This is a genomic window from Pseudomonas sp. Fl5BN2 (genome assembly GCF_009908205.1).
In the GTDB taxonomy this organism is placed as follows: Bacteria; Pseudomonadota; Gammaproteobacteria; order Pseudomonadales; family Pseudomonadaceae; genus Aquipseudomonas.
Genome location: NZ_JAAARL010000025.1, coordinates 1 through 54854, shown reverse-complemented (window position 1 = coordinate 54854; position 54854 = coordinate 1). Strand labels below are relative to the sequence as shown.

At 57.4% G+C, this 54854-nt stretch carries 61 protein-coding genes, 5 tRNA genes and 4 pseudogenes (1 of these 70 running past the window's edge); 19 read left to right on the top strand and 51 right to left on the bottom strand.

All coding sequences use genetic code 11. The annotated features are described in order from the left end of the window. Both GV819_RS27750 and GV819_RS27745 read right to left on the bottom strand, forming a co-directional pair. Positions 1-362, bottom strand: the 5' portion of a protein-coding gene (locus GV819_RS27750; protein ID WP_161759227.1) for an MFS transporter. The gene continues 859 nt to the left of window position 1, outside the view; the window shows 362 of its 1221 coding nt (coding positions 1-362); its start codon is at positions 360-362; its stop codon lies beyond the left edge, outside the window. 25 nt (positions 363-387) lie between these two features. Beyond that, a complete protein-coding gene (locus GV819_RS27745) occupies positions 388-1638 on the bottom strand; it encodes an MFS transporter (RefSeq protein ID WP_161759226.1) in 1251 nt (416 codons plus the stop codon). Positions 1639-1732: 94 nt separating this feature from the next. On the opposite strand from GV819_RS27745, the gene GV819_RS27740 reads away from it, so the two are divergent. The 4 genes and pseudogenes from GV819_RS27740 to GV819_RS33355 form a co-directional block, all read left to right on the top strand. After that, positions 1733-2629, top strand: a complete 897-nt coding sequence (locus GV819_RS27740; protein WP_161759225.1) for a LysR family transcriptional regulator — start codon at positions 1733-1735, stop codon at positions 2627-2629. Positions 2630-4236: 1607 nt separating this feature from the next. Continuing rightward, positions 4237-5100 (top strand): LysR family transcriptional regulator, encoded by an 864-nt coding sequence (locus GV819_RS27735; RefSeq protein ID WP_178126109.1) that lies wholly within the window; start codon positions 4237-4239, stop codon positions 5098-5100. 106 nt (positions 5101-5206) lie between these two features. Beyond that, a complete protein-coding gene (locus GV819_RS27730) occupies positions 5207-6415 on the top strand; it encodes an MFS transporter (protein ID WP_161759224.1) in 1209 nt (402 codons plus the stop codon). Between the two features lie 96 nt (positions 6416-6511). Continuing rightward, positions 6512-6598 (top strand): annotated as a pseudogene (locus GV819_RS33355) (DNA cytosine methyltransferase); the annotation flags it as partial. An 82-nt stretch (positions 6599-6680) separates the two neighbouring features. On the opposite strand, the pseudogene GV819_RS27720 reads toward GV819_RS33355, so the two are convergent. The 9 genes and pseudogenes from GV819_RS27720 to GV819_RS27680 form a co-directional block, all read right to left on the bottom strand. Next, positions 6681-7042 (bottom strand): annotated as a pseudogene (locus tag GV819_RS27720) (DUF2280 domain-containing protein); the annotation flags it as partial. Positions 7043-7074: 32 nt separating this feature from the next. Next, on the bottom strand, positions 7075-7392 hold the full coding sequence (locus tag GV819_RS27715) for a putative metallopeptidase (RefSeq protein ID WP_161759223.1): 318 nt from the start codon (positions 7390-7392) through the stop codon (positions 7075-7077). A 398-nt stretch (positions 7393-7790) separates the two neighbouring features. Beyond that, positions 7791-8123 carry a hypothetical protein gene (locus GV819_RS27710; RefSeq protein WP_161759222.1) on the bottom strand — a complete coding sequence of 111 codons (333 nt, stop codon included), beginning with the start codon at positions 8121-8123 and terminating at the stop codon, positions 7791-7793. Positions 8124-8313: 190 nt separating this feature from the next. Continuing rightward, positions 8314-8658 (bottom strand): hypothetical protein, encoded by a 345-nt coding sequence (locus GV819_RS27705; protein ID WP_161759221.1) that lies wholly within the window; start codon positions 8656-8658, stop codon positions 8314-8316. Next, positions 8655-8984: an MFS transporter gene (locus GV819_RS27700; RefSeq protein WP_161759220.1), complete on the bottom strand. Its 330-nt coding sequence runs from the start codon at positions 8982-8984 to the stop codon at positions 8655-8657. The genes GV819_RS27705 and GV819_RS27700 overlap by 4 nt, the downstream gene beginning before the upstream one ends. Before the next feature lie 240 nt (positions 8985-9224). Beyond that, the gene (locus tag GV819_RS27695; protein WP_161759219.1) at positions 9225-10097 is read right to left on the bottom strand and encodes a putidacin L1 family lectin-like bacteriocin; all 873 of its coding nucleotides are present in this window, start codon (positions 10095-10097) and stop codon (positions 9225-9227) included. 119 nt (positions 10098-10216) lie between these two features. Continuing rightward, positions 10217-10858: a hypothetical protein gene (locus tag GV819_RS27690; protein ID WP_161759218.1), complete on the bottom strand. Its 642-nt coding sequence runs from the start codon at positions 10856-10858 to the stop codon at positions 10217-10219. Between the two features lie 186 nt (positions 10859-11044). Beyond that, on the bottom strand, positions 11045-11626 hold the full coding sequence (locus tag GV819_RS27685) for a DUF642 domain-containing protein (RefSeq protein ID WP_161759217.1): 582 nt from the start codon (positions 11624-11626) through the stop codon (positions 11045-11047). A gap of 643 nt (positions 11627-12269) precedes the next feature. After that, positions 12270-12734, bottom strand: a complete 465-nt coding sequence (locus tag GV819_RS27680) for a DUF3015 domain-containing protein (protein ID WP_256667627.1) — start codon at positions 12732-12734, stop codon at positions 12270-12272. Positions 12735-13232: 498 nt separating this feature from the next. On the opposite strand from GV819_RS27680, the gene GV819_RS27675 reads away from it, so the two are divergent. Both GV819_RS27675 and GV819_RS27670 read left to right on the top strand, forming a co-directional pair. Beyond that, positions 13233-13472 carry a hypothetical protein gene (locus tag GV819_RS27675; protein WP_161759216.1) on the top strand — a complete coding sequence of 80 codons (240 nt, stop codon included), beginning with the start codon at positions 13233-13235 and terminating at the stop codon, positions 13470-13472. Beyond that, a complete protein-coding gene (locus GV819_RS27670; protein ID WP_161759215.1) occupies positions 13435-13971 on the top strand; it encodes a hypothetical protein in 537 nt (178 codons plus the stop codon). The genes GV819_RS27675 and GV819_RS27670 overlap by 38 nt, the downstream gene beginning before the upstream one ends. Here GV819_RS27670 and GV819_RS33350 read toward each other — a convergent pair. The 3 genes and pseudogenes from GV819_RS33350 to GV819_RS27660 form a co-directional block, all read right to left on the bottom strand. Beyond that, positions 13896-14141 (bottom strand): annotated as a pseudogene (locus GV819_RS33350) (putative metallopeptidase); the annotation flags it as partial. The gene GV819_RS27670 and the pseudogene GV819_RS33350 sit on opposite strands and share 76 nt — an antisense overlap. A gap of 339 nt (positions 14142-14480) precedes the next feature. Beyond that, positions 14481-14831, bottom strand: a complete 351-nt coding sequence (locus GV819_RS27665) for a hypothetical protein (protein ID WP_161759214.1) — start codon at positions 14829-14831, stop codon at positions 14481-14483. Between the two features lie 105 nt (positions 14832-14936). After that, positions 14937-15236, bottom strand: coding sequence for a phage holin, lambda family (locus GV819_RS27660; protein WP_161759213.1), 300 nt, complete (start codon positions 15234-15236; stop codon positions 14937-14939). On the opposite strand from GV819_RS27660, the pseudogene GV819_RS33345 reads away from it, so the two are divergent. Continuing rightward, positions 15195-15341: pseudogene (locus GV819_RS33345) on the top strand (tyrosine-type recombinase/integrase); the annotation flags it as partial. The gene GV819_RS27660 and the pseudogene GV819_RS33345 overlap by 42 nt on opposite strands. Positions 15342-15409: 68 nt before the next feature. On the opposite strand, the gene GV819_RS27650 reads toward GV819_RS33345, so the two are convergent. From GV819_RS27650 to thrS, 9 genes are all read right to left on the bottom strand, one after another. Continuing rightward, positions 15410-15486 (bottom strand) — tRNA-Pro (locus tag GV819_RS27650). 89 nt (positions 15487-15575) lie between these two features. After that, positions 15576-15932 (bottom strand): MerR family transcriptional regulator, encoded by a 357-nt coding sequence (locus GV819_RS27645; protein ID WP_007920509.1) that lies wholly within the window; start codon positions 15930-15932, stop codon positions 15576-15578. Beyond that, the gene (gene ihfA / locus GV819_RS27640; RefSeq protein WP_002553164.1) at positions 15913-16215 is read right to left on the bottom strand and encodes an integration host factor subunit alpha; all 303 of its coding nucleotides are present in this window, start codon (positions 16213-16215) and stop codon (positions 15913-15915) included. Before ihfA ends, GV819_RS27645 begins: the two co-directional genes overlap by 20 nt. Before the next feature lie 3 nt (positions 16216-16218). After that, positions 16219-18597 (bottom strand): phenylalanine--tRNA ligase subunit beta, encoded by a 2379-nt coding sequence (gene pheT / locus GV819_RS27635; RefSeq protein WP_161759212.1) that lies wholly within the window; start codon positions 18595-18597, stop codon positions 16219-16221. Positions 18598-18632: 35 nt separating this feature from the next. Next, on the bottom strand, positions 18633-19649 hold the full coding sequence (pheS, locus tag GV819_RS27630; RefSeq protein WP_161759211.1) for a phenylalanine--tRNA ligase subunit alpha: 1017 nt from the start codon (positions 19647-19649) through the stop codon (positions 18633-18635). 109 nt (positions 19650-19758) lie between these two features. Further along, complete coding sequence (rplT, locus tag GV819_RS27625; protein WP_007905879.1) at positions 19759-20115, bottom strand: 50S ribosomal protein L20; 357 nt, start codon at positions 20113-20115, stop codon at positions 19759-19761. A gap of 29 nt (positions 20116-20144) precedes the next feature. Continuing rightward, positions 20145-20339, bottom strand: a complete 195-nt coding sequence (gene rpmI, locus GV819_RS27620; RefSeq protein WP_002553160.1) for a 50S ribosomal protein L35 — start codon at positions 20337-20339, stop codon at positions 20145-20147. Positions 20340-20399: 60 nt separating this feature from the next. Then, positions 20400-20951: a translation initiation factor IF-3 gene (gene infC, locus GV819_RS27615; protein ID WP_368668950.1), complete on the bottom strand. Its 552-nt coding sequence runs from the start codon at positions 20949-20951 to the stop codon at positions 20400-20402. Further along, positions 20951-22873, bottom strand: coding sequence for a threonine--tRNA ligase (thrS, locus tag GV819_RS27610; RefSeq protein WP_161759209.1), 1923 nt, complete (start codon positions 22871-22873; stop codon positions 20951-20953). Before thrS ends, infC begins: the two co-directional genes overlap by 1 nt. Between thrS and GV819_RS27605 the strand changes: the two genes are divergently transcribed. From GV819_RS27605 to GV819_RS27595, 3 genes are all read left to right on the top strand, one after another. Next, positions 22872-23021 carry a hypothetical protein gene (locus GV819_RS27605; RefSeq protein ID WP_161759208.1) on the top strand — a complete coding sequence of 50 codons (150 nt, stop codon included), beginning with the start codon at positions 22872-22874 and terminating at the stop codon, positions 23019-23021. The genes thrS and GV819_RS27605 overlap by 2 nt on opposite strands. Before the next feature lie 240 nt (positions 23022-23261). After that, positions 23262-23561 carry a hypothetical protein gene (locus GV819_RS27600; RefSeq protein ID WP_161759207.1) on the top strand — a complete coding sequence of 100 codons (300 nt, stop codon included), beginning with the start codon at positions 23262-23264 and terminating at the stop codon, positions 23559-23561. 293 nt (positions 23562-23854) lie between these two features. Continuing rightward, the gene (locus tag GV819_RS27595; RefSeq protein ID WP_003179963.1) at positions 23855-24067 is read left to right on the top strand and encodes a cold-shock protein; all 213 of its coding nucleotides are present in this window, start codon (positions 23855-23857) and stop codon (positions 24065-24067) included. A gap of 69 nt (positions 24068-24136) precedes the next feature. Here the strand turns inward: GV819_RS27595 and GV819_RS27590 are convergent, their stop codons facing one another. Next, positions 24137-24448: an I78 family peptidase inhibitor gene (locus GV819_RS27590; RefSeq protein WP_161759206.1), complete on the bottom strand. Its 312-nt coding sequence runs from the start codon at positions 24446-24448 to the stop codon at positions 24137-24139. Positions 24449-24610: 162 nt separating this feature from the next. Beyond that, complete coding sequence (locus tag GV819_RS27585) at positions 24611-24916, bottom strand: hypothetical protein (protein WP_161759205.1); 306 nt, start codon at positions 24914-24916, stop codon at positions 24611-24613. Positions 24917-25080: 164 nt separating this feature from the next. On the opposite strand from GV819_RS27585, the gene GV819_RS27580 reads away from it, so the two are divergent. After that, entirely contained in the window at positions 25081-25293 is a 213-nt protein-coding gene (locus GV819_RS27580; protein ID WP_161759204.1) for a hypothetical protein, read from the top strand. 33 nt (positions 25294-25326) lie between these two features. On the opposite strand, the gene GV819_RS27575 is transcribed toward GV819_RS27580, so the two are convergent. The 8 genes from GV819_RS27575 to GV819_RS27540 all read right to left on the bottom strand — a co-directional run bounded on the left by GV819_RS27575 (position 25327) and on the right by GV819_RS27540 (position 33040). Next, positions 25327-26355, bottom strand: a complete 1029-nt coding sequence (locus GV819_RS27575) for a nucleoside hydrolase (RefSeq protein WP_161759203.1) — start codon at positions 26353-26355, stop codon at positions 25327-25329. Between the two features lie 42 nt (positions 26356-26397). Then, on the bottom strand, positions 26398-26802 hold the full coding sequence (gene rbsD / locus GV819_RS27570; protein ID WP_161759202.1) for a D-ribose pyranase: 405 nt from the start codon (positions 26800-26802) through the stop codon (positions 26398-26400). Further along, on the bottom strand, positions 26799-27716 hold the full coding sequence (gene rbsK / locus GV819_RS27565; protein WP_161759201.1) for a ribokinase: 918 nt from the start codon (positions 27714-27716) through the stop codon (positions 26799-26801). The genes rbsD and rbsK overlap by 4 nt, the downstream gene beginning before the upstream one ends. A gap of 24 nt (positions 27717-27740) precedes the next feature. After that, positions 27741-28760 carry a LacI family DNA-binding transcriptional regulator gene (locus GV819_RS27560; RefSeq protein ID WP_161759200.1) on the bottom strand — a complete coding sequence of 340 codons (1020 nt, stop codon included), beginning with the start codon at positions 28758-28760 and terminating at the stop codon, positions 27741-27743. A 3-nt stretch (positions 28761-28763) separates the two neighbouring features. Continuing rightward, entirely contained in the window at positions 28764-29741 is a 978-nt protein-coding gene (locus GV819_RS27555) for an ABC transporter permease (RefSeq protein WP_161759199.1), read from the bottom strand. Next, positions 29738-31291: a sugar ABC transporter ATP-binding protein gene (locus GV819_RS27550; protein WP_161759198.1), complete on the bottom strand. Its 1554-nt coding sequence runs from the start codon at positions 31289-31291 to the stop codon at positions 29738-29740. The genes GV819_RS27555 and GV819_RS27550 overlap by 4 nt, the downstream gene beginning before the upstream one ends. Before the next feature lie 57 nt (positions 31292-31348). Then, positions 31349-32305 carry a sugar ABC transporter substrate-binding protein gene (locus tag GV819_RS27545; protein ID WP_161759197.1) on the bottom strand — a complete coding sequence of 319 codons (957 nt, stop codon included), beginning with the start codon at positions 32303-32305 and terminating at the stop codon, positions 31349-31351. A gap of 282 nt (positions 32306-32587) precedes the next feature. Beyond that, a complete protein-coding gene (locus tag GV819_RS27540; protein ID WP_161759196.1) occupies positions 32588-33040 on the bottom strand; it encodes a hypothetical protein in 453 nt (150 codons plus the stop codon). A 339-nt stretch (positions 33041-33379) separates the two neighbouring features. Between GV819_RS27540 and GV819_RS27535 the strand changes: the two genes are divergently transcribed. From GV819_RS27535 to GV819_RS27525, 3 genes are all read left to right on the top strand, one after another. Continuing rightward, positions 33380-34468 (top strand): asparaginase, encoded by a 1089-nt coding sequence (locus GV819_RS27535; protein ID WP_161759195.1) that lies wholly within the window; start codon positions 33380-33382, stop codon positions 34466-34468. Between the two features lie 204 nt (positions 34469-34672). After that, positions 34673-34942, top strand: coding sequence for a DUF1654 domain-containing protein (locus tag GV819_RS27530; RefSeq protein WP_161759194.1), 270 nt, complete (start codon positions 34673-34675; stop codon positions 34940-34942). Positions 34943-34946: 4 nt separating this feature from the next. Further along, on the top strand, positions 34947-35636 hold the full coding sequence (locus GV819_RS27525; RefSeq protein WP_161759193.1) for an endonuclease: 690 nt from the start codon (positions 34947-34949) through the stop codon (positions 35634-35636). A gap of 51 nt (positions 35637-35687) precedes the next feature. On the opposite strand, the gene GV819_RS27520 is transcribed toward GV819_RS27525, so the two are convergent. Further along, positions 35688-36044, bottom strand: coding sequence for an SPOR domain-containing protein (locus GV819_RS27520; RefSeq protein WP_161759242.1), 357 nt, complete (start codon positions 36042-36044; stop codon positions 35688-35690). A gap of 264 nt (positions 36045-36308) precedes the next feature. Here GV819_RS27520 and csrA point away from each other — a divergent pair, with 264 nt between their 5' ends. After that, the gene (gene csrA, locus GV819_RS27515; protein WP_007920550.1) at positions 36309-36503 is read left to right on the top strand and encodes a carbon storage regulator CsrA; all 195 of its coding nucleotides are present in this window, start codon (positions 36309-36311) and stop codon (positions 36501-36503) included. A 205-nt stretch (positions 36504-36708) separates the two neighbouring features. Here the strand turns inward: csrA and GV819_RS27510 are convergent, their stop codons facing one another. From GV819_RS27510 to GV819_RS27495, 4 genes are all read right to left on the bottom strand, one after another. Then, a complete protein-coding gene (locus GV819_RS27510) occupies positions 36709-37149 on the bottom strand; it encodes a VOC family protein (RefSeq protein ID WP_161759241.1) in 441 nt (146 codons plus the stop codon). Positions 37150-37409: 260 nt separating this feature from the next. After that, entirely contained in the window at positions 37410-38876 is a 1467-nt protein-coding gene (locus GV819_RS27505) for a carbohydrate-binding protein (protein WP_161759192.1), read from the bottom strand. A gap of 45 nt (positions 38877-38921) precedes the next feature. Further along, positions 38922-39551, bottom strand: coding sequence for a lytic polysaccharide monooxygenase auxiliary activity family 9 protein (locus GV819_RS27500; RefSeq protein WP_161759191.1), 630 nt, complete (start codon positions 39549-39551; stop codon positions 38922-38924). A 320-nt stretch (positions 39552-39871) separates the two neighbouring features. Beyond that, positions 39872-40222 carry a hypothetical protein gene (locus GV819_RS27495; RefSeq protein WP_161759190.1) on the bottom strand — a complete coding sequence of 117 codons (351 nt, stop codon included), beginning with the start codon at positions 40220-40222 and terminating at the stop codon, positions 39872-39874. Positions 40223-40730: 508 nt separating this feature from the next. On the opposite strand from GV819_RS27495, the gene GV819_RS27490 reads away from it, so the two are divergent. Together GV819_RS27490 and prfH are read left to right on the top strand one after the other, a co-directional pair. Beyond that, positions 40731-41864 (top strand): RNA ligase RtcB family protein, encoded by a 1134-nt coding sequence (locus GV819_RS27490; protein WP_161759189.1) that lies wholly within the window; start codon positions 40731-40733, stop codon positions 41862-41864. Beyond that, complete coding sequence (prfH, locus tag GV819_RS27485; RefSeq protein ID WP_161759188.1) at positions 41864-42481, top strand: peptide chain release factor H; 618 nt, start codon at positions 41864-41866, stop codon at positions 42479-42481. The genes GV819_RS27490 and prfH overlap by 1 nt, the downstream gene beginning before the upstream one ends. Positions 42482-42840: 359 nt before the next feature. Here the strand turns inward: prfH and GV819_RS27480 are convergent. Continuing rightward, positions 42841-42917, bottom strand: a tRNA-Val gene (locus GV819_RS27480). Positions 42918-43104: 187 nt separating this feature from the next. Between GV819_RS27480 and GV819_RS27475 the strand changes: the two genes are divergently transcribed. Continuing rightward, positions 43105-44388: an NAD(P)/FAD-dependent oxidoreductase gene (locus GV819_RS27475; protein WP_161759187.1), complete on the top strand. Its 1284-nt coding sequence runs from the start codon at positions 43105-43107 to the stop codon at positions 44386-44388. 206 nt (positions 44389-44594) lie between these two features. Here GV819_RS27475 and GV819_RS27470 read toward each other — a convergent pair. From GV819_RS27470 to truA, 12 genes are all read right to left on the bottom strand, one after another. After that, positions 44595-44671: transfer RNA gene (locus GV819_RS27470), tRNA-Asp, on the bottom strand. A 101-nt stretch (positions 44672-44772) separates the two neighbouring features. Beyond that, a tRNA-Asp gene (locus GV819_RS27465) sits at positions 44773-44849 on the bottom strand. 59 nt (positions 44850-44908) lie between these two features. Then, a tRNA-Val gene (locus tag GV819_RS27460) sits at positions 44909-44984 on the bottom strand. Between the two features lie 168 nt (positions 44985-45152). After that, entirely contained in the window at positions 45153-45929 is a 777-nt protein-coding gene (locus GV819_RS27455; RefSeq protein WP_161759186.1) for an SDR family oxidoreductase, read from the bottom strand. Further along, complete coding sequence (locus tag GV819_RS27450; RefSeq protein WP_161759185.1) at positions 45926-47137, bottom strand: O-succinylhomoserine sulfhydrylase; 1212 nt, start codon at positions 47135-47137, stop codon at positions 45926-45928. Before GV819_RS27450 ends, GV819_RS27455 begins: the two co-directional genes overlap by 4 nt. A 36-nt stretch (positions 47138-47173) precedes the next feature. Further along, positions 47174-48679 (bottom strand): amidophosphoribosyltransferase, encoded by a 1506-nt coding sequence (gene purF / locus GV819_RS27445; protein ID WP_161759184.1) that lies wholly within the window; start codon positions 48677-48679, stop codon positions 47174-47176. Positions 48680-48720: 41 nt separating this feature from the next. Continuing rightward, positions 48721-49278: a CvpA family protein gene (locus GV819_RS27440; protein ID WP_025130180.1), complete on the bottom strand. Its 558-nt coding sequence runs from the start codon at positions 49276-49278 to the stop codon at positions 48721-48723. Positions 49279-49376: 98 nt separating this feature from the next. Beyond that, entirely contained in the window at positions 49377-50030 is a 654-nt protein-coding gene (locus GV819_RS27435) for an SPOR domain-containing protein (RefSeq protein WP_161759183.1), read from the bottom strand. Next, positions 50014-51321: a bifunctional tetrahydrofolate synthase/dihydrofolate synthase gene (folC, locus tag GV819_RS27430; protein WP_161759182.1), complete on the bottom strand. Its 1308-nt coding sequence runs from the start codon at positions 51319-51321 to the stop codon at positions 50014-50016. Before folC ends, GV819_RS27435 begins: the two co-directional genes overlap by 17 nt. Further along, positions 51318-52238, bottom strand: coding sequence for an acetyl-CoA carboxylase, carboxyltransferase subunit beta (accD, locus tag GV819_RS27425; protein ID WP_161759181.1), 921 nt, complete (start codon positions 52236-52238; stop codon positions 51318-51320). The genes folC and accD overlap by 4 nt, the downstream gene beginning before the upstream one ends. Before the next feature lie 259 nt (positions 52239-52497). Further along, positions 52498-53130 carry a phosphoribosylanthranilate isomerase gene (locus GV819_RS27420; protein WP_161759180.1) on the bottom strand — a complete coding sequence of 211 codons (633 nt, stop codon included), beginning with the start codon at positions 53128-53130 and terminating at the stop codon, positions 52498-52500. Positions 53131-53193: 63 nt separating this feature from the next. Further along, positions 53194-54018, bottom strand: a complete 825-nt coding sequence (truA, locus tag GV819_RS27415) for a tRNA pseudouridine(38-40) synthase TruA (protein WP_178125100.1) — start codon at positions 54016-54018, stop codon at positions 53194-53196. A 228-nt stretch (positions 54019-54246) separates the two neighbouring features. Between truA and GV819_RS27410 the strand changes: the two genes are divergently transcribed. Further along, the coding region (locus tag GV819_RS27410) for a M24 family metallopeptidase (RefSeq protein ID WP_161759178.1) at positions 54247-54854 on the top strand (608 nt) is incomplete at its 3' end.

The following is a 54854-nucleotide window of genomic DNA, read 5'->3' as shown; positions in this document are numbered from 1 at the left end:
CTTGCCCCCAGGCCGCCGAGCAGCAGCGCCAGGAGCAGCATGCTCAAGCCTGTGGCCTGCCCCACCAGCAGATAGGCCAGGCCAGCCAGGGCGGTGCCGCCCACCAGCAGACGCTCACGCCCCCAGCGCCTGGCTGCGCGGCCGGCCAGCAGTTGGCAGCCGGCCATCATGGCCGAGTAGGCACCGCGCAGCAGGCCGATCTGCGCGTAGCTCATCGCGAATTGCGCCTGCCAGATCGGCAGCAGCACATAGATCACATCGGTGAGGCCGTCATGCACGGCATGGGCACTGCAAGCGGCCAGCAACGAGCGACGACGCACGGTTGCAGCGGCGGGTAAGGCTGGATGTTGCGGATCATTCATCGGATTGGCCGGCGGCTGAGGAAAATCAAGGTCGGGGGGCATCCACCCCGCGGGTTACTGGGTCGCTGATTCGTGGATCGCGGGGGCCTGAATCACTGCGCTCGTGGCTGGCCGAGCCTTGCGGCGCGCCAGGCCGCCAGCCGCTCCAGGCGATCAACAGCGACAACACCTGGAAAACCACGATCAACGCCACACAGCCCTGCCAACCCCAACGGCTCCAGAACAGTGACGGGAGCACGGCGCCGAAACTGCCCCCCAGGTAGTAACAGGTCAGGTACAGCCCCACGGCACCAGCTCGGTTGTGCCGGGCGGTGGCGGTGGTAAAGGCGTTGGCGGCGGCCTGGGCCAGGAACACCCCTGTGGAGCTCAAGGCCAGCCCCAGTACGATCAGCCACAGCGAGGGCAGCAGGGTCAGGAACGAACCGCAGACACCCAGCAGCGCCGCGACGATCAGCAGTTCGGCTTGCGGGCGGGACTGGCTCAGGCGCCCGGCGACGGGAATCACCACCAGCGCCAACAGGAACACTGTGTAGACACTGCCGAGGGCCGCAGCTCCCAGGTTGAATGGCGCCTGGCTGAGGTAGAGCCCGGCGTAGGTAAAGGTGGCCACTTGCGAGAACAGCACGCAAAAACCCACGCCGTAGGCCGCCAGCAAAGGCCTGCGGCATAGCTCACTCAGAGCGCTCAGCGGCTTCGGCGTGCTTCTGCCGACCCGCGCAGGATTGCCCGGCAGCAGACGGTGAATGGCCAGGCCGATCAGCAGGCTCAAGCCTGCCAACAGGGCAAAGGCCTCACGCCAGCCCAGGTACTCGGTGATGACACCGGTGACGAAGCGTCCGGCAAAACCGCCGAGCACAGTGCCCGCCACATAGAGGCTGGTGATTTCGGTGACAGTGCCTCCGCTCCAGCGGTCGCCGATATAGGCGACGCTGGTGGCGAACACCACCGGGATCAGCATGCCCTCGATAAAGCGCCAGGCCAGTAGCTGGGCAAAGCTGCCGGCACTGGCCGCCAACCCCGCCGGTAGCGCCAGCATCAGCGCGGCCAGCACAATCACCGAGCGCGGGTCGAAACGGCCGGTGAAGCGACTGACAAAGGGCGCGGTCATGGCCACCGCCAGGGTGGTTACGGTAATGCTCCAGCCGGCCTCTCTGAGGCTCACTTGAAAGCTCTGGGCGAGCGCCTGAAGAATGCCCTGGGTCGCATACAGGTTGAGAAAGGCCGCGCAGCCACACAGGAACAGGGCAATGCGAGCACTATGCGCAGGTGGATTCATGAAACCTCTCGTGTCTGACCAAGAGCCTTTATAAAATACCCCGCAGCGCCAAGACCAATACCGATTTTCGACCGATCAATACCCAGGGAACAGGATGCTCGATCTACGCCGATTGCGTTACTTTCTGACTGTCGCCGAAGAGCTGCATTTTGGCCGTGCGGCCCTGCGCCTGCACCTCGCCCAACCACCGCTGACCCGGCAGATTTCAGCATTGGAAGCGGAACTGGGTTTCCGTCTTTTCGACCGCACCAGCCGCACCGTCGCCCTCACCGCCCAGGGCCGGCACTTCCTGCCTTACGCTCGGGCAGTGCTGGAACAGGTGGACCTGGCCCAAGCCATTGCCGGCAAGCTGGCCGCCGGCCGTGCCGGACAACTGGCCCTGGGGTATGCCAGTTCGATCGCCCTGTCGGACCTGTTCAGCCAGGCCATCCAGGCCTTCGCCCAGCGCTTCCCGGACGTGCAGCTGACCCTGGTGGAAGGCGCCTCGGTTAGCCAGTGGTCACAGATTGTCGACGGCCGTATCGACATCGGCATGAGTCGGCTGCCGCCCCCCAGCGAGCAGAGCGAAATCCAGGCCCTGTCCCTGGGGGACGAACCGCTGGTGGCGGCCATCTCCAGCGACAGCCCGCTGGCGGCCCGGGACCGGGTGACCCTGGCCGAACTCAGTGAGTATCCGCTGATCCTGTTTCCGGCCGACTATGGCTCAGGGCTCAACGAGGCGATCGAACAACTCTATCGGCGCCACGGCCTGCCCCTGCGCCCTGGCCCCAGCGGACGGCAGATCACCTCGATCATCGCCCTGGTCGCTGCCGGCCAGGGTGTTGCCCTGGTTCCCCACTGCACCCAGACCCTGGCGAAGAAAGGCGTGAGCTATCGGTTGCTGGCGGACCCCGGCGCCACCGCGCCACTCTTGGTGTTGACCCGCCGCCAGGGACGCAGCCTGCTGGTGGAGGCCTTCATGGCGGTGATTGACGAGTTGCAGCAGCTGTAGTCACAGGCTTATCGAGGCGTCCGCGCGAGCGCGGGTGCACCCTAGTGAATGGCTGTTCCAGCGTTGACTTTCCCCGGCCGCAAAAACTTGTGCTTTCGCCTCAGTTCTATACTGAAAGTAGGGAAGCAACTTCCCTTTCATCAACACAGAGGTGATGTGATTGGGCTGGAATCGTAACGATGGCAAGCAATACCAAGGCAAGTCTTTCAAGGTACTCGTTTCATCCAACGAGTTACTGGAAATAGAGGATTACATCGATCACTTCCTACGCACCCGCGGGTATGAACTCTCAAAGGCCAACAGGGACAAAATCAGCGCAAGACTCAAGAGCCTCCCCGATAGGCATCACCACGCCCTCAGCGAGCTGGATCATTGGCTCGACACTCAATTCAGCGGGTAGCGACCCAGTACTGGCTGGCAGGAAAGCAAGAGGCATGTTCGAGTGAAATAGGTGTGGCTCCACTGTAAACCACCAAGCCCGGTGCAGAACCGGGCTTTTTTGTGATGGGTCGCTCTCGGTGAGTCAACATTTCACTTTGGATACACGGATTTCCGTGTGCTCCCTAATAGCAGGGCGTAGGATTGTCCGAGATTGATCCGCTACTTCGCTCTGGGGGAGGCACTGAAATGAAGTCGAGTTACTTCAAAGTTATCTTGGTGGCTACAGCGCTGCTTCTGAATGCATGCTCTGCGGCGCCAACGCACTCTTGTTTCTCAGATAGCTGCAAACTTGGCGGCGGTTACTCGAAGCAGAATGTAGGCGGTGGTGGGGCTGCGCTGAGCAACAGCTACAACCAATACGGCTCTTCGCTACTGCATGACTGAGGCAACGCAGAAACACCTGTGTAACGCCCCTCTGGCCTTTTGAGCGTTACCAGATGGCCTGATAGACACACCCCCTAGTCCGGCCCAGCGCCGGGCTTTTCGTGTCAGGCCTTGTCCGGAATATCTTCGCCCTCCTCCCCAAACCGATTCGCGGTCAAGAGCCGTTCCCGGCTAACCCTTCAGAACGGATGATCGGCGAGTCCGGCGCCGACAACTGAGGAGGCATGACACGACCGTCGATCTTGTCTTTGCTGGTTGGTATCACTGCAGCAATGATCTCAAGGCCGGAGGTACTTCGACAACTTTGTGCGTCTCCGGGGACATGCAAACGTGCGCCAGACGGGCAACGAATGCCAACACCTCTGATCCGAGACAGCCCTCCACTGAAAATGAGAAAGAGTGCTCCCCGACATTCGAAACACTGTAAGCGTCTGTCCAATACACCCTGCGTAATGAAACTGACCTTCACTGGGCTGAAATCGCAATCGCAACGTCGGGGATGCCTTAAGCGCAGATGGACGTGCGCGTCGTGAGCAGTGAAGTCGAAGTAAGAGCAATGAAGGTAAGACAGATGTGGCCATGCCCGCCGCGAACTTGCCCGTTGCTCTACAACCCTAGGGGGACTGAATCTGCCATGTTCGTCGTGATTGCTGTCATCGCATAAGAGGTTCTTGAGGGCGGATAACGTGGGACGACCTTTATCCGGCAGTGTCATCTGATTAGTCGGTACGCTAGGCTTGTCGCTTGCTGAAAAGCCTCTCGTACTGCACCTGATGATTAATATGCTCGACTGGGATAGCCTCCGTTTTTTCTTTGCCTTTGTTCATGAGGGCACCTTAGCCGCGGCAGCACGTTCGCTGGGGGTGGAACACGCGACTGTGGTTCGCCGAATAGCTGCCCTCGAAGCCTCTTTGAACATGAAGCTGGTAGATCGCAGGGGCCGTGTTTACCAGCTGACCGAGGATGGTGTGAGGGTAGGTGAATATGCAGCGCAGATGGAGTCTGCATCCTTTGCACTCAGGCGATTCGCTGAAGGGGAAGAAAGTCGCATTGAGGGTGAGGTGATCTTGTCCGCACCTCCTGCGTATCTCGGAACTTTGGTGGCTCGGCGGCTCGGGGTATTACGCGAGCGTTATCCCCGGTTGCAGCTCAGACTCGTTGGAGCCAAGTCCACTGCGTCGTTGGCAAGAAAAGAAACCGATATTGCCATTACCTTCAGCAGGCCGGAAGAACAGAGTGTCGTCGCCAAAAACCTCGGCTCCTTGCGTTTTTACCCTCATGCTAGCAAGGACTACATCGATCAACGTGAACCTGAACAGTTCGAGTTCATTGGCTACGACCGCAGCATGGACGATTCAATCCAGCAGCAATGGCTCATGGATCGGCTGGGTGGACGGCCGCTCTCCGTCACCAGCAACGACCTGCGCATTCAGGCATTAGCTGCCGTAGGCAATGCTGGCATAGTTTTCCTGCCAGATTTTTTAGGCAAGGAATATGGGCTGGCGAGGGTCGACGTCGATATGGATCACACACCGCTGGAACTGCCCATCTGGCTCGCGTTTCATGAAGATCTGCGCAGCTCTCTAAAAATCCGAGCAGTCTTGGATTTCCTCATGGAAGGCTTAGTGCAGGCGCGGGAGCTGTGAATTTTTTCACATTCCATTTGTGGTTTTAGTGAATAGGTCGTCACCAAGCATATCTCTACCCTAGGCAGAACTTGAATTTCTGGCTAGAGATAGAGGCTCTTCAGCAATGAGCATTACCCATCCCCAACAAAGCTCAATGGCTGTGTACCGTACAGCGTGGATCGTGACCGCGATCTTTATACTGTCGAATGCGGCTACGCCGCTCTACAGCTCTTGGCAGCAATCCCTCGGCTTCGCGTCCGGAGTGCTGACGGTGATTTTTGCCTGCTACATCATCGGCCTCCTTCTAACTCTCACCGTCGCGGGGCAGTTGTCCGACCATTACGGGCGCAAGGCACTCCTACTGCCCTGTGTGGGGCTTGCCATCGTTGCAGCGATTTTGTTCGACCAGGCCAACAGCATTGGCGTCTTGATGCTTGGTCGCTTCCTCACAGGCGTTTCAGTAGGCCTTGTCGTATCCGGGGGTATGGCGAATGTTGTTGAGCATGCTCAGCCGCATCGCAAACATTTCGCTTCGCTAATGGCATCTGTCGCAATGGTGGCCGGAGCAGGCACCGGGCCGCTATTGGCAGGGATCGTGGCGCAATATTTTCCAAACCCGATCCACACAGTCTTCCGAATTGAGATTGCGATTTTGTGCGTGGCGCTCTTGGCGCTGCTCAATCAGAAAAACCTGAAGCTTGGGGTCGGTTCGTTTAAACCGCGCTTACCCACCGTTGCTAAGCAAAATCTCGGCATCGTGCTGTTAGGGATAGCGTTCTTCGGTCCTGGAATAACATCGACTTCATTCATCCTCTCGCTCGGCCCCAAGTTGATCGCCACATTTCTGGGCGTGAACAGTCCCCTTGTAACAGGTTGCATGGCCTTTTCCATGTTCCTCGTGGCCGTAGCCGTGCAGTTCGCAGCCAAGAAATTCAGCGGCCGTAGCGTATTTTCGCTAAGCGGGATCGCTACTATTTCGTCAATGATCTTCGTATGGATTGCGCTGGAAACCGGCTCTGCTCCATGGCTGATCACTTCTGCTCTGCTGGCAGGCGCGGGTCAAGGTTTGGGGCAGTTAGGTGGACTGACCCTTATTGCCGACGCTGTGCCAGCGCCGCGCCGTGCCGAAGCCAACGCAGTGTTCAATATGGGGGGGTATGTGCCCGCCGGTGCGATTCCGGTGTTAACTGGATATTTGATCGACTTCTGGGGACTGAGCATTGGAATCGGCGCACTTGCGCTCAGTATCGCTAGTCTTGCTTCTTTGGCGCTTATACAGCTCTGGAGGGGCGTCCCGAATCAAAGTCAAGCTCGCACAGATGGTGGGGCTTAAAGAGCCCACTTATGCGGCAGCGATCGATAATCTGACTCGCCCGCTGCGTTGGCAACCGCGTCAGCACATCTTGGGGAGAGGCATATGGGTCATGCCCAGGGGCACAGCCCTGCGCGGGGGAAGGCAAACGGGAATCCACAATGCGATTCAAGCCGCTCGACTGCATGGGCCGTTGTGTCGGCGCTGGCACAACCTGTTCCAAGCGGATCAAACGACCCTCAACCCGCGCGGGGTATCACACACCTCCCGCAGGGTCGGTGTGTCTGACGTACATATCGCCGCACTCCTTGGCGGCCTGCTCGTAAAGCTGGCGGTCAGGCCCAGGTTGCGCATGTTCTCGGCCTTCTCGGCCAGTCGCCCAAGACCGCGAAGCCGGTACGCACGGTTGGCGATGGGGATATCCGTCGTCTCTTCACGGAGTCTCTTTCGGGCAGCATGAAATAAGTCCACCCAGGTCTTGCCGAGCTTCTGCCCAGCAAACTTTGTCGGGTCGTACGTTTCGCACTGCTGGCGAGTGATCTCGATCCCGAACTCTGTCTTGACCGCTGCCACCACCTGAGAGCGCGTATCAAAGCAGGCCAGAGCCTGAACTATGAAGGCTTTGACCTCGCTTCGTAGTACTGCCATATGGTCGTCATCCGTCAATACCTGTCATGGAATCAGGCCGACTTGAGCAGACAGGTTCCGCAGGCCCTCGATATGTTCAATTTCCCCACCTCAGCAGGATTGTTTGCAGCGTCTACCAGGGCCTGAACGTCAGGGCTCGCACCGTAGCGGCGAACCACACCGACGAACTCCTCGACGTCATGGCTCTGCAGCTTCAGGTGTGCATGGTCTTCGTTGTGAATGCTGCCGGTGTCAACAAGGATTTCAGCCTGGAGCCATTCCCACACTTCAGGGGCTGGAGTCAGGCGAATACCGAAGCCGGAGAGATCGGACAGCTCAAGCAGCGATGCGGGAGGGCTAGGCCTGTCCACGGATCACCTGAAGCTTGAAATAGTGGCGGGTTGCCAGTAATGGTGGGGGTCAACTCAAACGCAGGAGCAATCTATGGACGACCGCTACATCGTGAAACCCACAATACACACGGAAAACGGTTCGGTGCGGAACGGCGTGGTTACTTCGCACGTTGCAGCGCGAGGCTTTCAGATCTACGACACCATTGAAAATAAGCGGCACCCGGATTGCTATATGAGCCGGTCCGAAGCGCAGGATGAATGTGACCGCCGGAACGGTCGATAGCAGATCCTCAGTGCCGCACTAACCTGCGGCACACCTACCCACCCAACTGACGCGCCTGAGTTTACAAATCTTCCCACCAGCGCAAGTGTCACGCATGACTAGACGTTGCGGAGCACTGGTAGAGACTCGGCTACTAATCGGAGAAGTACCGAAGCCAATAGGCTTCCCGGCAGGCATTGTTAAAGCTGATGTGGCTAGGACTGACCATTTTGTCGAGCGGCTGGCGAACAACTTCGTAGCTAATCCAGCATTCAGCACAGACTGCGTCGCTGGGAAAGTTATCCTGCTCAGCTAGCCGCTTGATGAGTGCACCATCATCGAAGGCATAAGTTTTCTCCTCCGCGGTAACTGTGAACCCCTGGTCGAGCCAGGTTTCTTGATTCGATTTCTCAAGACGACCGATGCGAGACGAGGACAACCCCAGGATGGCACTGACGTAATTGGCGAGGTGGTCCAAGTGAGCCATGGGCTGTGTCCACAAGAGGTCTAGAAGGGCCAGCTAAAGCGTTAATGCGTCAATGCGTCAATGCGTCAATGCGTCAATGCGTCAATGCGACTTTACTAACAAGGTTAGCCGCCCGACAACTCAGACCTTCGTTATAGAAGTGGACATGATCGCCCGATTGATCCCCCATGATGCTCTCTAGTATCACGACTTACTTGGTAGGACGATCGATACAACCTGACGTCTTGTCACAGCGCCGACAGTGCTCACAGTTCAATGTCCGGCACAGCCAGACTTTCACCCGCTGCCAGTAGGTGACCATGAAGACGTGCCGAACGCCGGCCAGGGCCAGGGATGCGTACAAAGTCGCCTCTGCCACCGACTGGGACATGATCAACCTGTCGTTGCGCACCAGCAGCGCGTAGCCGCTCAACGCGATAGCCGCGTAGATCAACTTCCCCAGCACACCGTCGCGGACCTTCCCGCTCAAGCAGCACCAGGTCGCCCATAGCGCAATCAGTCCAGCAGACCACGTTGCAACATGCTCCAGGATCATGTGCCACCTCCCCCGAACTTCAAACGAATGAACACCCAAAGGTCAGCAGCTTTGATTGCCCGGGTGATGGCGGCGATCAATGAGCCGCCGAAGGTGCCGAGCAGAAAACCGATACCGGCAACGCTGCGGGGCTCGACCACTCCCAGGTAAGCGCTTACCAGTCCGGTCAGGTAATGGGCGCACACAGCACCCGAGAAAATGAAGACGGCCCAGGCCTTTCGGTCTACCAGGTCGTCGCGGTGCCACCAGCTCGCGGCGAACGCGCCAACCAACCCCGCGGTAAACCAGGTATCCAGCCTGTCGAGCAGGCGGTACAGAAACTCCATGCGCTCGACTCCGTGGGGCATGTTTGAAATAGGTCCGCCCCAGCAGCACTCCCAGCCTTAGCGATGGGCGTGGTGGGGCCGAAAATGAAAAAGCCCCGATCAATATCGAGGCCTTGAAATTGGTGCGAGACTTCTCGCTTGTGAGAGGGTCGCCCTGACAGGCACGACCCTTTTGCTACTCCCGCCTCATCTGCGCGGGGTGAGATTGGGCATTACACCGCAAGCTCGTGTGGAGAGCGATCAGAACTCCCAGCCGATATGGCCGTAGGTTGGGTATGGGTCGGTACCGTTATGCTCGGCGCTGGTGTTGTCTGGGTAGTAGACCTTCCGTCGACGGATCGTTGGGGTGTACCCAAAGCGAGCCCAGACTGGTACCTCCTGGACAATAGCCAGACTGCCATTTGGCTGCAATCGCAGAGTGGCGCCCGGGTTGCCACCGGTCCCCGACTGCCAGATCGGAACGTTATTCGCCGCGTACACGACGAAATTGCCGTCATTTTGGAACACCGCTCGAACGGCGCCTTTGTTTTGGGTGTAGCTCGCCCATCGAACGCTCCAGTTCGGACCATAGTTCACGACGTTTCCGTCCCCTTGGAAAATCAGTGCACCATCGCCTGCAAAGTAAGGCACTCCCAGCTGCAGTTCAGTCGTGCCGCCGAATAGAAATGCGCTGCCACCCGGGTCAAGTGGGATGCCTGGTGTGCCGTTCCAGATAGCCCGAGAATCAACGATCACAATGTTCCCGTCATTCTGAACCTGGAGAAAGTTGCGATATGCAGCGGCATCAACGCTGTCCGGCGGGGTGCTGTTTACAGTACTCCAGCTCCGACTACGGGTATGGTCGACAAGAATCCCAGACTCAAATATGTAAAACGAGTTTGGAACAGCCGCAACCGGATTTCGGATGGTGTACGTGTAAGGGTTGTTGTAATCGGCAACCCATACCGTGGCACCATTGTCGTACAGAGCCAAATTCATATCAGGTTGAAGAATTAGCTTGAATCGCTTGCTCGGCGATTCCAAGTACTGGCCTGGGCTCATCGAGTTCCGAGGAGGCAATATTGCGCTGCCATTGTTGGTAAATTGAACGCGTGGTGGTCCGCTTGGTGCCATCTTTTTTCACCTATAGAGTCGAATGATTGTTCGCGAGAGATTCCGCTTTCATGTCGCTCAAAGGCGATGAGTTCGACGCTCTTGGCGTTGTCGACATACGTACTGCTACATCACCGTTATTACTTGGTGATGAGAATGTCGATAGTGCTGGTATCGCAGGTGTAGTTGGCCTTCTTGTCGAGAACCAAGTAAATGGCGGACGATTTGGTGACAGGCACTTTGCTGACCGAAAAGACCGCTCCGCTGCCTCTGACCAAGCTACCCGACTGAAGAACCGTGTCACCCTGATTCAAAGACCAAGCAACGCCATCACCGCAACTGTTGTGAATGCTGCTTACTCGCCCGAGAATATTGATCTCGCCCACCACAGGACTGGCCCAACGAATGACCGTCTGGCTGTTCTGGCCTGGGTGAAATGCCACGTCACCAGCTGCAATGGTAAAGCTGCCGTTTGCCGTGTAGGTGTAAGGTTTCAGGTGAACCGACACATGTGCCCCAGACACTTGATCCATCCAGCATGTAGCCGGGAGGTTGCTGCACGAGTCGGCTTTGAAGTACGGCAATGGGACGTAGTTTTCGGCCTTGTTCACACCAGACGAGTTCTGCATAAACGCCCAAGGAGAACCTTGTGGGGCACTCTCCTTTGCCAGAATTACATCCCTTGCCAAATTCCAGGACATTGCTGTGTCAGCAAAGGCACTCATGCTGGCACCAAAAAGCGCCAACAAACCGAGCAGGGAAACACTGATAGCTTTTTTCATTTGGATTGACCTATTGAGTCGAATGATTTTTTGCGGCGCAGTCCGCATTCATGCCGCTCAAAGGCGATGTGCTGAAGCTCAAGGCTTTCTAGCTGATCGATTGGCCTGAAATACCAGTCGACCATTTAAGAAAAAAGCCTCCCACTTTCGGGCGGTCTTTTTGCTCTGGGACTGGTCACGACGCCCTTACAAAGGAGTGACGCTTACCTTGTCGAGGAAAGCGAAGTGAGCATTTGGATCTTGATCGTTCCAGAAGCTCAGAGTCGTTTGAGGAGTGGTCGCGGTAAAGTCGTAGGTTTTGGTTTCCCAGACAGTTGCATCACCGGTTGCAACAGGAGTGTCGAAGCTCGTCGTTTGCCCTGCCACTTTGAGATTGATGATGCCGTTGCCAGTGCGATTCACGTACTTGGAGTTGCCGGCACTGAAGGTCAAGCGGTAGCGGGCTCCGACAACGGTATTGATGTTCTGCTGAATGCCGCCGCCGTTCAGATAGGTGTAGTTGGCGAGGTCAACACTCATCACACCATCGGCAGCCACGGAACTGCCGATCGAAGCCCTGACGTTCATGTACTCCACACCAGACAGAAAGGTCGTCCAGCCATTTACGAAGTCGGCCTGAGCTGGAGTGTTCAGGATGCAGTTATTGCCACAACCAGGTGCCTCAAAACTTCCGTTTACTACCATTTCAGCGCCGAAAGCGGCATTACCCGAAACCAGCAAGACAGCAGCCAGAGCAACTGGAGAAAAAGTTTTTTTGATTACTTTCATGTTCATACCTAAGAGTCGAATGATTTTTTGCGGAGCAGTCCGCATTCATGTCGCTCAAAGGCGATTACTCAAAGCTCAAGGCCTTCACACGAGTCGAGGAAGGTAAGCACCAACGACATGCTGGTTTTCGCTTCTGATGCGCTCGAGGAGTGGAATGACTATCTCAATAAAACACTGTATATGCAACCAGTATTTTTATGAGCTACGTCCCATCCCTGAAAATCTCACTCTGCCAATAACGTTCTATGCACTGGCCTGGGCATAGCCCAAGACGAAAAAGCCCCGATCAATATCTAGGCCCTGAATAGGTGCGATCGTCTTTCCGATCTGTCCGCCAGAGCCCCTCACAGCGTCAACGCCCCCTATGCATCAATCTCGCTGATCCAGTCTCGCGCCACCCGGTAAGCATTGATGGAGCAGAGTGCGCGGGCTGCCGGTGTTGATTCCGTGCGTCGCACAATCCGGCTATCGACGCCCAGGCTATCCCAAGGGGCTGTCCTGGCTACAGGTGAAACTGAGGCAATAAAAAGCCCCGCACTAGGCGGGGTCGGTATGCATTAGAGGCACAGGGGTTGTACGTCACCCGAAAATTAGCCCGGATGGCCTGTCGCTAGAACAGGACTTCATTTGCACAGCGATACGGTCACGCTGGCTGCTTGGAATAACGCATCAATACCGCATCTTTACTCATGACCGCCAGCGTCCGGCTTAGAACTTGCTCGCTAGAGAGATTATGAGCACTGAATATCTCTCCGTAATGCGCATGCGTCACTTTCGCAAAATAGGCTTGGTCTTTCTGATCAACACCCAGCAAAGCTGAATAACTATCCAGATATTCACCCTTGCCTCTCGCCATGTCCTCGGCAATACCATCCAGCATTCCATTCATGGCGAGCAGCGAGTGACCACCATATCCCATAGGCTTGCTCGTATCGCAGCCGTTCGTGCCGGAGGTCATGCCGAAGGTAGCATTGCCTAGAGTGCCGTTGGTAGTAGAGGCAAAAACATATGGACCAAGGCCTTTCTGTCCTTCAAACAGCATATTACCCCAACCACAACCAGCGCTTTTTTTAGGTGTATCCGCGTATGTTGATACTGCTGTCAGCATCAACGCACTTAAGGAAACAACCTTTACAAGGTTGAAAATCTCCATATTTTTTCCCCTTAATACTGTTGGCACAAAAGATAAATGCAGCTTGAGCGTAGCAAAGATATAAAGACACAGAGACTGTCGATTAAAAGCAGACAAAAAACCCGGCTCGATGGCCGGGTTTTGAGTTGGCTGTGCGTTTCGCGTTACTTGTGCATTATGGGAATAAGTACCGTCCCCCCGCCACGTCAATATATTACGCTGCACTTTCTTATTTTTCCGCGTAAATAACCTGCCATGGCGACTGTTGATCCTGATTATCCACTTCTTTCATGGCTGCTCGCAGGAAGCCCCAAACATCCTTCCAGTCCCTATCCCAGTGCTTTGGCTCGATGGCTACTCGATCACCCAAGAGGGGGAAGTTGAGCAAGAAAGCTGGTGCACTCTGGATTGCTCCGGGGGCAGCTGCGGCTGCGAGGGTGACTGTAGCTGCGGTCCATCTAAAGGGTGCAGCGAATGCGCTCCGCCGACGCGGCCAAGCTGGCCACCGCCCAGATGGAGCTCAAGAAAGCGAACGAGGCCTACAGCCTGCCGGCCCGTACCCAGGTCAACGACCAGAAGGCGGTCACAGAAGCCGAACAGGCCGGCCGTGACCTGGCCGGCCTGGACAAGTCCGCCAGCGAGCCGGTGACCGACGCAATGCTCAAGCGTGTGGAAGATGCAATCCGACCTCAAGGCCTGGACCCTGATTGCTGACCTGCTGGCACCCGATGGCATCCCGGGCGAGATCCTGGCCGGCGCTTTGAAGCCCTTCAATGACAGCTTGGCCAAGGGGTCACAGGTTGCCGGCTGGCCACTGGTACAGATCACCGCCGGCGGGCGCACCTACACGCTGCTGTCGGAATCGGAGCGCAGGCGTGTCGACGCCCTGCTGGCCCTGGCCATCGCAGAGCATTCAGGCCTGCGCTTCCTGGTCCTCGACCGCTTCGACGTGCTGGACCCACCACCCCTGCCAGCCCGCGGTCAGCTGTTCCGCCTGCTGATGGCGGCCAACAAGGCCGGCACCCTGGACAGCGCCATTGTCTGCGGCACATTGAAAGAGAAGCCCGCCAAGCTGCCGTCAGAAATCAATGCGGTCTGGATCGAGAACGGCATGGCCGTCGGCGACCAGCAGCTGCAGAAAGCCAGCTGCTCGGCTTGGCCAAGGACTGTCCGGCCCTGTTTCTCGAAGCTCGAAGATGCCCACATGACCTGAATGTCTGCATCCAGTAGGTGGGCATGGTCTTTGTTGTGAATGCTGCAAGTATCGGCAAGGATCTCGGCCTGGAGCCATTCCCACACTTCAGGGGCTGGAGTCAGGCGAATACCGAAGCCGAAGAGATCGGACAGCTCAAGCAGCGATGCTGGAGGGCTAGGTCTGTCCACGGATCACCTGAAGCTTGAAATAGTGGCTGGTTGCCAGTATTGGTAGCACCCCATTCATGGACAAGGAACACTTCATGAGCGAGCGTTACGCGACAAAAAAAGTAGTGACCGCAAACGTACAAGGAAATAAGAGCGGACAAAGTACTGGATCCCAATCTAGCTTTCACTGGGAGGTATAGGAGAAGTCCACAGGGCAGAAAATCGGAGAGTCATATCCTGGACAGGCTGAAGCCGAGAATGCCTGCCTCAAGCTGAACTATCCGCGCTCCTAATGTGCTCCGTGCCGCACTCACCAGCGGCACCCCCACTCTTCCAGCGCACTTATTTCCTGATACAGGCTCAGATCTCAAATTGGCGTCGATACGCCTCTACATGCTCAGGAAAGACTTCACCATAGTCAGGGTACTCGATACCCAGAACGACTAGCTCTATTGCATCAGCCCCACAATCGGCCGAGTAGTCAGCTATGGACGCGCCAGAAGCGCGAATCTCCTCTCCTCCAACAATACGCACCGTAAAATTGAAGTGCCTCTGATCACGCTGAGTAGAGGCTCGAACTTGACCTTGGATGCGGGAGTAGCCGGGGCCTGGAACAAATACACCGAAAGCTACCCCCATGGGCGGGTCGCCGAGCTCCAGATCGGACCAACCGATATGCTGCCCATTGCTGGAAACCTCGAATCGAGACATGAATGCTACCTAGAGAACGTGACTGAACCTATCCAAGGGTAACTCAATCGCTGGAATTATCGATTATCGCGCCACGATCTGGAGCATTCGAAAAAGTGGCGTGGATCAGCTCTCGGCTTTGCGGCTCATGAACCGATCGGAGTAATCCCGAAGTTTCTCTACTCCAACAAAGCCGACCATGCAGCCAGCGAAGGTGGCCAGGTCGGCCGGGAGGGTGAAGTACTCAAGCAAAGGGATAAGGCTGGGACCGATCAGGCCGCAGATGACGGCTTCCAGCACCATCTTGCGTCTGCTGCCACCACCATAGATCACTCGGAATACGGCAACAATGGCGGCCATACCACCTGCATAGATCTGTGGCTGAAAGGCCTTGCTCGCCACAAGAATGGCAGCATCACAAGCCATTACTCAGCCGCGGAGCTGGATCAGCTTATAAAAGCAGCAAACATGGTTTCAGCAACAGACTCGCGAGGTCCAGCGCTGACAATTTTGAAGAGGAGACAGCCATGAAAAAACGAGAAGTCACGCAAATGAAAAAGGCCAATGCTGTGAACATTGGCCTAAGTCATTGAAGAATATGGTCGGGACGGAGTGATTCGAACACTCGACCCCTAGCACCCCATGCTAGTGCGCTACCGGACTGCGCTACGCCCCGACTAGGCGTGAAACCTGTTTCACTTCTCAGGAAACGTTGAGAAATATACCGCAAGCTTTTGAAAAGTGGAAGTATTTAAATACACTGAATTACTTCTTGAGCACCACAAGCACATCTTCCAGCTCAGAGATCATCTGACGAATGAGTTGCTTGTATTGGGTCGTGTCGTCTTTGGCCTCATCACCGGAAAGGCGCAAACGCGCACCGCCGATGGTGAACCCCTGATCGTAAAGCAACGCACGGATCTGCCGGATCATCAGCACATCCTGGCGCTGATAATACCGGCGATTTCCGCGGCGTTTGACGGGGTTGAGTTGAGGAAACTCCTGCTCCCAATAACGCAGAACATGCGGTTTTACCGCACAAAGCTCACTGACTTCACCAATGGTGAAGTAGCGTTTACCCGGAATGACCGGCAGCTCGTCGTTATGACTTGGTTCCAGCATAAGCCTCAACTCGGGCCTTCAACTTCTGCCCTGGACGAAAGGTGACCACACGGCGAGCCGTGATCGGAATTTCTTCACCCGTTTTAGGATTGCGGCCAGGACGCTGGCGTTTATCCCGAAGGTCGAAGTTACCGAAACCGGACAATTTAACCTGTTCGTTATCTTCGAGAGCGTGCCTGATTTCTTCAAAGAATAGCTCGACCAATTCCTTGGCCTCGCGTTTATTCAGGCCTAGCTCTTCGTAGAGACGTTCGGCCATTTCAGCTTTCGTCAGAGCCCCCATACGTCACTTCCTTAACGTGGCGTTCAACCTTTGTTCGAGCGAGGTGAGGATGTTTTGCGTCGTGGAGTTCACCTCATCGTCATTAAGAGTGCGCGATGGATGCTGCCAGGTCAAGCCAACGGCAAGGCTTTTTCTATGTGGATCAATGCCTTTACCCTGATACACGTCAAATAGCCTGAGGTCCGTCAGCCATTCACCTGCATTCTCACGAATTACGTCCAATACCGCACTGGCCGCCACGTCACGATCCGCCAGCAATGCCAGGTCACGACGCACTTCAGGGAACCGCGAGAGTTCGTGGAACTTCGGTAAACGCCCCTGGGCAACTTCGCCCAAAACCAGTTCAAACACGTAAACCGGACGATCCAGGCCGAGGTGCTTCGCCAGCTCCGGGTGAATGGCGCCCAGATAACCGACTTCACGACCATCGCGCTCGATGCGTGCCGTCTGGCCTGGATGCAGTGCAGGATGCTGGCCTGGGACAAAGGCAAAGGCGTCCAGAGCACCTGCGAAACCCAATACCGCTTCGACATCTGCCTTGACGTCAAAGAAATCCACGCCATCGCGGCCTTGTGCCCAACCCTCAGGCAGCCGGCTACCGCAAACAACACCCGCCAACATGGGTTGCTGTTTCAAACCTTCCAATTGACCAACAAAACGCAGCCCGCTCTCAAACATACGGACGCGATCCTGCTGACGGTTCAAGTTGTGCTGAAGCACTTTGACCAGGCCCGGCCACAACGAGGAGCGCATGGCGGCCATATCTGCCGAAATCGGATTAGCCAGCAGTAGCGGTTCGACGCCTGGATTGAACAGTTCAAACAGCTTCGGATCGATGAAGCTATAAGTAACCGCTTCCTGATAGCCACGAGCGACCAGCAAACGGCGCAGTGCTGGTAGGTCACCTTGTGCTTCTGCTTTGGCTTGAGGGGCCAGGCGGGCCTGCGGATAACGAACCGGCAAGCGGTTGTAGCCATAAAGGCGTGCCAACTCTTCGATCAAGTCGACCTCAAGACTGATGTCAAAGCGATGACTCGGTACTTCAACACGCCACTGCCCGGCCCCGTCGGCGGTCACAATCAGCCCCAGCGCAGTGAGCAGACGCTCAACCTCAACGCCGTCGATCTCCATGCCCAGCATCTGAGTAACGCGTTCAGCACGCAACGTGACAGGTGCAACAGATGGCAAGTATTGCTCGCTGACAGTCTCGATAATCGGACCCGCTTCGCCGCCAGTAATCTCAAGCAGCAACCCTGTAGCACGCTCCATGGCTTCACGGGCCAGTTGCCAGTCAACGCCACGCTCATAGCGATGAGAGGCATCGGTATGCAGACCATAGGAGCGCGCCTTGCCGGCAACCGAAATCTGGTCGAAGAATGCGCTTTCCAGAAACACGTCACGGGTGTTCGCGGTGACGCCGCTGTGCTCGCCCCCCATTACCCCTGCAATTGCCAAAGCCCGGGTATGGTCGGCAATCACCAGGGTATCGCTGCGCAGCGTCACTTCCTGACCGTCGAGCAGCACCAGTTTTTCGCCCTCTTCCGCCATACGCACGCGGATACCGCCATTGATTTCAGCGAGATCGAAAGCGTGCAGAGGGTGGCCCAGTTCGAACATCACGTAGTTGGTGATATCCACGGCCGCGTCGATACTGCGCACATCGCCACGACGCAACCGCTCAACCATCCACAGAGGAGTCGGCTTGGACAGGTCGACATTGCGGATAACCCGCCCTAGGTAACGCGGGCAGGCCGCTGGAGCCAGCACCTCGACTGGACGCACTTCATCGTGCACCGGAGGGACAACTTTAACTTCCGGACGCTCTACTTTAGCCGCATACAGGGCACCAACCTCGCGAGCCAGACCGGCCAGCGACAGACAGTCACCGCGGTTCGGGGTCAAATCAACCTCGATGCTGGCGTCATCCAGGTTCAGGTAGGCACGAATATCCATACCCACAGGAGCGTCAGCCGGCAACTCCATCAGACCGTCATTGCCTTCACCGATCTGCAGCTCCGCCTGGGAGCACAACATGCCGTTGGACTCAACGCCACGCAGCTTTGCCTTCTTGATCTTGAAGTCGCCAGGCAACTCTGCACCGATCATCGCAAATGGAATCTTCAAGCCTTGGCGCACGTTTGGCGCACCGCACACAACCTGGAAGGTTTCCGCACCATTGCTGACCTGGCACACCCGCAGCTTGTCGGCATCAGGATGCTGCTCGGTGCTTAGCACTTCACCCACCACTACACCGCTGAAAACACCGGCGGCCGGCGTTACGCTGTCGACCTCAAGACCGGCCATCGATAGACGAGCTACCAGCTCGTCGCGACTCACCTGCGGGCTAACCCAGCCACGCAGCCATTGTTCACTGAATTTCATCCTGCTCTCCTAATAGATTCGTTACGGACGCGCGACTAGCGAAATTGCGCAAGAAACCGCAAGTCGTTATCGAAGAACAGGCGCAAGTCATTGACACCGTAACGCAGCATGGCCAGACGCTCGACGCCCATGCCGAAGGCAAAGCCCTGGAACTCTTCCGGATCAATCCCGGACATACGCAGCACATTCGGATGAACCATGCCGCAACCCATGACTTCCAGCCAGCCGGTTTGTTTGCAGACACGGCAGCCTTTACCGCTACACATCACGCACTCCATATCGACTTCGGCGGAGGGTTCGGTGAACGGGAAGTACGAAGGACGGAAACGTACGGCCAGCTCTTTTTCAAAGAACACCCGTAGAAACTCTTCGATAGTGCCTTTAAGGTCGGCGAAATTGATATCGCGATCGACCAGCAAGCCTTCCACCTGATGGAACATTGGCGAATGGGTGATATCCGAGTCGCTACGGTACACACGGCCTGGGCAGACAATGCGAATCGGCGGCTGCTGCGATTCCATGGTGCGGACCTGTACCGGAGAGGTATGGGTGCGCAACAGCATGTTCGCATTGAAATAGAAGGTGTCATGCATCGAACGGGCCGGGTGATGGCCTGGGATGTTGAGCGCTTCAAAGTTGTGATAATCGTCTTCGACCTCTGGGCCTTCGGCGATACCGTAGCCAATATGGGTGAAGAACTGCTCGATACGTTCCAGGGTCCGCGTAATCGGGTGCAGACCACCGGAGGTCTGGCCACGGCCCGGCAGGGTCACGTCAATGCACTCGGCTGCGAGTTTGGCGCTAAGTTCCGCCTCCTCGAAAGCCGCTTTGCGTGCATTGAGAACCTCTGTCACGCGCTCCTTGGCAACGTTGATCAACGCACCGACTTGCGGACGTTCTTCGGCTGGCAGGTTGCCCAGGGTCTTCATCACCTGAGTCAGCTCGCCCTTCTTGCCAAGGAAGTGAACCCGGATCTGCTCCAGGGCATTGATGTCTTCAGCGTGTTGCACGGCCTCAAGTGCTTGAGAAACCAGCGCATCCAGGTTTTCCATGTACAGACTCCAGATACAAAATAGGGGAAGAGCTTGAAGGCTCTTCCCCTATTTATGACGTTTAACACCTGGAGCCACAAAGGTGACGCCAGGTGACTGTCGGGGGTACTTAAGCCAAGGTGGCTTTAGCTTTCTCGACAATCGCAGCAAACGCCGCTTTTTCGTTCACTGCCAGATCAGCCAGAACCTTACGGTCGATCTCGATGGACGCTTTTTTCAGGCCGGCGATGAAACGGCTGTAGGACAGACCGTTAATACGAGCACCAGCGTTGATACGAGCGATCCACAGAGCGCGGAACTGACGTTTTTTCTGACGACGGTCACGGTAGGCGTATTGGCCTGCCTTGATTACCGCTTGCTTGGCAACACGGAATACGCGCGAGCGAGCGCCGTAGTAGCCTTTAGCAAGTTTCAGAATTTTTTTGTGACGCTTACGGGCAATGACGCCACGCTTTACACGAGCCATGAGTTACTTCCTCTTTCTTGATCCAAAAATTAACGAAGGCGCAGCATGCGCTCGACTTTTGCCACGTCAGACGGATGCAGCAAGCTGCTACCGCGCAGTTGACGCTTACGCTTGGTCGACATTTTGGTCAGGATGTGGCTCTTGAAAGCGTGCTTGTGCTTGATACCGTTAGCAGTTTTCAGAAACCGCTTAGCAGCACCACTTTTGGTTTTCATCTTTGGCATGTTCGGATACTCCGCATTCAGTTGATAAACATAATCAGAAGGCCTGCCGTGCCCTGTTGATTACTTCTTCTTTTTCGGGGCGATGACCATGATCAGCTGGCGTCCTTCCATCTTAGGATGCTGTTCGACCGAACCGTACTCTTGCAGGTCAGCTTCAACCCGCTTGAGGAGTTCCATCCCCAGCTCCTGGTGGGCCATCTCACGGCCGCGGAATCGCAAGGATACCTTGGCCCTGTCCCCATCACTCAGGAAACGTACCAGGTTGCGCAGTTTTACCTGGTAATCCCCTTCCTCCGTCCCTGGACGAAACTTGATTTCTTTAACCTGAATCTGCTTCTGGTTTTTCTTCGCCGCGGCAACCTGCTTCTTCTTTTCGAAGATCGATTTGCCGTAGTCCATCAGCTTGCAAACAGGGGGCACTGCATCGGCGGAAATCTCCACCAGATCTAGCTTGGCCTCTTCAGCCTTAAGAAGCGCGTCTTCAATTGACACAATCCCAAGCTGTTCACCTTCAGCGCCAATTAACCGAACCTCGCGTGCCGAGATATTCTCGTTGATCGGGGCTTTCGGTGCAGCTCGTTTATCTTGTCTCATATCACGCTTAATAATAATTACTCCGAATCTTGGCGACCACGCCGGGAAACCGCTTGTGCGAGGAACTCCGAGAATTGGGCGATAGGCATCGAGCCCAGGTCTTCACCTTCACGGGTACGCACAGCGACAGTCTGCATCTCGACCTCCCGATCTCCGATAACCAAGAGATAGGGAACCTTGAGCAAAGTATGCTCGCGGATTTTAAAGCCGATCTTTTCATTTCTCAAGTCGGACTTGGCACGAAATCCGCTTTGATTGAGTGTTTTTTCCACTTCAAGGGCAAAATCAGCCTGTTTATCAGTGATATTCATCACCACAGCCTGAGTCGGAGCCAACCATGCAGGGAAAGCCCCTTCATAATGCTCAATCAGAATTCCGACAAAACGCTCGAAGGATCCAAGAATTGCACGGTGCAACATGACCGGATGCTTTCGGCTGTTGTCTTCGGAAACGTACTCAGCCCCCAAACGGATTGGCAGGTTGAAGTCCAGCTGCAAAGTACCGCACTGCCACACACGACCCAGACAGTCTTTGAGCGAGAACTCGATCTTCGGACCGTAGAACGCGCCTTCACCTGGCTGCAGATCATAGGGCAGACCTGCACTGTCCAGCGCAGCCGCCAGAGCATTTTCCGCCCGGTCCCACAATTCATCTGAGCCCACGCGCTTTTCAGGACGAGTGGAAAGCTTCATCTCGATGTCTTTAAAGCCAAAATCGGCATAGACATCCATGGTCAGCTTGATGAAAGCGGCAGATTCGGCCTGCATTTGGTCTTCAGTACAGAAGATATGGGCGTCATCTTGAGTAAAACCACGCACACGCATGATGCCGTGCAGCGCGCCAGAAGGCTCGTTACGGTGGCAAGCACCGAATTCGGCCAGGCGCATCGGCAGCTCGCGGTAGCTTTTCAAGCCCTGATTGAACACCTGCACATGGCAAGGGCAGTTCATCGGCTTGATCGCGTAGTCGCGGCTTTCGGACTCAGTGGTGAACATATTCTCGGAGTAGTTGGCCCAGTGCCCGGATTTCTCCCAGAGACTGCGATCGACCACTTGCGGAGTCTTGATCTCCAGATAACCGTTGTCACGCTGCACCTTGCGCATGTACTGCTCAAGAACCTGGTACAGAGTCCAGCCATTCGGGTGCCAGAAGACCATGCCAGGCGCTTCTTCCTGGGTATGAAACAGGCCCAGACGCTTGCCGATTTTGCGATGGTCGCGCTTTTCAGCTTCTTCGATACGCTGGATATAAGCCGCCAACTGCTTCTTATCCGCCCAGGCAGTACCGTAAACCCGCTGCAACTGCTCGTTCTTTGCGTCACCGCGCCAGTAGGCACCAGACAGCTTGGTCAACTTGAACGATTTCAGGAAACGCGTGTTCGGCACGTGCGGACCGCGACACATGTCGACATATTCTTCGTGATAGTAGAGACCCATTGCCTGCTCGTTCGGCATGTCCTCAACCAGGCGCAATTTGTAGTCTTCGCCACGCGCCTTGAACACTTCGATCACGTCTGCACGCGGAGTGACTTTCTTGACCACGTCGTAATCTTTCTCGATCAGCTGCTGCATGCGCTGCTCGATAGCCGCCATGTCCTCGGGAGTGAAAGGACGCTCGTAGGCGATGTCGTAATAGAAGCCGTCATCGATAACCGGACCAATGACCATCTTGGCGGTTGGATACAACTGCTTGACTGCATGCCCCACCAAGTGAGCACAAGAGTGGCGAATGATCTCCAGCCCCTCTTCGTCCTTTGGCGTGATGATTTGCAGGGTCGCGTCGCTGTCGATCACATCGCAAGCGTCGACCAGCTTGCCGTTGACCTTACCGGCCAGAGTGGCCTTGGCCAGACCTGCGCCAATGGACGCGGCGACCTCGGCTACGGAAACCGGATGATCAAATGAACGTTGACTGCCGTCGGGAAGAGTAATAGTTGGCATGGCGCCTCCTCTCCTAGTGGTGACCCCTACCAAAGGTCACGTGGGTTGGGATGAGCCAGTACGCGATTCAGTCCAGCCGTTCAACATCGAACGCCTGCCTCACAGTGGCAAGAGCCTTGCGGCCAACCAGGAAACCGAACCAGAGTGACTGGGGTTCAAATCAAAAAAATTAATGAGGCATAAACGGCAAGGGAAATAAAAAGACCCAAAGCTTGAAAACACCCAAGCCGGGCATGCTAGCACAGAAAAATCGTAATCACCGCGCGACGCGTTTCCCCATATGCGCTTTCTGGTCTTTTATTTAAGAAAATGAACTTGGGATGTACGTCTGGCCTCAAATACCCCGAGAATCGTCGCCCTTGTTATCGACCTCAGGAGAATTCGACTCATGCGCCTTATCAAATTGCTTGCCCTTAGCGCCCCGCTTGCCTTGTTGCTGCCTTTGAGCGCACAAGCTGCCTGGCCCGCCGGTGCACGCGCCGACTACATGAAAGACTGCACCGCAGCGGCGAGCCAGAGCGTCGACGTTAAAAGCGCCGAAAAACATTGCGCCTGTGGTGCCGACAAGCTGAATGAAAAATTCACCACTGAGGAAATCAAGGAGCTGATGAGCAAAACCAAGCAGCCTAGCGCCGACCTGAGAACCAGAGCGCTGGACGCCATCGCTGCTTGCCGAGTGGTCAAATAACCCACCCATACTCGAAACAGACTGCGCCAACGCGTGACAAGCGAGCTTAAAATGCGGCTTTTTTCACAATTTACGCAGCTTTTACGGGTTTTTTTATCACCGTATATTTTCCGTGAAAGCCCTTTAAACCGGGGCCTTCAGCCGTTCAAGACAGTAAAAAACATGGATACATCGGGCAAACAGTGCCCACAGGGGGCTCCCAAGCCGAACATTTCGACTATGATAGCTCGGTGTGCCCAGTTGGCCTGAGCAGCACAGCACTACTGAAAATATATGTTTCTTGGAGATACACCATGTCTAATCGCCAAACCGGCACCGTAAAATGGTTCAACGATGAAAAAGGCTTCGGCTTCATCACTCCTCAAGGTGGCGGTGACGACCTGTTCGTACACTTCAAAGCTATTGAAAGCGACGGTTTCAAAAGCCTGAAAGAAGGCCAAACCGTTTCCTTCGTGGCTGAGAAAGGCCAAAAGGGTATGCAAGCTGCACAAGTTCGCCCTGAGTAAATCTCAGCGAGCTTAAAAAACCCCGTCCATGTGACGGGGTTTTTTGTGGGCAACAAAAAGCTTCAACCCTCAGCCACAGTTGACCCGAGTCACCACCAGGCCGGCGTCAGTATTGAGGTTCAGGCGATCGGAGCGGTATTCCAGGGTGATCATGTCATTAGGCTTGAGGAACCTTGCATACTGCGCTCCAGCACGAGTACGGGCCTGTTCAAGCAACTCGGGAGAGGCCTTCTTGCCGACGGCAAACTCAGCGCCTGTTGCTTCACAGCGAGTGTGCAAGGGCTCAGCAGCCACAGGCTCCTTTGTCGACCCGGCGGTGCTGCATCCACTGAGTACAATGGCGGCCAACAACGTTCCGAATGAAGCGAGCTTCCAAGGCATGAAGCCTCCTTTTCAAAAATAAGCAGAGATCGTGCGACAGCTGATTTGGGTTTTGGTTTCAAAACAAAATGGCCATTTGCCCTATTGATCGGGCAGCGGACAAGTCTGCCTCAGCCATCGCAACACTTTCACAGGACAATCGTCACTGAATATGAACAGCACTCAATAGATATCGATGTAGTCGAACGCCGGCTTTGGCCAGTTCTGCTTGAGCGCATTGAAAATCTGCATGACCCAGACCTCATCGCTGGCCGCCACCAACCCAACATAACCGGATCCCGCAGCCCAGGTCTCCAGGCGAAACAACAACCCTTCAATCTCGACACCGCCGACTACTCCCGAAGAGATATAGGCAATCCCGGTTCTGGTCACACGCAACTGGGTGTGCACATTGTCGCTGGCTGATGCCAGAAGCTGGCGCACCGCGTCCAAGGTCAGGGCGTCAGGCTGGTTCAAATCGATTTGCACACGAGCTTCCTTGAGCACAGAAAAAACAGCAGTGTCGCATAGCCCCCTGCCTGATGCCTAAGTCGGAGTGCCAAATGCCCAGCAACATGGTTAACTCTGCGGCGCTACAAGTATCCGCCCGGGCCCGTCCCGGCGACCGCCCCATCCGAATTCGTGAGACTTTCATGGCCACCGTGAGTATCGACGCCGACATCAAAGCCAAATGGCCCCAGGGCCAATGCTCCTATAGTCCGGGGAGCCCGGAGGAGTTGGCGATCATTGGCATAGACCTGCTGGTCAAGGAGCTGGGAACCCAGTCCGCCCGAGCATTCATTGAACAGGTATTCGAGAAGTATCCTGTCGACCACCAGGGTGTACAGGATCTGGAACGGGAGTAGAACCCCGCAGGCCGGTACCTGCGGGGGCGATGCTTACTTGAGGCGAGCCAGGCGCTCGGTGAGCAAATCGAAGAAGCCCTGAGCGTCACCGCTCTCGACCCAAAACACATTCTTCTTCTGTTTCAGGCCGTCATACCAATCCACGATAGTCTGACCAAAGGTCGGACCTTCACGACTATCGATGACCATGTTGGCCTGACGCCCGCTGAACAGCTCAGGCTTGAGCAGGTAAGCAATAACGGTAGCGTCATGCACCGGGCCACCGGGAATGCCGTAGTGCTCCATGTCGCCTTTTACGTACTCATTGAGAATATCGCCTACAACCTTACTGGCGTTGTTGTTCAACGCCGCAATTTTCTGCAGGCGCGCGTCACTGGTCAGTACTTTATGAGTGACGTCCAACGGCAGGTAAGTCAGCTTGACACCACTGTTGAGCACCACTTCCGCGGCCTGAGGGTCGGCGAACAAGTTGAATTCCGCCACCGGCGTAATGTTGCCACCATTGAAATGCGCCCCGCCCATGACCACCACTTCCTTGATGCCTTGAGTGATGTCCGGCGCCTGGACCAGCGCCAACGCGAGGTTGGTCTGCGGGCCGAGCATGGCGATGGTGATGCTGTGGGGCTTGGCCGCACGCAGCGTATCGATCAGGTAATTGACTGCATTGCCCTTGGCCAGGGGCGCCTTGGGTTCATGCACGGTGACACCGGAGATACCCTCCTTACCGTGGATATTCTCCGCGTAAATCGGCGTACGCAGCAACGGTTTGGGCGCCCCAGCGTAGACCGGCACCTCCTCGCGTCCGGCCCATTCACGCGCCAGACGAGCGTTGCGCGAAGTTTTGTCCAGACGCACGTTGCCCGCCACGGTGGTTAGCGCCCGAACGTGCAACTCCTCGGGAGACGCCAAGGCAAACAGCAGGGCCACGACATCATCAGCCCCTGGATCGGTATCGATGATCAGATCAATTTTTTCCGCCCCATGAGCGCCAGTAGCAGTGAGAAGAGACAAGAGCAGCAGACTCCGGGTCCAGTGTTGAAATAGCTGAGCATAGCGGCGCATGGCGCACTCCTTGTGCAAAGTAGGAAAAAGCCGGATAGCGGCCTAGAAGGTCACCCCGGCAATCAGGGCGATATTGCAATACGGTTGGCACTCCCCCGTGCGAATCACTGCACGAGCCTGTCGACTGAGCACCTTGAAATCCTCGTGGCTCAAGAGCTGCCGCTGCCCCAGCTGACCGCCGACGGTCAACGCCTCGAGCGCCGGCAGCGGCGTTGGCCGCTTGAGCAGAATTTCCTCGGCCAGCACATGACGCTCCACCTGCATTTCGCTGAGCAGCACCTTGAGCGTACCGAGAAAATCAGGAACACCATGAGTCAGCGCCAAGTCGATCAACTCGACACCTGGCGGCACCGGCAGGCCGGCATCGCCGATCACCACGATGTCGCCATGGCCCAGGGATGCAACCAAGCGGGACAAGGCAATATTGAGCAACGGTGTTTTTTTCATGAAGGGACAAACGCCTGAACGTCGGACAGCGTGGGAATGGAAGGCTGGGCCCCGGCGCGAGTCACCGACAGCGCTGCGGCAATCTGCCCAAAACGGATCGCCTCGGCCTCGCTCTTGCCGACAGCCAGGGCCGCAGCAAAACCACCAACGAAGGTGTCCCCCGCCGCCGTGGTGTCGATCGCCTTGACCTTGGGCGCCGGAAAATGCTCGAAACTGTGACCATTGGCAAACAGTGAACCCTGGGCGCCCAAGGTAACAATGACCTTGCCAGCACCGGCGGCGATCAAGCGAGTGGCCGCGGCCTCGGCAGCTTCCAGGGAGTCCACCGTCACACCGCTAAGGGCGGATGCCTCGCTCTCATTGGGAATCAGGTAATCGATCGCTCCATACCACTCGCTCGGCAGTGGACCGCTGGCCGGTGCGGGGTTGAGAATCACCGTCTTGCCCAGCTCACGCCCGCGCTTGAGGGTGTAGCCCACCGTCGCCAGAGGCACTTCGAGCTGACAGATGATCACCTTGGCCTCCTGCAACACCGTATCGAAACCAGCGACTTTCTCAGGACTGAGCAGACCATTGCCGCCAGCGACGATGACAATCGCATTCTGACTGCTGTCGTCCACCACAATCAGGGCCACACCACTGGAACCCTCGACCCTACTCACAGCCTGGCAATCGATTCGCTCGGCGAGCAACGCATGGCGCAATTGCTCGCCATAGGCGTCATCACCGACACAACCAACCATCGACACCTGCGCCCCCAGTCGGGCCGCAGCCACCGCCTGGTTGGCACCCTTGCCACCGGACACCGTGGCAAAGGACTTGCCAATCAGCGTCTCACCCTCTCGGGGCAGGCGCTCGGCCCGGGTCACCAGGTCCATGTTGAGACTGCCCACTACCGCTACTTTTGCTGGCATACATCGACACTCGATCAATTGGGTTCAACGGTATTCGGCAAATGCGCCACTGAACGGCGCAGTTGATTCACGCAAGACAATATTCGGCGTAACGATGCGCTGATCGATCGGCAGATCCCGGCTGGCAATGCGCCGCAACAACAACTCTGCCGCGGTCTCCCCCAACTGCAGGATCGACTGGCCGACCGTGGTCAGCGCCGGGTAGACATAACGGCTCATGAGGATGTCGTCGAAACCGATCACTGACAGCTCGCTGGGCACGCGGATATTGCGCTCCGCAGCCGCTCGCAACACGCCGATGCCCATCATGTCGTTAGCCGCAAAAATCGCGCTCGGCGGATGGCTGTCGAGCAACTGCGCCGCCGCGCGATAACCACCCGTGCTGCTGAAATCACTTTCCAGGACGCGCCCTCCAGACACTTCAACACCGGCCTCTTGCAAGGCCTGGCGAAACCCTGCCAGACGCATCTGCGCCACGCTGGTATTGGCCGGCCCACCGATGCAGGCGATGTCCCGATGCCCCAGCTCCAGCAAGTGCCGAGTCGCCAGATAAGCGCCGTACTGGTGATCGATACGCACCAGATCGGCATCCACCCCTTCCAGACCGCGGTCGACAATCACCATCGGCGTGCGCACGCCAGCCAGACCCTGGGCCAAGCTAGTGTCGCCACCGGCCGAGGTGACGATCAACCCATCGATACGCTTCTCCAGCAGCACTCGCAGATAGTTGCGCTGCTTCTGCGGGTTGTCATCGGAGTTGCAGAGAATCACGCAGTAACCGTTGCGTTCGCAGTAATCCTCGATTCCCCGAGCCAACTCGGCAAAGTAAGGGTTGAGGCTGTTTGGCACCAGCAGGCCGATGGTCGCCGTGGTCTTGGCCTTCAGCGAACGCGCCACCGCACTGGGCACATAGTCCAGGTGCTTGATCGCGGCCTCAACCTTGACCCGAACCTCTTCGCTGACGGGGCGCGTCTTATTCAGCACATGGGACACGGTGGTATAGGAAATCCCTGCCAGCGCCGCCACATCCTTGATTGTTGCCATGAATCAAACCCGCCGATTGGCGCGCTGGCTGCGATAGGTGTCCAGCACCACGGCAATCACGATGACTGCACCGGTGATGATGCGCTTGGTCGGCTCTGATGCACCGATTTGCGCCAGACCTGCAGCCAGCACGGAAATAATCAAGACGCCGAAGAAGGTACTGATCACCGAGCCACGTCCGCCCATCAGGCTGGTGCCGCCAATCACCACCGCGGCGATGACCTGCAACTCCAGACCGGAGCCCGCATTCGGGTCTGCCGCTTCCAGGCGAGAAATTTGAAACAGTGCAGCAATGCCCGCCAACAATCCCATCAGACTGAACACCAGGATCTTGTAGGGCCTGGGGTTGATCCCCGCCAGACGCACCGCCTCTTCGTTGGTACCAATGCCGATCAGATAGCGGCCGAACACAGTGCGAGTCAGCACCGCCTGGGCCAGAAAGATAATCAGCAGGGCAATGATAAACGACGGCGAAATGCCAAAGGCAATTGGATTCGACAACCAGGCGAAAGCATCGCCGATATAAGCCGTGCGCGAGCCAGTCATCTGGTAGGCGACGCCCCTGGCCATCTCCAGCACACCCAGGGACACAATGAATGACGGAATGCGCCAGGCCACGGTGATCGAGCCGGTCACGGTTCCGGCCAGCGCCGCACAGGCCATGCCCAACAACGCCGCAGGCACCACGCTCCAGCCCCAGCCAAGGATCGCCACGCTGACGGTCGAGGCGGCCAGGGCCAGCACCGAACCCACGGACAGATCGATGCCGCCGATAATCAAGACGAAGGTCATGCCCACCGCCAGCACCATCAGGTCGGGAATCTGGTTGGCCAGAGTGCTGAAGGTGTCATAGGACAGAAAGTGGCTGCTGAGCAGGGAGAACAGAATGATCATCCCCAACAGCGCTCCGGCCAGCCCCAGATACGTGCCAAGGCCGTAGTACTGGCCGCCGCGCTTACCCTGTGCAGATGCAGTTTTCATGATGCATTCCTAGGCGCCGCTTCATTGAGCAACGCATCTGGTTTTTGATAGCCGGCAAACGCGGCGGCAAGCAATTCGTCCTGGCTCCAGCTGTCGCGCTCGAAAGTATCGATCAAGCGCCCGGCCGAAAGCACACCGATGCGATCACAGATCAGCATCAACTCCCGCAGGTCGCTGGACACCACCACCAGAGCCTTGCCCTGACGGGTCAACTCGCCCAGCAGGCCATAGATATCGAACTTGGCGCCGACATCGATACCACGAGTGGGTTCGTCGAACAGCAGTACCGAACACTCGCGCTCCAGCCAGCGACCAATCACTACTTTCTGCTGGTTGCCGCCAGACAACTCCGACACCAGCTGCGCCGGGCTGGAACTGCGGATGCGCATGGCATCGATCTGTCGCTGGGCCAGTTGTACCTCCTCCTGAGGCTTGACCAAGCCACTGCTGGAGATCGCCGGCATGTTGCCCAGGGCGATATTGGCGCTGATGGACTGGGTCAACAGTAGCCCCTCGCCCTTGCGATCTTCGGTGATCAGGGCAATGCCATTGGCCACCGCGTCGACGGGAGAGCGAATGCTCACCGGACGGGGTGGTGTGCCCAGGGCAATGCTGCCGCTGTCGGCGGCATCGGCACCGAAGATCAGGCGCAGCAGCTCGGTACGCCCTGCCCCGATCAAACCGGAAATACCGAAGATCTCGCCACTGCGCACCTGGAAGGACACATCGCGGACCTTGTCCGAACGACTGAGATTGCTCACCGTCAACGCCGGCACACCAATCTTGCGTTCGCCCAGGTCGATGTGTTCGCCCAGCTCGCGGCCGACCATCAGGTTCACCAGTTGTTCACTGTTGTAGTTGGCCATTGGCTCGACACAGACCAGGCAACCATCACGCAACACGGCAATACGCTGAGCCACCCGGGCCAGCTCTTCCAGGCGATGGGAGATATAGATGATCGACACGCCTCGGGCCTGCAGGCGAGTGATCTGTTCGAAGAGCATCTCCACCTCACGGGACGTGAGCATGGCGGTCGGCTCATCAAGAATCAGCACATGGCAATCACCAATCAGGTTGCGGGCGATCTCCACCATCTGCTGGTGACCAATGCCCAGCTCGCCTACCAGGGTGTCGGGGTCGATGGCTTCCAGACCGACCTGGGCCATGGCCTCGATCGCCGCTTTGCGCAGCTGCTTGCGGCTGATCCAGCCACCGTTGCTGGGCAGGTTATCGAGGAACAGGTTCTCGGCCACCGACAGGGTTGGCAGCAGGTTCAACTCCTGCATGACCATGCGAATGCCCGCCTCCTCGGCCTGGGTCCGACTGCCGGGGCGATAATCCTGGCCGTTGAACTGCATGTGGCCAGTAGTGGGAGTGACCAGGCCGCCGATGATCTTCGACAAGGTGCTCTTGCCTGCGCCGTTCTCCCCGGTCAACGCCAGCACCTCACCGCGCATCAGCGTCAGGTCGATGCCGGTCAATACCGGCTGCACATAGGTCTTGCCGATACCGCTGACCGAGAGGACAGCGTTCGCAGCGGAAACTGACATAAGAAACTCTCCATACGCTCGCCCGGCCGGGCGAGCGCCGTTGTGCTGCCGGAATGACTACTGGGTGACCAGCTCAACCGGAGTTTCGATCACGCCATTGACGCCACTGTCGACCTTCTCGCCCTTGAGGATCTTCAGCGCAGTCTCGATACCGAATACCGCCTGCTTGGCGGCAAACTGATCGGCGGTGGCCAGGACCCGGCCATCCTTGAGCATCGGCTTGATGGCATTGATGTTGTCGTAGCCCACTACCTGGACCTTGCCGGCCTTGCCGGCCGCACGTACTGCAGAGACCGCGCCTACCGCCATGCTGTCGTTACCCGCCAGCAGCGCCTTGAGGTTCGGGTACTCGCTGAGCATGGCCGAGGCCACCCGGTTGCCAGCGTCGATTTCCCAGTCACCGGATTGCAGCGAAACCACCTTGATCTGCGCGGCGTCCATTGCGTCCTTGAAGCCCGCGGTGCGCTGCTGTGCGTTAGTGGTGGTGGAGACCCCTTCGATGATCCCCACTTCGTCGCCGGCCTTCAGTTGCTTGGCCAGGTACTCACCCACCAGGCGCGCGCCCTTGCGGTTGTCCGGCCCCACGAAAGGCACGCTGATGTTCTTGCTTTTCAGCACACCGGGATCGAGTTGGTTATCGATATTGATCACCGTGATCCCGGCATCCACCGCCTTCTTGATCACTGGCACCATGGCCTTGGAGTCGGCAGGCGCAATCACCAGGGCATTGACCTTGGAAACGATCATCTGCTCGACAATACGGATCTGGTTGGCAGTATCGGTTTCATCCTTGATGCCATTGGACACCAGGTCGAAATCAGCGGAATGGTCTTTCTGATAAGCCTTGGCGCCATCTTCCATGGTCAGGAAGAACTCGTTGGCCAGGGATTTCATGACCAGAGCAACCTTGGGTTTCTGCGGGGTGTCGGCCAATGCCGAAGAGAGAGGAAGCGCAGCGGATGCTGCGGCCAGAACGGCGACAGCGAGTAAACGTCCAGCGAAGGGCAGCTTCATGAATTCACTCCGATCTTATGATTATTGTGAGCAGCGTTCACACGGCAGGGTGAGCAGGTCGTCATCAGCATGGATGAGAGGCCGGTGCCGCACCTTGGGAAGATAGACGATTGTCGTTATCCGAAGGCCGCGCAAACGTTTGCGTAAAACGAACTATGCGAACCTCGCCAGAGTTTGTCAACGCCGATCAGAGTCTGGAAAAAGAAGACAGACAGGGGGAAAAACCCCGCCGCAGGAGAGAAGGAACCTGTCCGCACCGTAGCGTCGAACAGGCTCTGAGGGTCATGCGGTGGTGTTTACCAGGCCACCCGAGGAGGAGGATTCCTTGGCCAGCTCACGAACCAGATTGCCCGATACCTCTGCCAGGGCCCCGGTGGTTCCTGAGATCTGCCCTTGAAGCCCCATGACCACGGTCTGCTTGGCTTCAGGGGTCGGATAGTCGGCGGCCTGGGCGGCAGCCAGTTGCTCTTGCTGCTGCTTGAGCAGCTCCTGCAACTCTTGCATGCGCTTGAGCAGCATCTTGACGACGATACTCTGATTATCTCCACCCGAGCCTGCGGCTTCGGACGTTTCGGCCTGCTTGCCGGAACCAGCCCGGAGGGCGCCCGACTCATCGGTGCCCAGCGCCGTGGACGCCTCCTCAGCAGCGGCGTTACTCAATGCATCAATGATCGCCGGCGACTTGCCATTGATCAGAATCGCTCCTGCGCCAGGAAATCCGACTGACAGAGACATGTGAACTCCCGAAAAAAAGATCCTGTCGTGTCATCGACCGCTTCAAGACATTCTTTAATCGATGACCGTGAAGCCTTCCGTTGCACCGCCGACAAGCATTTTCGGATTGCCGAACGCCTACAGATGAAAACGTTCGGAAATCCGGACGAACATTTGTTATTTAAAGCCAAAAACAGAAATAAAATTGATATAAATCAGTAACTTAAAATACTTATCAGACCAAGGTAGCGCTGGTACAAATCCTGCTCAACCCTCACCGCCCCGCCGCATACAGATCTGCAGCCAGGGTGTTTCTAGATGAACCTGCATCAGCACTGTCTCACTACTAGAGAGAAAATAATGAAATCTGCCTTCAAAACCTTCGCTCCGGGCGCTTTGGCCCTCCTCCTGCTTCTGCCAGCAGCGCTGCAAGCCAAAGAAGCTGAAACCCAACAGAAACTCGCCAACGTCGTGGTTCTCGCGACTGGCGGCACCATCGCCGGTGCCGGTGCCAGCGCTGCCAACAGCGCCACTTATCAAGCCGCCAAGGTCGGCATCGAACAACTGATCGCTGGCATCCCCGAGTTGAGCCAACTGGCCAACGTGCGTGGCGAGCAGGTCATGCAGATCGCTTCGGAAAGCATCACCAACGAAAACCTGCTGCAACTGGGCCGTCGTGTCGCCGAACTGGCCGACAGCAAAGACGTCGATGGCATTGTCATCACCCACGGCACCGACACCCTGGAAGAAACCGCCTACTTCCTCAACCTGGTGGAAAAAACTGACAAGCCAATCGTGGTTGTCGGCTCCATGCGTCCAGGCACTGCGATGTCGGCTGACGGCATGCTCAACCTGTACAACGCCGTCGCCGTGGCCGGCAGCAAGAGCGCACGCGGCAAGGGTGTGCTGGTAACCATGAACGACGAAATCCAGTCCGGTCGCGATGTCAGCAAGATGATCAACATCAAGACAGAAGCGTTCAAGAGCCCATGGGGCCCGCTGGGCATGGTGGTAGAAGGCAAATCCTACTGGTTCCGCCTGCCTGCCAAGCGTCACACCATGGACTCGGAATTCGACATCAAGAACATCAAGAGCCTGCCCGACGTAGAAATTGCCTACGGTTATGGCAACGTCAATGACACTGCTTACAAAGCCCTGGCTCAAGCCGGTGCCAAAGCCATCATCCACGCCGGTACCGGCAACGGTTCGGTGTCTTCCCGCGTAGTGCCGGCCCTGCAGGAACTGCGCAAGAACGGCGTGCAGATCATTCGCTCCTCCCACGTCAATGCCGGCGGTTTTGTCCTGCGCAACGCCGAACAGCCTGACGACAAGTACGACTGGGTCGTGGCTCACGACCTGAACCCGCAGAAAGCCCGCATCCTGGCCATGGTCGCCCTGACCAAGACACAGGACAGCAAAGAACTGCAGCGCATGTTCTGGGAATATTGATTGCTCCTGCTCGACCGGCCCCGGTCGAGCACGCTTCAAACCACTCGCCCCTCGGGCGGGTGGTTCCAGCGTCACCGCCGATGGTTTCGCTGCACCCTCCCGCGATAAAAAATTACTTCCCCCTCGAGAAAAATGCATAAAGCGTTGTCAGAGGAACTTCTTGAATTTTAAGCAGTTGCGAAATGCCCTACAGTTAAATACTGTATGCACGTACAGCTTATTAAGGATTGTTCCGTGGCCACCCCCCAAACGCCCCTCAGCTCCTACGAACGCCTGGGTGTACGCATCCAGAAAATCATCAACTCCCCCACCGCCCAGAAAGCCAAGGCGGCCTTGATCTTCCGCCTCGCCGACGAGCCGCAGGATGAGTGGGAGCGCCTGCTGGAGGAGATCGCCGAAAACGACAACGTCACCCTCGCCTATCGCGATGACGGCGGCGTGCAGATTTTCTGGGTTGTGCCGAAGGAAGATTGAACTGATGAGTGTTCGTTGTTTTGCCATCTTATTGCTTTTGCTTGCCTGCACCGCCCAAGCCGACGCCCCCCGCACCTTCAGTGAAGCCAAAAAGGTCGCCTGGAAGCTCTATGCCCCTCAATCCACCGAGTTCTATTGCGGCTGCAAGTACAACGGCAACCGGGTGAACCTCGCAGCCTGCGGCTATGTTCCACGCAAGAACGCCAAGCGCGCAGAGCGCATCGAGTGGGAACACATAGTGCCGGCCTGGCAGATCGGCCATCAGCGCCAGTGCTGGCAACAAGGCGGCCGCAAGAATTGCACACGCACCGATTCGGTCTATCAGCGCGCCGAGGCCGATCTGCACAACCTGGTGCCGAGCATCGGCGAAGTGAATGGCGATCGCAGCAATTTCAGTTTCGGCTGGCTACCGGAGCAATCGGGCCAATATGGCTCGTGCCTGACTCAGGTGGACTTCAAGGCCAAGAAGGTCATGCCCCGCCCTTCGATTCGCGGGATGATCGCGCGCACCTACTTCTACATGAGCAAGCAATACGGCCTGAACCTGTCGAAGCAGGATCGACAACTATTCGAAGCCTGGAACAAGACCTACCCGGTGCAGGATTGGGAGCGCCAGCGCAATCAGAGCGTGGCCTGTGTAATGGGCCGCGGTAATCCATTCGTCGGCACGGTCAACCTCAAGGCCTGCGGCTGACCCGGAATCGCCCGCCGGGCACGGGCAAGACTCGGCATTGCAAAAACAGCCTTACTGCGCGACTCGATGCTCGATGACCGTCGCGTTGATATCGCGCTTTTTAGCCTTGACGAGTTTCTCGGCCACCTCGGCCCTCTTCGCCTCAGCTTCGGCCTGGGAGGAGAATGGGCCAACCAGGACCCGCCGCTTGCCATCCACCGTGTCGACACTGGAAATAATCCCGTGCTCGATCAGCCACCCAGTCAGGTCACTCACTGCCAAGGGTAGTTCGCTGCCCACCAGCACGTCCCACTGCGGCGCTGTCGAGACCTCGGCCGGTTGAACCTGTGCTGCCGCTGAAGCGTTCTTGCTCGCTTCGACACGCTTGCCTTCGCCACAACCGGCCAATGCCAACACCGCCATCATCATCGCTACTGTGCGCACAACCTACCCCTCGAAAGTCTGAGGCGGCGATTTTAACACTCTAGATCCGAGAGACCGCGCAACAAAATCAGGACGAAACAGGAAGAATGATATTTATTGCCTCTGTATAGTTGCGCCTTGGGAATTAATAGATCGTCTGCGCGTCAGAAAGAGGCACCCACTCAGTGGAACTTCGCACTAATCTATACCTAAGACCGACCTCTGCACTGTTTGAATCTGGTGCCCTACAAAGCTATCAAGGAGAAGATCATGCTGATACTCACCCGCAAAGTCGGTGAAAGCATAAACATCGGTGACGACATTACGATCACCATCCTCGGCGTCAGCGGCCAACAAGTCCGCATCGGCATCAATGCACCCAAAGATGTCGCGGTACACCGCGAAGAGATCTATCAACGTATACAGGCGGGACTTACGGCCCCGGACAAACGCGAAACTCCTTGAGCACCCTGAGCACCAGCCCTTTGCCTATGCACAATGGCTGGCGCAGCGCGTTTCTTGTTTGCCTTGAGCTTCTCCTCAGCGCATATTCCCGCACACCGGATTATCGTCAACCACTGACTATCGCCCCTTCCCGGCGACAGCCCCGACTGCCGAATCCCGGCGCGCGGCGCCACAGCAATGCCGGCGTCGCACCCGGGCCCAGCGGTCAGGCGCCTGCCGCAGCCTCCACAGCCTTGAAGCCGATATTTTCAATGAACCGCAGTAGGTAGCCGTCAGGATCGAGCACCAACAGGTTCAACTGACCGCACAACATCCCCTCCTGCCGATACCAGCACTCTTCGATCTCTCTGCGCAAAGTGACGCCGGCTTGCGCCAAATCGACAGCCAACTGGCGAATATCCAAACACTCGATCGACAAGTTCATTCCACGCCCGAAAGGCGCCTGCAAGGGCCCGACACGCCAGGCAGACTCCTGCTGGTCATCCTGCTCCAACATCAGTTGGCTGCCATTGAAGGAGAGAAAGGCAAAGAGCTGTTCCGGACGCTGATACTCCACCTTGAAACCCAAAGTATCGCGATAGAAAGACAGACTGCGCTCCAGATCCGTGACCAGCATTTCCGGAACCAGGCTATTCATTTGAAACATCGAAGGCTTCCATTGCACATTGATCGAGCGGTGAGACTACGCTCAAGCCCCTTTCCCGTGCAGTGCCGCTTACCAATGTTTACAACTGAGCGACTGATCGAAACACCCGGGCAGCTCACCAATAGCTCACAACCGGACAATCCGCTGCGAACCCGTGACGGATAAAAACCGGTGGCACCCAAACAAAAATGGCGGCCCGTACCCGGATCAAGAATCCGCGAGGGCCGCCGGGTCATTCACTCAAGAATGACCTGTACGCTTCAGCCATGACGCTCCAGCAACACCTTGCTCCAGAGCGTAAAGGCCGCCGAAGGCGTCCAGGCCGGGTTCGAGGTGTGCTCCTGAAGACAGAGGTAACGATGACCTTCATAGCTCACCCCATCCTCCCTGAGATAGTGCTGGTCGGTGCGCCATTCAGGGAAACTCGGATCGACAACACCTCCGGCGGTCCTGGCACTCACACTGCGACTGGGCAACGACTCGCGCCCTTGAGTATCAGTGGCCGTGACGAAATAGCTGTACTGAGTGTCGGCACTCAGTCCCTGGTCCTCGAAACCTGGGGACGCAGCCTTACCCACTGCACTGCCGTCGCGATACAGGGTGTAGAACTCGACCGGGCGTACGCCGCTGGAAACGCTCCAGCTCAGCTTGACACTGTTGCGGCCAACCCCCAACACCTGCAGGTTGCCAGGAGCCCCGGGACGCTCCGGCTCACCACCATCACCATGGATCAGCGGCGCATAGCGGTTACGAAACTCCCAGTTGTAGTGCACCCCTTGCCGATTGACACCGGCATCCCAATTCACCGACCAGGTCATCAATCCCTTGATGGTATGTCCGGCGCCCTGCAAACGCTTGAACGCACCACTCAGCGCTGCCGGATCGATGACATAGCCAGTGGCCGCGGCATCGACATTGCTCGGCAAACCAATCACTAGCTTGTCTGCTGCAATCCGGCTGTAGCCACGAGTACCCGAGGCCAGGCTATCGGTCAGGTAGAACAGGAAATCCTCCTTCATCTGGTCATTGTTCTGGGCGATCCAGGCCCCCTGCCCGCCGTTGGCCTCCTGCACCCAGAGCCCATCGCCACCCTGGTTGTAATATTGTGGCGCGACAAAGTCGTAATAACCCTCCAGCGCCTGTAAGTAAGGCACGTACTTGCCATTGCTAGTCAGGTACGGAAACTCCGGCGCCATGCTGATGATGAAATGCTTGCCCTGGCCTGCGTAGTGGTCCTTCACCAGCTTCAACGCTGCAGGCAGCACGCTCTTGTTGTCGGCAAAGTCGATGGCACTCTGCTCCAGGTCGATATCCAGGCCATCGAATCCGTAGGTTTCCACCAGGCGGATGATTTCGTTGGCCAAAGGCTGCTCGTTGCCCTTGTGCAGCTCGATATGCGCATCGGCGCCACCCAGGGAAATCAGCACCGCCCGCCCCTGACTGTTAAGCACGCCGACCTGACGCCGAAACTCGGCATCCGAGAGGTTGTAGGGCTTGAAGGTGGGGATACCATTGCCCTTCATGAAGGCCACCGCCACCACGTTGTACTCCTTGGGTACATCCAACAGGCTCAGGTTGGCGAACTGCCCCTGCTGATATCCATCACTGGGACCAGCAGCCCAGTTATGCCAGAAGCCCATGAGGATCTTCTTGCCGGCAATACTCGGCATCAGGGAAGCGGCATCCGCGGCTTGACTCTTGATCAATGCAAAGTCGATTTTATTCACGCTCTAATCCTTCAGAACCGTTAAAGAATTTTATTCGGCAGAAACTTACTTGAAGTCCAGATCGAACGCCTGATAGAACCCGTTGCCAGTATTGGCAACAATCCACACCAGGACTACAACATGGTGGCCTTTCTTGTTTTTTGGCAGCACAACTTCATGATGAGTCTTGGCCTTCAGCACCGAGCCAAACTTGTCGTATGGAACTTCGGTATAAAAGTCCTGGTAAAAGGCCTGAGGTTCCAATTGTGCGCGACTGATCCGCTGCTTCGGATCCCAACCGTCTTTAGTGATGAACCAGCTGTAACCTCGGGTGACGTGCGGCGCGGTGTACTCCCACTGCACCTGAAACACTTGGCCCGGGTCAACATTCAGCAGCGGCCAACTAAAGGGACGATTGATTTTTTTCGACATTTCTTCGTTGGTGAAGTTGATGCAGTCACGCTCATCAACCTTGCCACCGCTAAGAATATGGCCGTCTGCAGGTGGTGCAACGCTTGCTACGTCGCCGTCATAGGGTTTCGGAAAGGGGCCGCCAGTGAGTGCAGGGAAGTTTTTACCTCCTTCCATTTCGTTCACCTGCCAGGTACCCAGCAGTCCCAGCTCCACCGCCACCGCACCACGGCTGGAAGGCGATACAACGCGACCATGTTTAAGTTGAGCTTGTGGCTTATTCATATCTTTCACTCCATTGATTAATTAATTTCGCTCCTTGTTGAGCCCCCTAAACCTAGCGCACTTCTACCGACTTTTTTCACCGCCCAACAAACTAACCATTCGGGACAATTTACAGAATCCAGCGCAAGACCAAACAATCCGCGGACTTCCTTATTTAAACTGACAGTTTCAATCGTCAATGTATTACACGCCTTGCTACGCCCAGACTCACTCTTCTTCCAGCGGCAAACAGTAAAAAGCACAACTAGCTGCAAAAAGCGCCTTTCAGAAACAACAAAACCCGGCCAATGCCGGGTTTGTGCTTGTACAAGTCCAGTGCGCTATAGACAGGTCGCCAGCGCCGCCAGGCGGCGCTTCGAGACAGAGCTGTCTTCGATGGCGTAGAAGCGGACAGTGGTCGCCGATGCCTCAGCCTTGATATCCACAAAGGACTCAGCGGAGCGGGTATACACCGTATAGCCGCCGGCCTTGCCTGATTGCAGGTACGCAGCAGCATCCACACCGAAGACCGCTTCATCCTGCCAGGCAAATTGCACGCACTGTGCCACCAGCTGCTCGGCCTTGGCCGAGGTCAGAGTCTTGTTCGGTGTTCTTGCCCGAGCGTCATCCATGGTGGAGCTCGCACAACCGGCCAGCAAAACCGCAATCATTCCTGCCATCAAAAACCGCATGCCACCACCTCGTCCTTAAAACGCGAGAGTATCGCTCAGGCAGCAGAAAAAAGGCGTTCAGGCCAAAGAAAAAGCCATCCCTGTTCGGCCTCAGCGCTCCGCCAAGGAAGATGCCAACTGCGCGATGGCCTGCTGATCGCCAGCAACCAAATGTTGGTAGTTATCGATCATCGCGCGCTCATCGGCAAGCAGTCCGCACCTGGGCAACCTGGAGAACCTATCAAAGGCCTGCACAACCATCCCCATTCAACAAAGCGATGGTTCATGAGCATTACGGCCTAAAAACGCACTCTTTATTTACGCCCCCATTGTCATCCTCCAGGCAAAGGATTAGTCTTCGCGCCCCTTCCCACACTTTTGCCAAGGAGATCCACCATGCAACAGCTGATCACCCTTTGCAGGACGTGCCTGGTTTAAACGCTGTACCCGCTACCCGCTAGCGCCTCCGCTTAAATCCTGCTTCGTCCTGCCATTACCTGACTTTATTTTTCCCAATCAGGAATTGGACATGGACAATTGCATCCGTCATTTGTCGAACGGCGTCTCTCTGATCGCCTCCGACACCACCTGGATCGAAGACAAAGCGCTCCAGCAACTAAACACCACCGCCCAACTGCCCGGCATGCGCCAGGTCGTCGGCATGCCGGACCTGCACCCAGGTCGCGGCTACCCAGTGGGTGCGGCCTTTTTCTCCACCGAGGTGATTTATCCGGCACTGGTAGGCAACGACATCGGCTGCGGCATGACGCTGTGGCAAACCAACCTTTCCTGCAGCCGCCTGAACCTCGACAAGCTGGAAAAGAAAATCGGCAATATCGACCTTCCCCTGGATGAACAGTGGGACGAAGAACGAGCAAAGCTGGAGCTGCCCCTCAGCGGTCACGAACACTCGCTGGGTACCATCGGTGGCGGTAATCACTTCGCGGAACTGCAACAGCTCGATCAAGTGCACGACACTGCGGCCTTGCAAGCCCTCGCCCTGGACCCAAAAGCCTTGCTGTTGCTAGTACACAGTGGCTCCCGGGGCCTGGGAGAAGCCATTCTGCGACACCACGTGGAGCAACATGGCCACAACGGCCTGCTGACGAGCAGTGCCGCCGGCGCGCAGTACCTGCAGCAGCACGACGACGCCTTGCGCTTCGCCGAAGCCAACCGACGCCTGATTGCCGAACGCCTGTTGCACAACCTGCGAGCCAAGGGAAGTTCAGTGCTGGATATCAATCACAACCTGGTATCCGCGGCGAATATTGACGGCATTCCCGGCTGGCTGCATCGCAAGGGCGCCACGCCTTCGGACCAGGGCCCAGTGGTCATCCCTGGCTCTCGCGGCGACTACAGCTACCTGGTACAACCCATTCCAGCGGCCATCAGCCTCTACTCACTGGCCCACGGTGCCGGCCGCAAATGGCTACGCAGCGACTGCAAGGATCGACTGGCAAATCGCTTCAGCTTCGATCAGCTCAAACGCACCCAACTGGGCAGCCGGGTGATCTGCGAGGATCGCGGATTGATGTACGAAGAGGCCCCCGAAGCCTACAAGAGCATCGATAGCGTGGTTGGCAGCCTACGGGATGCCGGCCTGGTGAAGATCATCGCCCGGCTCAAGCCGGTACTGACCTACAAACGCCGGGGGTGCTGCTGATGCTGCTGTTACAACTATCCTCCGCCCAAGGACCTGCCGAATGTGAACTGGCAGTGACACAAGCCTTGCGTCGGTTGCACAGCGAAGCCGAGGCGCAGGGCGTGCGCCTCGGCATCGTCGAACAGGTTGCCGGCGATATCCGGGACACTCACAAATCAGTGCTAGTCAGCCTCGACGGCGAACATGCCCCGGAACTGGCAACACACTGGGCAGGCACCTTGCTCTGGACCTGTAAGAGCCCCTATCGACCCGAACACAAGCGCAAGAACTGGTTCTTCGCCGGCCAACTGTTCAGCCCCCCGGTGGAGAGCATGGAGGACGAGATTCGTTTCGAAGCCATGCGCGCATCAGGCCCAGGCGGGCAGCATGTGAACAAAACCGACTCAGCAATACGCGCTACACACGTGGCAACAGGCATCAGTGTGAAAGTGCAGTCCGAACGTAGCCAGCATGACAACAAACGCCTGGCACGCCTGCTGATCCAGCAACGGCTTGCTGCACAGCAAGAACAATCTGCTCAGGAACTGCGCCTGCAACGCCGCGATGCCCATCATCAGGTTGAACGCGGCAACCCTGTGCGCACCTTCAGCGGCAACGCCTTTACCCCCAAAGGCTGAGCCCTTCCCTAACTCGACTGGGAGTTGGCCGTCAGCGCAACTCCCACAGAGGTAAAGATTCTTCAACAGCCAGACACGGCACAAGATGCCTGCCCCTACACTCCAGCAAGCGAAGCCGGTACAGCCAATAACCAAGAAATCTAGCAGTAGTGCCTGTCGAGTCCGGGACTTTCGGGGAGCGTCATCCACCCTCGACGCATCAACATCAAGACATCTATAGAGAAGAGAAATAAAACAGCCAGTGAGCCGTGATGCCAAAAGAAAAGGAGAGAAACAGCTAGCCCTTAAAAAACAAGCACAAAAAAGGGCGACCCTTTTCGGATCGCCCTTCTAGACCGCCCAGCAGAGCGGATTTTGTTTGGTAGGCGCGATTGGACTCGAACCAACGACCCCCACCATGTCAAGGTGGTGCTCTAACCAACTGAGCTACGTGCCTGCTGTGAGGCGGCATTCTACGGAATTCCGAAGGGGTGTCAACATCTTTTTTGCAGCTAAGCCTATGAATATGCGAATTTTTTAATTTTTTGACTGCGAAGAAGTTTCCCAGCCCGTCTGGCAGCCCATTTGCAACTCAGGTAGCATCGGCGCACTCGTAAAATATATTAAACACATGAGGTCGCAGGATGGCGAACATTCCCTACCCACAGTCCTATTACGCCGCTTCCGCCAATGCGGCCCCAGAACGCCCGCCACTGCTAGGCGAAGTTGAAACCGATGTTTGTGTGATCGGTGCAGGCTATACCGGCCTGTCCAGCGCACTGTTCCTCCTGGAAAACGGCTTTCGTGTCACCGTCCTGGAGGCCGCCAAGGTCGGCTTCGGCGCATCCGGGCGCAATGGCGGGCAGATCGTCAACAGCTACAGCCGAGACATCGACGTAATCGAACGCAGCGTCGGCCCCAAGCAAGCGCAATTGCTGGGACAGATGGCGTTCGAGGGCGGCAGGATCATTCGCGAACGCGTGGCCAAGCATCAGATTCAATGCGACCTGAAAGACGGCGGAGTCTTCGCCGCGCTGACCAGCAAGCAGATGGGCCACCTGGAGTCGCAGAAGCGCCTCTGGGAGCGTTATGGCCACACTCAGCTGGAGCTGCTGGATGAGCGACGGATTCGCGAAGTCGTAGCCTGCGATCAATACAAGGGCGGCATGCTCGACATGAGCGGCGGTCATATCCATCCACTCAACCTGGCGCTGGGCGAAGCAGCGGCCGTGGAATCACTGGGCGGCACGCTCTACGAACAATCCCCGGCAATACGCATTGAGCGCGGCGCCAACCCCGTAGTGCACACCCCACAGGGCAAGGTCCGCGCCAAGTTCATCATCGTCGCGGGCAACGCCTACCTGGGCAATCTGATCCCCGAGCTAGCAGCCAAATCCATGCCCTGCGGCACCCAGGTGATCACCACCGAACCCTTGGGCGATGAGCTGGCCGCCAGCCTCCTGCCACAGGACTACTGTGTCGAGGACTGCAACTACCTGCTGGACTATTACCGCCTCACCAGCGACAAGCGCCTGATCTTCGGCGGCGGCGTGGTGTATGGCGCTCGCGACCCGGCCAATATCGAAGCAATCATCCGACCGAAGATGCTCAAGGCCTTCCCCCAACTGAAAGATGTGAAGATCGACTACGCCTGGACCGGCAACTTCCTGCTGACCCTGTCGCGCCTGCCGCAAGTTGGTCGCCTGGGCGACAACATCTATTACTCCCAGGGCTGCAGCGGCCACGGGGTGACTTACACCCACCTGGCAGGCAAAGTCCTGGCAGAGGCCCTGCGCGGCCAAGCAGAGCGCTTTGACGCCTTCGCCGACCTGCCCCACTACCCATTCCCTGGCGGCCAGTTGTTGCGCACGCCATTCACCGCGCTGGGAGCCTGGTACTACAGCCTGCGGGACAAATTCGGCTTCTGATAAGAAGCTGTTCCGCACCCACAAAAAAACCGCCTTACAGGCGGTTTTTTTGTGATCCATCGTTACTGCCAAGAATCGCGACAACCAGTACAAATCGCAGAAACAAAAAACCCCGGTCTTACGACCAGGGTCTTTGCTATCGATCCGAATCAAGCCTTCGACTTGCTTCGTTGCTTCAAGGCGTTCAGTGGGCCTTGGAGCTGATATGGCGCAGCGGACGGGACTCGAACCCGCGACCCCCGGCGTGACAGGCCGGTATTCTAACCGACTGAACTACCGCTGCGTATCGCTTGGACTTGCGTCCATTTGAACCGTTTAAATCGTCTGACTGACAAGCTTCGAGGCTTTTCAATCTCAAATCAGGCAAGCCTGACCTGGAAAATATGGCGCAGCGGACGGGACTCGAACCCGCGACCCCCGGCGTGACAGGCCGGTATTCTAACCGACTGAACTACCGCTGCGCGTCGGTTGGATGCTTCCGTGGAAGCTTCCATCTTTCTTGCGAAAGACACTCAAGAAGTGGTGGGTGATGACGGGATCGAACCGCCGACATTCTGCTTGTAAGGCAGACGCTCTCCCAGCTGAGCTAATCACCCTTTACTTCGTTGAGGCCGCGAAATTTACGCAGGTATCGAAGCTAAGTCAATAGCAGTATTGAAGTTTTTTTCAAAACAGCGGCAAATGGCATGCTTCAGACAACACTTAAAAACAACAGCCCCGGAGACACTCATCTCGCCGCCTGAAGCTTGAGGCTCGTCAGTGCCCTACCCCTGATAAATCATTTTCTTGCTCATGCCGCCGTCCACCACGAACTCCTGGCCGGTGACGAAACCTGAATTGCGCGACAACAGCCAAGCCACCATCGATGCCACATCCTCCACCGTCCCGACCCTGCCCGCCGGATGCTGGGCATGATCGGCATCGGACAACGGCTCAGCACGCCTCAATGCCGGATCACGCGCATCGATCCAGCCAGGGCTCACCGCATTGACCCGAACCTCCGGCCCCAGGCTGATCGCCAACGCGTGGGTCAAGGCCAACAGACCACCCTTGCTCGCCGCATAAGCCTCACTATCAGGCTCGGACTGACGGGCCCGAGTAGAAGCCAGATTGACAATAGCGCCACCATGGGCACGCAGATAAGGCGCACAGTGTTTGGCCAAGAGCATTGGCCCACCGAGATTCACCGCCAGCACGCGATTCCAATAAGACAGGTCCAGGCTTTCGAGGGTGATGTTGTGCGGGTCAGCCACCGCAGCGTTACAGACCAGAGCATCCAGTCGCCCGAACTGCCCCAGCACCTCGGCGACACCCTGGGCCACCTGGCTTTCGTCCGCCACATCCATGGTAATGAACCAGGCACTCTCCCCCAACACCTTGGCCACCTTGGAGCCGCGCTCCCGGTCCAGGTCGGTCAGCACCACTTGCCAGCCTTCGCTGATCAACCAGGCAGCGATACCCAGGCCAATGCCTCGTGCCGCACCGGTGACCAGCGCGACACGACCATTACTGCCGTCCAGGGGCGTGGACAACTCAATCACAAGGCCGCCAACCCACGAGCCAGATCGACCTGCAGGTCAGCCACATCTTCCAGGCCGACCGCAACACGGATCAGGCTGTCACGAATGCCGGCGGCCTCACGCTCCTGCGGCGCCAAACGTCCGTGGGAGGTGGTGCTCGGATGAGTGATGGTGGTCTTGCTGTCACCCAGGTTGGCGGTAATTGAAATCAGGCGAGTCGCATCGATAAAGCGCCACGCACCCTCTTTGCCACCCTTGACCTCAAAGCTCACCACCGCACCGAAACCACGCTGCTGACGCTTGGCCAGCTCATGCTGAGGATGGCTGGCAAGACCTGCGTAATGCACCTTCTCGACGCCATCCTGCCGCTCCAGCCATTCGGCCAGGGCCAAGGCATTGGAACAATGCGCACGCATCCGCAGGTTCAGGGTTTCCAAGCCCTTGAGGAAAATCCAGGCATTGAACGGACTCAGGGTCGGCCCCGCGGTACGCAGGAATCCCACCACTTCTTTCATCTGCTCACTGCGTCCGGCTACCACTCCGCCCATGCAGCGACCCTGGCCGTCGATGAACTTGGTTGCCGAATGCACCACCACGTCCGCACCCAGCTTCAGCGGCTGCTGCAACGCCGGGGTACAGAAACAGTTGTCTACCACCAGCATCGCACCCTTGGCATGGGCCACTTCGGCCAATGCGGCGATATCCACCAGCTCAGCCAGAGGATTGGATGGCGACTCAACGAACAGCAGCTTGGTGTTGCTCTTGATCGCCGCATCCCAACCGGACAAGTCCGCCAGGGGCACGTAATCGACTGCCACACCAAAACGCTTGAAGTACTTCTCGAACAAACTGATGGTCGAACCGAACACGCTGCGCGACACCAGCACATGATCACCAGCACTGCACAGGCTCATGACCACCGAGAGAATCGCTGCCATGCCCGTAGCCGTGGCCACAGCCTGCTCCGCGCCCTCAAGCGCCGCAATCCGCTCTTCGAAAGAGCGCACCGTAGGGTTGGTGTAGCGGGAATAGACATTGCCTGGCACTTCACCGGCAAAGCGTGCGGCCGCGTCGGCGGCCGTACGGAATACATAGCTGGAGGTGAAGAACATCGGATCACCGTGCTCGCCTTCCGGCGAGCGGTGTTGGCCGGCGCGCACCGCCAGGGTATCGAACGCTACGCCTTCAAGGTCGCTGTCCAGCCGACCGGCATCCCAATCCTGACTCATGCCGCCTACTCCTAATGTCTTCGTGAATGCTCTGGATCAGTTGTTGTACAGATCGATGATGGCGCTGACCGCCTGAGTCTTGACCTTCGAGGCATCGTTACGAGCGTTCTCGATCTTGGTCAGATAAGCCTCGTCGACGTCACCGGTGACGTACTTGCCGTCGAACACGGCGCAATCGAAGTTCTCGATCTTGATCTTGCCACCACCGACTGCTTCGATCAGGTCCGGCAGGTCCTGGTAGATCAGCCAATCAGCACCGATCAGGTCCGCCACGTCCTGGGTCGAACGATTGTGGGCGATCAACTCGTGGGCGCTTGGCATGTCGATGCCGTACACGTTCGGGTAGCGCACCGCCGGAGCCGCCGAGCAGAAATAGACGTTTTTAGCGCCAGCTTCGCGGGCCATCTGGATGATCTGCTTGCAGGTGGTGCCACGCACGATGGAGTCATCCACCAGCATCACGTTCTTGCCGCGAAACTCCAGCTCGATGGCATTGAGTTTCTGGCGTACGGATTTTTTCCGCGCAGCCTGGCCCGGCATGATGAAGGTGCGACCGATGTAGCGGTTCTTCACGAAACCTTCGCGGAACTTCACACCCAGATGGTTGGCCAGCTCGAGGGCCGCAGTGCGACTGGTATCCGGGATCGGGATCACCACGTCGATATCATGCTCTGGCCGCTCGCGAAGGATCTTCTCCGCCAGCTTTTCGCCCATGCGCAGACGCGCCTTGTACACCGAAACACCGTCGATGATCGAATCAGGACGCGCCAGATAGACGTGCTCGAAGATGCACGGAGTGAGCTGTGGATTGGTCGCGCACTGACGGGTGTAGAGCTTGCCCTCTTCAGTGATGTAGACCGCCTCGCCCGGTGCCAGGTCGCGAATCAGAGTGAAGCCCAGTACATCCAGGGAAACACTTTCCGAAGCGATCATGTACTCCACGCCTTCGTCGGTATGACGCTGACCGAAAACGATCGGACGAATACCGTGAGGATCACGGAAACCGACGATGCCGTAACCGGTGATCATGGCCACTACTGCATAACCACCAACACAGCGGTTATGCACGTCGGTCACCGCAGCAAACACGTCTTCCTCGGTAGGCTGCAGCTTGCCGCGCTGGGCCAGCTCGTGAGCGAACACGTTGAGCAGCACTTCAGAATCGGAATTGGTGTTGACATGACGCAGGTCGGACTCGTAGATCTCCTTGGCCAACTGCTCAACATTGGTCAGGTTGCCGTTATGCGCCAGGGTGATGCCGTACGGCGAATTGACGTAGAACGGCTGAGCCTCGGCCGAAGTCGAGCTGCCTGCGGTCGGATAACGCACATGGCCAATACCCATGTGCCCAACCAGGCGCTGCATGTGCCGTTGCTGGAACACGTCACGGACCAGGCCGTTGTCCTTGCGCAGGAATAACCGGCCGTCATGGCTGGTCACGATACCGGCAGCGTCCTGGCCGCGGTGCTGGAGGACGGTTAGCGCGTCATACAGCGCCTGATTGACGTTCGACTTACCGACGATACCGACGATGCCACACATGCGACGCAACCCCTACTTAATGAAACTGAACTGAACCCGTCTTACTGAGGCGTTTTGGCCGGTAAGAGGTGCTCCTTGAACGGTATATCAGCGGGTACGCTGATACCGCTGGCCAGCCACTGACTGCTCCACCCCAGAATGAGGTTCTTGGACCAGTCTGCAACCAATAGAAATTGTGGCACCAGTCGCGACTGTTGCCACCAGGAATCCTGCTGTACCGGCCCCAGGCTCAAGAGCCCGACCGCCACGACCACCAGCAACGCGCCACGCGCCGCGCCGAAGGCCATGCCGAGGAATCGATCGGTACCGGAGAGGCCGGTGACGCGAATCAATTCGCCGATGAGATAGTTGACCATTGCCCCCACCAGCAAGGTGGCGACAAACATGATTGCGCAGCCCGCAATCACGCGAGCCGAGGGAGTTTCGATATAACCGCCGAGGTACTCGGACAGTGAGCCACCAAACATCCAGGCAACGACCCCTGCGATGATCCAGGTAAGCAACGACAAGGCTTCTTTGACGAAACCGCGGCTCAAACTGATCAAAGCGGAGATGGCGATTATTGCAACGATCGCCCAGTCAACCCAGGTAAATGGCACAGTGCAGCCTACAGACGGATAAGGCGGCGCATTTTAACAGAGCGCTTGGCTGTCGGTAAGCTGCGATTCACTGTGCTTTTAAAATCAGGCAGATAGTCTCAGCCACGCTCTGGCTGGAAGCGCACCACGAAACCCTTGAGGTTCTGCTGACGCCCCAACAAGTCACGCAGGCGATCCGCTTCGGCGCGCTCGATCAGCGGCCCGACAAATACCCGATTCTTGCCTTCGGCCGAGCGGATATAAGCGTTGTAGCCCTGGCTGCGCAGGGTTTTCTGCAGTTTTTCCGCGCCTTCACGACTCGACAGGCTGGCCAACTGCACCGACCAACTGATGGACAAGCCATTGGCATCGACCCGGCTTTGGCTGGTGTCGGGCTTGGCCGTGGCCACCTGTTGCGCGGGTACCGGCGCAGGAGCGGGTTTCGGCGCAGGCACAGGCTTGCTCGCCACCACCGGAGCCGGCGCAACCACCGGCACGCTCGAGGCAATCGGCATCGAAGGTGCAGCCTGCTGAACCACCGGTTCATCAGCGGGCACCGACCCCTCAGGCAAGGCCTGCGGCTCAGGCACCACCACCGGCTCAACCTGAACCTGAGGCATGGCGGACGCCTGCGGCGCAGCCGGCACTTCAACTGCCACATGACGTTGCTCGTCCTCTCGCGAGAACAGCATCGGCAGAAAGATCACTGCCAACGCGATCAACACCAGTGCTCCAACCATTCGCTGCTTGTAGACGTTATCCAGCATTGCCATGTGCAGCTTCCTCCGTGGAGCGCCGGGCGAGCCACTCGAGCGCCTCGGCAACACAATAAAAAGATCCGAACAGCAGAATTTCGTCATCTGCAGTCGCTTGCACGCACTGCGCTTCCAAGGCTGCAGCCACACTGGAGTAGGACGCTACCGGGGCTCCAAGGCTCTCCAGCGCAGCCTGCAGATCTTCCACAGGACGCGCCCGCGGCGAATCCAAAGGCGCCACCGCCCACTGCTGGACGGAAGCCCGCAAGCTGGCAACCACCCCCGGCAGATCCTTGTCCGCCAACAACCCAAACACCGCCAGGCGCCTACCGGCAATCGGCCGACGCGCCAGGCGCTCAGCCAGATACTGCGCCGCATGAGGGTTGTGCCCAACATCCAACAACAGATTGAGACGCTTGCCCTGCCAATCGAGTTGACGCCGATCCAGACGCCCGGTGACCCGAGTCTGCTGCAAGGCCGCACCGAGCTGTCCTGGCTGCCAAGGCAACCCCATCAACAGGTAAGCCTGCAAGGCCAGCGCCGCATTCTCCATGGGCAGATCGAGCAACGGCAGGTCCCGCAGTTCGACCTGATTGCCCCGAGCATCCAGACCACGCCACTGCCAGTGCTCTTCAGTGAACCCCAGATCGAAATCCCTGCCACGCAGAAAAAGCCCGCAACCCAGCTCTCGCGCCTTGTCCAGCAGCGGTTGCGGTGGATTCAAATCACCACACAGAGCTGGCGCACCCGAACGGAATATCCCAGCCTTCTCAAAGGCCACGGACTCACGGGAATCACCAAGATATTCAACATGATCGACGCCAATACTGGTGACCAACGCCAAGTCGGCATCCACCAGATTGACCGCATCCAAACGCCCGCCTAAACCGACTTCCAGGACCACCGCATCGAGGGCTGCGCGCTGGAACAACCAGAACGCTGCCAGAGTACCCATCTCGAAATAGGTCAGGGAAACATCACCACGCCCCGCCTCCACCGCAGTGAAGGCTTCGCACAGCTGCTGATCCGTAGCTTCAACGCCGTTGAGCTGCACCCGCTCGTTGTAACGCAACAGGTGCGGCGAGCTGTAGACACCAACCTGCAGCCCCTGGGCTCGCAGCAAGGAAGCGACAAAGGCACAAGTCGAGCCCTTGCCGTTGGTGCCGGTGACCGTGATCACCCGAGGCGCCAGCTTGCCCAGCCCCATTTGGGACGCTACCTGTTGCGAGCGCTCCAACCCCATATCAATGGCTGCAGGGTGCAACTGCTCAAGGTAGGCGAGCCAATCACCCAAGGTACGTTGGCTCATAGGTTGGCTGGAGCCGGCGGAACCACGATTGGCTCGATGGGCGCATCCACGAACTCAGGCGTCGGCAGCCCCATCATCTGAGCCAACAGGCTACCCAGACGCGGACGCAGTTCCTGGCGGGAAATGATCATGTCGATCGCACCGTGCTCCAGGAGGAATTCGCTGCGCTGGAAACCTTCAGGCAGCTTTTCCCGTACGGTCTGCTCGATCACCCGCGGACCGGCGAACCCCACCAAAGCCTTCGGCTCGGCAACAATCACGTCACCCAGCATCGCCAGACTGGCGGAAACACCACCGTAGACCGGATCGGTCAGCACAGAGATGAAAGGAATACCTTCTTCGCGCAGGCGCGCCAGTACCGCCGAGGTCTTGGCCATCTGCATCAGGGAAATCAGCGCTTCCTGCATCCGCGCACCACCGGAGGCGGAGAAGCAGATCATCGGGCAGCGATTTTCCAGGGCATAATTGGCCGCACGCACGAAACGCTCACCGACGATGGCGCCCATCGAGCCGCCCATGAAGGAGAACTCGAAGGCCGATACCACTACTGGCATGCCCAGCAGGCTACCGCTCATGGAGATCAGTGCATCTTTCTCACCGGTCTGTTTCTGCGCTGCGACCAGGCGATCCTTGTACTTCTTGCCGTCGCGGAATTTCAGACGGTCCACCGGCTCCAGCTCAGCACCCAGTTCGGCACGGCCTTCGGCGTCGAGGAAGATGTCAATACGGGCACGCGCACCGATGCGCATGTGGTGATTGCACTTTGGACAAACATCCAGGGTCTTTTCCAGCTCTGGCCGATAGAGCACCGCCTCGCAGGACGGGCACTTGTGCCAAAGGCCTTCAGGCACCGAGCTTTTCTTCACCTCGGAACGCATGATCGAAGGGATCAGTTTGTCTACTAACCAGTTGCTCATGCTTTCTTTCTCCAGTACCGGCGGCCCGAACGCTCTGGTTCGCAACCCCGCGTATGCCCTTGAGCTAAATTCATGTGTGCGGCGATGATCAATTCGCTACCGCGGTCAGCACCTGGCTCGACCTGCCTGCAACGAACCTTTCCTCAGCCATCCCGGCAGCCCGCGATAGAGCGGTTGCCACTCGTTTCCGACCCCGCCTCAAGGCGGTGCCTGCCTGTTTTGTACAGTGGTGTTATGGACGGCGGCAGACTGCCAGCCGTCACATCGACTCACTGCTGCGATGCACCGCTTGCATGAATGCACGAATCTTTGCTTGATCCTTGATGCCCTTGCTCTGCTCCACGCCGCCACTGACGTCCACCGCATAAGGGCGAACCTGAGCGATGGCTTGAACGACATTCTCTGCTGACAGGCCACCAGCCAGGATAATCGGCTTGCTCAATTCCCGAGGAACCAATGACCAATCGAAGGCCTCGCCGGTTCCCCCCGGCACGCCTTCGACATAAGTATCCAGCAGAATCCCGCTGGCCAGCGGATACGCCAGGCAAGCTGCGGCAATGTCATCCCCGGCCTTGACCCGCAGCGCCTTGATATAGGGACGGTGATACCCCTCGCAGTCGGCCGCCGACTCATCGCCATGAAACTGCAGGAGATCCAGCGGCACGGCATCGAGGATCTCGCCCAACTCGCAACGACTGGCATTGACGAACAACCCGACAGTGGTCACGAACGGCGGCAAAGCGGCAATGATCGCCCGCGCCTGCTGCACATTCACCGCCCGCGGACTTTTCGCATAGAACACCAGCCCTATGGCGTCAGCCCCCGCCGCCACCGCCGCCAACGCATCCTCTATGCGGGTAATCCCACAAATCTTGCTGCGAACGGCTGGCATGTCGTTTGAACCTCTGGGGCAAATCCGGAAAGTCCCGGATGGTAGCAAATGCTTTTCCGGGCGTCAGCCGCCAAGTTCCGAGAATCCGCTGAGGAAATGTGGCCCGATGTATCGCTCGGGCAACTGGAACTCATCCTGGTACTCGACTTGCACCAGATACAGGCCAAACGGGTGGGCCGTAACCCCGCCAGTGCGACGAGTGCGGCTTTCCAGCACTTCCCGCGCCCACTCCACAGGGCGCTCACCGGCACCGATGGTCATCAGCACCCCGGCGATATTGCGCACCATGTGATGGAGGAAAGCGCTGGCGCGAATATCCAGGACGATCATCTTGCCGTGCCGGGTAACACGCAGGTGGTGAATTTCCTTGATTGGCGACTTGGCCTGGCACTGCCCTGCCCGGAACGCACTGAAATCATGGGTACCCAGCAGGAACGCGGCGGCTTGAGCCATCCGCTCGATATCCAGCGGCCGATGGTTCCAGGTGACCTCTTCATTGAGATGAGCCGGACGGATCTGATCGTTGTAGATCACATAGCGGTAGCGCCGGGCGATCGCCTTGAACCGTGCATGAAAGTGCGCCGGCATCTCCTGAGCCCAGCTGACACTGATGTCGTGGGGCAAGTTGATATTGGCCCCCATGACCCAGGCCTTCATCGAGCGCACAGCCTGGCTATCGAAATGCACCACCTGTCCGCAGGCATGCACACCAGCATCAGTGCGCCCCGCGCAGGAAACGATCACCGGGGAATCCGCCACCTTGGACAGGGCCTTTTCCAGGGTTTCCTGGACACTGGGTACGCCGGACGACTGACGCTGCCAGCCGCGATAGCGGGAACCCTTGTATTCGACACCCAGAGCGATTCGGGAAAAGCCTGCGGCCGCCATTTCGGCGGCCGCGTTATCTATATTTGCCAAGAACTTACAGCCTGCTGATATGCGCAAAGGCGCTCATTATAAGGCCGTCGAGAGCAGACGCCATGCGCTACCCGGGATTAGTTGAAGATCACTCCCCAGAGAGCGAATCGATGGAGAGATTGCATCAGCACCCGCAGCAACGCTATATAGGATTTTATATAACGACAAATAACGAGACACCTGATCGAGAGCCTATCAATGTTCGCCACCAACAAAGAAGCCGTGGGCCTGTCCTACAGCCTGGAAGGCATGCTTCACGCCAAACGCATGACCTGGGAAGCCATCGCGCAAATGGCCAAGCGGATCAGACCGGGCATGCACGAATCAGCCGCCCGGGAAATGGCACTTGAGGTATTGCAAGACCTGGGCATGGAGCGAATCTGGCACCCACTGCTGATTCGTTTTGGCGCCAACACCTTGAAAACCTTCAAGCAACGCTCCGACGGCGACCCGCAACTGGCGGAACACGATCTGTTCTTCATCGACCTGGGAATTGTCTGGGACCGCCATGAAGGCGATTGCGGCGCGACCTTCGTCATCGGCGAGGATGTCGAAATGCATGCCTGCGCTGCCGCCGCCAAAAGCCTGTTCGACCAGGTCCACGATCATTGGAAAACCCATCAGGTGGCCGGCCCCGAGCTGTATCGCTACGCCGCAGAACAGGCCCGCACCATGGGCTGGGTGCTCAACCTGGAGATCAAAGGACATCGGGTCAGCGATTTCCCCCATGCAATCTACCGTGCCGGGGACCTGGGAGACTTTGCCGACTGCCCGCAAGTCGGCCTGTGGATCCTGGAGATCCAGAT

What these genes read in the sequence shown, in the direction of transcription:
- GV819_RS27490 (WP_161759189.1), top strand. Translation starts at nt 40,731, where the DNA reads ATGGACAATTGCATCCGTCATTTGTCGAACGGCGTCTCTCTGATCGCC.
- GV819_RS27600 (WP_161759207.1), top strand. Translation starts at nt 23,262, where the DNA reads ATGCGCCTTATCAAATTGCTTGCCCTTAGCGCCCCGCTTGCCTTGTTG.
- prfH (WP_161759188.1), top strand. Translation starts at nt 41,864, where the DNA reads ATGCTGCTGTTACAACTATCCTCCGCCCAAGGACCTGCCGAATGTGAA.
- GV819_RS27740 (WP_161759225.1), top strand. Translation starts at nt 1,733, where the DNA reads ATGCTCGATCTACGCCGATTGCGTTACTTTCTGACTGTCGCCGAAGAG.
- GV819_RS27575 (WP_161759203.1), bottom strand. Translation starts at nt 26,355, where the DNA reads ATGCGCCGCTATGCTCAGCTATTTCAACACTGGACCCGGAGTCTGCTG.
- GV819_RS27675 (WP_161759216.1), top strand. Translation starts at nt 13,233, where the DNA reads ATGCGCTCCGCCGACGCGGCCAAGCTGGCCACCGCCCAGATGGAGCTC.
- GV819_RS27695 (WP_161759219.1), bottom strand. Translation starts at nt 10,097, where the DNA reads ATGGCACCAAGCGGACCACCACGCGTTCAATTTACCAACAATGGCAGC.
- GV819_RS27525 (WP_161759193.1), top strand. Translation starts at nt 34,947, where the DNA reads ATGAGTGTTCGTTGTTTTGCCATCTTATTGCTTTTGCTTGCCTGCACC.
- GV819_RS27420 (WP_161759180.1), bottom strand. Translation starts at nt 53,130, where the DNA reads ATGCCAGCCGTTCGCAGCAAGATTTGTGGGATTACCCGCATAGAGGAT.
- GV819_RS27535 (WP_161759195.1), top strand. Translation starts at nt 33,380, where the DNA reads ATGAAATCTGCCTTCAAAACCTTCGCTCCGGGCGCTTTGGCCCTCCTC.
- purF (WP_161759184.1), bottom strand. Translation starts at nt 48,679, where the DNA reads ATGTGTGGCATCGTCGGTATCGTCGGTAAGTCGAACGTCAATCAGGCG.
- GV819_RS27540 (WP_161759196.1), bottom strand. Translation starts at nt 33,040, where the DNA reads ATGTCTCTGTCAGTCGGATTTCCTGGCGCAGGAGCGATTCTGATCAAT.
- GV819_RS27730 (WP_161759224.1), top strand. Translation starts at nt 5,207, where the DNA reads ATGAGCATTACCCATCCCCAACAAAGCTCAATGGCTGTGTACCGTACA.
- GV819_RS27705 (WP_161759221.1), bottom strand. Translation starts at nt 8,658, where the DNA reads ATGATCCTGGAGCATGTTGCAACGTGGTCTGCTGGACTGATTGCGCTA.
- GV819_RS27580 (WP_161759204.1), top strand. Translation starts at nt 25,081, where the DNA reads ATGGCCACCGTGAGTATCGACGCCGACATCAAAGCCAAATGGCCCCAG.
- GV819_RS27510 (WP_161759241.1), bottom strand. Translation starts at nt 37,149, where the DNA reads ATGTTTCAAATGAATAGCCTGGTTCCGGAAATGCTGGTCACGGATCTG.
- pheT (WP_161759212.1), bottom strand. Translation starts at nt 18,597, where the DNA reads ATGAAATTCAGTGAACAATGGCTGCGTGGCTGGGTTAGCCCGCAGGTG.
- GV819_RS27450 (WP_161759185.1), bottom strand. Translation starts at nt 47,137, where the DNA reads ATGAGTCAGGATTGGGATGCCGGTCGGCTGGACAGCGACCTTGAAGGC.
- rplT (WP_007905879.1), bottom strand. Translation starts at nt 20,115, where the DNA reads ATGGCTCGTGTAAAGCGTGGCGTCATTGCCCGTAAGCGTCACAAAAAA.
- pheS (WP_161759211.1), bottom strand. Translation starts at nt 19,649, where the DNA reads ATGGAAAACCTGGATGCGCTGGTTTCTCAAGCACTTGAGGCCGTGCAA.
- GV819_RS27435 (WP_161759183.1), bottom strand. Translation starts at nt 50,030, where the DNA reads ATGGCAATGCTGGATAACGTCTACAAGCAGCGAATGGTTGGAGCACTG.
- csrA (WP_007920550.1), top strand. Translation starts at nt 36,309, where the DNA reads ATGCTGATACTCACCCGCAAAGTCGGTGAAAGCATAAACATCGGTGAC.
- rbsD (WP_161759202.1), bottom strand. Translation starts at nt 26,802, where the DNA reads ATGAAAAAAACACCGTTGCTCAATATTGCCTTGTCCCGCTTGGTTGCA.
- GV819_RS27545 (WP_161759197.1), bottom strand. Translation starts at nt 32,305, where the DNA reads ATGAAGCTGCCCTTCGCTGGACGTTTACTCGCTGTCGCCGTTCTGGCC.
- GV819_RS27590 (WP_161759206.1), bottom strand. Translation starts at nt 24,448, where the DNA reads ATGCCTTGGAAGCTCGCTTCATTCGGAACGTTGTTGGCCGCCATTGTA.
- GV819_RS27495 (WP_161759190.1), bottom strand. Translation starts at nt 40,222, where the DNA reads ATGCGGTTTTTGATGGCAGGAATGATTGCGGTTTTGCTGGCCGGTTGT.
- GV819_RS27670 (WP_161759215.1), top strand. Translation starts at nt 13,435, where the DNA reads ATGCAATCCGACCTCAAGGCCTGGACCCTGATTGCTGACCTGCTGGCA.
- GV819_RS27680 (WP_256667627.1), bottom strand. Translation starts at nt 12,734, where the DNA reads ATGCTGACAGCAGTATCAACATACGCGGATACACCTAAAAAAAGCGCT.
- GV819_RS27665 (WP_161759214.1), bottom strand. Translation starts at nt 14,831, where the DNA reads ATGTCTCGATTCGAGGTTTCCAGCAATGGGCAGCATATCGGTTGGTCC.
- ihfA (WP_002553164.1), bottom strand. Translation starts at nt 16,215, where the DNA reads ATGGGGGCTCTGACGAAAGCTGAAATGGCCGAACGTCTCTACGAAGAG.
- GV819_RS27555 (WP_161759199.1), bottom strand. Translation starts at nt 29,741, where the DNA reads ATGAAAACTGCATCTGCACAGGGTAAGCGCGGCGGCCAGTACTACGGC.
- GV819_RS27520 (WP_161759242.1), bottom strand. Translation starts at nt 36,044, where the DNA reads ATGATGATGGCGGTGTTGGCATTGGCCGGTTGTGGCGAAGGCAAGCGT.
- GV819_RS27660 (WP_161759213.1), bottom strand. Translation starts at nt 15,236, where the DNA reads ATGGCTTGTGATGCTGCCATTCTTGTGGCGAGCAAGGCCTTTCAGCCA.
- GV819_RS27500 (WP_161759191.1), bottom strand. Translation starts at nt 39,551, where the DNA reads ATGAATAAGCCACAAGCTCAACTTAAACATGGTCGCGTTGTATCGCCT.
- GV819_RS27745 (WP_161759226.1), bottom strand. Translation starts at nt 1,638, where the DNA reads ATGAATCCACCTGCGCATAGTGCTCGCATTGCCCTGTTCCTGTGTGGC.
- GV819_RS27700 (WP_161759220.1), bottom strand. Translation starts at nt 8,984, where the DNA reads ATGGAGTTTCTGTACCGCCTGCTCGACAGGCTGGATACCTGGTTTACC.
- GV819_RS27685 (WP_161759217.1), bottom strand. Translation starts at nt 11,626, where the DNA reads ATGAAAGTAATCAAAAAAACTTTTTCTCCAGTTGCTCTGGCTGCTGTC.
- GV819_RS27595 (WP_003179963.1), top strand. Translation starts at nt 23,855, where the DNA reads ATGTCTAATCGCCAAACCGGCACCGTAAAATGGTTCAACGATGAAAAA.
- rpmI (WP_002553160.1), bottom strand. Translation starts at nt 20,339, where the DNA reads ATGCCAAAGATGAAAACCAAAAGTGGTGCTGCTAAGCGGTTTCTGAAA.
- GV819_RS27550 (WP_161759198.1), bottom strand. Translation starts at nt 31,291, where the DNA reads ATGTCAGTTTCCGCTGCGAACGCTGTCCTCTCGGTCAGCGGTATCGGC.
- GV819_RS27710 (WP_161759222.1), bottom strand. Translation starts at nt 8,123, where the DNA reads ATGGCTCACTTGGACCACCTCGCCAATTACGTCAGTGCCATCCTGGGG.
- GV819_RS27735 (WP_178126109.1), top strand. Translation starts at nt 4,237, where the DNA reads ATGCTCGACTGGGATAGCCTCCGTTTTTTCTTTGCCTTTGTTCATGAG.
- truA (WP_178125100.1), bottom strand. Translation starts at nt 54,018, where the DNA reads ATGGCGGCCGCAGGCTTTTCCCGAATCGCTCTGGGTGTCGAATACAAG.
- accD (WP_161759181.1), bottom strand. Translation starts at nt 52,238, where the DNA reads ATGAGCAACTGGTTAGTAGACAAACTGATCCCTTCGATCATGCGTTCC.
- GV819_RS27560 (WP_161759200.1), bottom strand. Translation starts at nt 28,760, where the DNA reads ATGGCAACAATCAAGGATGTGGCGGCGCTGGCAGGGATTTCCTATACC.
- GV819_RS27645 (WP_007920509.1), bottom strand. Translation starts at nt 15,932, where the DNA reads ATGCTGGAACCAAGTCATAACGACGAGCTGCCGGTCATTCCGGGTAAA.
- GV819_RS27605 (WP_161759208.1), top strand. Translation starts at nt 22,872, where the DNA reads ATGGCGCCTCCTCTCCTAGTGGTGACCCCTACCAAAGGTCACGTGGGT.
- GV819_RS27690 (WP_161759218.1), bottom strand. Translation starts at nt 10,858, where the DNA reads ATGAAAAAAGCTATCAGTGTTTCCCTGCTCGGTTTGTTGGCGCTTTTT.
- folC (WP_161759182.1), bottom strand. Translation starts at nt 51,321, where the DNA reads ATGAGCCAACGTACCTTGGGTGATTGGCTCGCCTACCTTGAGCAGTTG.
- GV819_RS27475 (WP_161759187.1), top strand. Translation starts at nt 43,105, where the DNA reads ATGGCGAACATTCCCTACCCACAGTCCTATTACGCCGCTTCCGCCAAT.
- rbsK (WP_161759201.1), bottom strand. Translation starts at nt 27,716, where the DNA reads ATGCCAGCAAAAGTAGCGGTAGTGGGCAGTCTCAACATGGACCTGGTG.
- thrS (WP_161759209.1), bottom strand. Translation starts at nt 22,873, where the DNA reads ATGCCAACTATTACTCTTCCCGACGGCAGTCAACGTTCATTTGATCAT.
- GV819_RS27530 (WP_161759194.1), top strand. Translation starts at nt 34,673, where the DNA reads ATGCACGTACAGCTTATTAAGGATTGTTCCGTGGCCACCCCCCAAACG.